This window comes from Rhizobium sp. 57MFTsu3.2, from assembly GCF_012932765.1.
Lineage (GTDB): Bacteria > Pseudomonadota > Alphaproteobacteria > Rhizobiales > Rhizobiaceae > Rhizobium > Rhizobium altiplani.
The window spans coordinates 278732-335676 of the sequence record NZ_JDWI01000001.1 but is presented as its reverse complement, the minus strand read 5'-3'; the positions used below and the strand labels follow the sequence as shown (position 1 = coordinate 335676).

Here is a 56945-nt window from a genome sequence, read left to right as displayed (position 1 = left end):
TGCGCGCTGCTCAGGCCAAAAACGGCGACCCCGCCAAGGATCACCAGCGCCAGGATGCGCTCTAGCCAGGTCGCTATCGTCTTGAAGCTGTTCGATATGCGATCGTTCGCGTCCATCGTTGAAGCATCCTCTTGTCGGTGCAGCAGTCGCGAGACCTGGAAGCCCGTCACGATCAGCGTCACGGCGGCCGCCTCCGACCAGGTGCCAATGCCGGTTTCCGGATCGGGCGTAATATTGCTGGAATAGATGGTGCCGAATGGGGTCGGCAGGGCGAAACTGCCAGCGAAGGAACGGCCGCTCGGTTGCGTATGACAGGCTGTACAGTTGCCGACCGCGGCCAGCATCGCGCCCTTGTGGATTAGCGCCTGATCGAAGGATGTGCGATCCGGCGGCCTGATCGGCGCTATCGCGGATTTCCAGGCAATTGCAAAGAAACCCGCACAGGCAACGATCACAACACCCAGCAGGCCGAATAGGAAATGTTTCAATCTCACTTAATGCTCCTCGGCTCCCCTGATGGCAGAAAGCGCAGCCACAGGAAAAAGCCCATCTTCAGGATAAGATGATGAAAACATTCATGATATTGTATCTTTCAGGGGATATATGTCGCGCTTGACATCCGTCAATTCACGCGTGTGTGACCGCTCAGATACGTGAAACTGCGTGAAATCGCGTGGTGAGTATTATCCTGAAAACATCTGAGCGCCGGCTCGGGTATGCTCTCCAATTCCATGCAAGCCGAAGTACAATTCGCTCCTTCGTGGAGCTTCCCTAATTGATTTTCGCGGTTGTCCGCGACCTCACGGCACAACAGTCAAATAACCGGGCCGCCGTCGCCAGCCTCGCCTTCTTCATTCGACTAACCGGAAGCTGATCCATGGAACTCCGTGGCAGATCACCGGTATAGAGCTGCGACGATGGCGTTAGGCCGGTTGCTGAAATGGATGTACGCAGAAGAAGAGCTGTTCTGCTGGAGCGTTACAAGCGCTGGTTCGCCGCTTTGACGAACGCGTCAAATATTCGAGAGCCAGGGTGGTCTGCGGGATCAAACAATTCCGGATGCCACTGTACCCCCATCGCGAAAGATAGCGAGGGTACCTCAATCGCTTCGACAACGCCGTCCAAGCCACGGGCAGTAGCAACGACACTGTCGGACAGCTCTACGATTGCTTCCCTGTGGAAGGTGTTTACGCTGAATGTCTCGGCAGCAAAGATATCAGCCATTCTTGTGCCGGCTTGGATGGTTACCTCATGGAGCGGATTGCCGCGGTCATGATTGATCGCACCCGACCAGGAGGAGTGCACATCCGAAACCATGCGACAACCATGTAGGCACCCGAGCATCTGCATCCCGTTGCAAACGCCGAGCACTGGTTTATCGCGGGCAAGGAACCCCTTCATCAGCGCTATCTCGACTGCGAGACGATCAGAGATCGGGTAGCGAGACTGATCGCCGTCGACGTACCACTGTTTCGGAAAGTTGATGCGCCCTCCGACACTTAAAAACCCATCGAATTCATCAACCACTTGGTCTACGAGGTCTGGCACGTAGGGAATGCCGTATGGAAACCCCCCTGCACGATCAATGGCTGCAAAGTAGCGTTTCGAAATATCATACCGGTCACCACCAGCACTGGTGTTTTCGTCCATGATGACGGCGATCGTGGGTCTGCGCTTCATTGGGTTGCTACCTTGATCCATCCGGGAATCGCGCGGGATTTCTATCAAGTCGTATCAGGGCGTGCCATGCCAGTCACCCTTTCGACGGACGCTCGACGTGGCTTCGTCATATTGCGTTTTTGAATCTCGATTCCGGTAGCGCGGATCGCGCCAGGCATCCCAGGTGCCGACGACAGAAAGGCAATTATCGAGGTGCAAGTCTTGCGAACTCTGCACCAAGAGATCACGCAAAGGGTTCGGTCGGGCCCTTCGCCGGCTTCGTGAACCACTCAGCTCCGGTCTCGGTCATGTGGATGTGGTCTTCGAGCCGGATGCCGAAGCGACCGGGGAAGACGATCATCGGTTCGTTGGAGAAGCACATGCCGGATTCCAGCCTGGTGGCGTTGCCGCGAACGATATAGGGCTCTTCGTGGATTTCCATCCCGAGACCATGTCCGGCGCGGTGCGGCAGGCCGGGTAGGGCGTAATCCGGACCGAGGCCATGTTCGGCCAGTACACGGCGGGCGGCATCGTCGAGACTGCCGCAAGAAGCGCCAAGCCGGGCGGCCTCGAACACCGCCTGCTGGGCCTCGCGCTCGATTGCCCAGGCGGCAGCGAATTCCGTCGTTGGCTCCTCCAGCACGTAGGTTCGGGTGAGATCCGAATGATAGCCGTCGAGCCGGCAACCCGTATCGACGAGAACAACGTCGCCCGGTGCATAGATCTGGTCACCATCGGCGCCATGAGGAAGCGACGTCGCTAGTCCGAAGGAAACGATGCAGAAGCTTGATCCGCCCTCGGCGCCCAGTGCGCGGTGCTGTTCGTCGATATGACGCACGACTTCCGAAGACCTGACGCCCGGCTTGATGAAGGAATGCGCGCGGCGATGCACCTCCAGCGTCAGGCCCATGGCATACTGGATAAGAGCGATTTCGGTCTGGGACTTCCTGAGCCGCAGGTCGCGGATCAGTCGTCCGCCGTCGACGAGCCGGTCGGCGCCGAAGGCGCCGGCAAGCTGGTGGTAGATGAACAGCGGCAGGGCATCGTCGAGCGCCAGTCTGGCATTTGCCGGCAGCAGCGAGGCGATCAGCGCCGCGGTCGCTTCATCTTCCTGCCAAATGACAATTTCACCCGGCAGACGCGGCAGGCTCTCGACCCTGCTCTTTTCGAAGCCCGGCGCGATGTAGCGTACACCCTTTGGCGTCACCAATGCGCCAAGCAATCGTTCGCTTGGGTGCCAGTCGAGGCCCGTGAAATAGCGGAGGCTCTCCGTCGAGCCGAGCAGGCAGCCGTCAAGAGCTTTATCTTCGAGTGCGGCCTGCAGGCGCGCGAGGCGCTGGCGCCGTTCGTCATCGGTGATCTTCGCAACGGGATGGGACCAGGACATATCGGAGTTTCCTTGTTCGCGGAGCCGGATGGTGAGCCGCCTATACGATCATGTCGTCAGATTGTCGACAGTGATCCACCCGATTCATTCTCGATGCGAAGCTGCAGTTCGGTGGTCAAGTGGCACCCTGCGGCCGCGGGTTCAATGCGTGCTGTCGCTGTCCGCTGTTCACCGACGTCCATACAAAAAAGGCCCTGCCGTGACGGCAAGGCCTCATTTTGTCTAGAGCATACGATCCCCACTGCGGATCGAGGAATGCCTCATTGGCCAGCCGCGGCCCTTTGCTCGCGTTTCGGCAATTTCCAGCCTGGCCGTACAAAGTGGCAGGTATAGCCATTCGGGATGCGTTCCAGATAGTCCTGGTGCTCGGGTTCCGCTTCCCAGAAATCGCTGACCGGAACAACCTCGGTAACGACCTTTCCGGGCCATAGACCCGAGGCGTCTACGTCGGCGATCGTGTCCTCGGCGGTCGCACGCTGTTCGTCGTTGGCGTAGAAGATCGCCGACCGGTAGCTGGCGCCGAGATCATTGCCCTGCCGATTCACCGTTGTCGGGTCATGGATCTGGAAGTAGAACTCGAGGATGTCGCGGTAGCTGGTCTTGGCGGGATCGAACAGGATCTCGATCGCCTCGGCATGATTGCCGTGATTGCGATAGGTCGCATTGGCGACCTCGCCACCGGTGTAGCCCACGCGAGTGGATACGACGCCGGGGAACCGCCTGATGAGGTCCTGCATGCCCCAAAAGCAGCCGCCCGCCAGTACTGCACGCTCTACGGTCATTGGAAACGTCCTTTCCAGTCAAACAATGGGCGGTAAACATCGGCACCCATTTCTTGCGACATTAAATGGGGACTGGCGTGGCATTTTGCCAGACTGCGTATCGCCGCCGCCGTTTCAGGATTGGCGGTTCAAAACTACCGCTTCATATCCGGACAGACATATGGAGCCTTTGCAGCAGCATAGGTCCGCTCGACGATATCCTTGCCGGCAGTGATTTGAAGGGTGAGGCCATCGGCTGAAGCGGCCTTGATCCTGGCGTGTATGATGGCGCCGTCCTCATCCCATGAAATCTCCTTGGAAGACGCCTGTTTCCAAGTCCTGAGAGCATAGGTTTCCCAGCAGGAGTCGATCAGCAATTTGCCTTTCGGCAGGAAGATCATCATCGGGCCTGGCAGGTCGGACTGGGCTTTGGTCTCGATCCACGGCGTGCCAATCAGCGAAGACGTGGCGGCTTTCTCGGCAGCGAGGGTCGGTGTCGCGAGTGCCACCGCGGCAATACTGATTGCGGCAACTGAGGCTTTCTTCAAAGTCTTTCTCCATAAGCGGGAATCATCCCGCCGAGCATCAGTCACGGTTGGGCGACAATGTGGCCGGAGCGCAAGGGAATGTGTTTGGAGAGAGCCAGGCGGCAGCGCTAGACGAGCACCGCCTGGTCGACGCGGTCCTCGGTTCCGAAGAACTTCAGGTAACGCTGGACCTCTGCAGGGTCGCCGGTCGCTTTCTGCGGATTGTCCGACAGTTTTACGGCCGGCCGGCCGTTGGCGTCGCTGACCTTGCAGACGATGGAGATCGGGTTGAGCCCCGAGATCTCCGTCGGCGCGCAGCCCGCGAAGTCGTTCGTCAGGTTGGTGCCCCAGCCGAAGCTCATGCGCACCTTGCCTTCGAAATGCTTGTAGGTGTCGATAATCGCGTCGACATCGAGCCCGTCCGAGAAGATCAGCAGCTTCTGGCGCGGATCGCGGCCCATCTTCTTCCACCAGTCGATGATCTTCTCGCCGCCCTCGATCGGTGGGGCGCTATCCGGCCGGAAGCCCGTCCAATCGGCGACCCATTCGGGCGCGTCGCGCAGGAAGGCGGCCGTGCCGAACGCATCCGGCAGCACGATCAGCAGGTTGCCGCCATAAAGCTTGTTCCAGTCGCGCAGAACCTTGTAGGGGGCGTTGCGCAGCTCCGCATCGTTCTTGGCCAATGCGGCCGCCACCATCGGCAGCTCGTGGGCGTTCGTCCCGACGGCTTCGAGGTCGGAGTCCATGGCGAGCAGGACGTTGCTGGTGCCGGTGAACGCAGGACCAATGCCTTCCTTCAGAGCCTCGACGCACCAACGCTGCCACAGGAAGCTGTGGCGGCGGCGTGTGCCGAAATCCGAGATCCGCAGCCCCGGCAATTCGCGCAGCCGCTCCACCTTCTCCCACATCCGTGCCTTGGCGCGGGCGTAGAGCACATCGAGCGTGAACGGTCCGAGCGCCTTCATCGCGGAGCGCGAGCGCAGCTCGTTGATGATGGCAAGTGCCGGAATTTCCCACATGGTCGTGTCCTTCCACGATCCGTGGAAGTCGAGCACATATTGACCATCGCGTTTCGACAGCTCGTATTCGGGAAGCTGGAAATGAGAGAGCCAGGCCAGGAATTCAGGCTCGAAGATCTGCGCGCGCCCATAGAAACTGTTGCCAGCGAGCCAGATCATCTCCTTCTTGGAGAGGCGGAGCGAACGCGCATGGTCGAGTTGCTCCCGCAGTTCGCCCTCGTCGATCTCTTCGGCCAGCAGCACGCGTTTGGTGCGGTTGATCACCGTGAACGTCGCGTCGACGTCTGGATAGAGCTTCCAGATCATCTGCAGCATGAGCAGCTTGTAGAAGTCTGTGTCGATCAGGCTGCGAACAATCGGATCGAGCTTCCAGGTGTGATTGTAAACGCGCCTTGCGATATCGGTCTTGGCCATGAACTCCGCCCATTCCCAAACCGGACACGTCGCGTCATAAGCCGACGCACGAAGACCGGCTCGTGCGTTTCTTATCGAAAAATCAGCCGGTAAAGTCCAGCGCAAACAAACGCAACCTGCCGGCCCCGTCCGACAGGATGCTTCGTAGTGACCGCCTGACCAGCCCCGTTTCTATTGCGCGGGGGCATTCGGCGTAGCCGGTGCCGAGTTCGATGCCGGCGGCTGAGACGGTGCCGGTGTTGGCTGCTGCGACTGAATCTGCTGTCCTGGCTGCTGCGGAGCAACCTCCACGGCTTCCTTCTTGCCCCAGATTTCGACCGGGATCCACACGATGAAGGCGAGCACCAGCGCGACGAGCAACACCATCAGGACACGGGTGCCCATGCGGCCTTGCTTCGCCTTGACCGGCGAAATCGTTTCCTCGGTATGAACCTTGCCATCCGCTTCTTCCCAGCGCGTTTCCGTCTGCTGAGCCATGCTTGTCTCCTTCCGATGTCGCGCGAGCCGTCATCGGCCTGGCACCTCATCTCGGAGAAAAACGAATGGAAAGCGGCATGGTTCCTGCCGTCAGTAACCGCTCTGCCTGTCGACGACGAATTGCAACGGCTCGCCGCCCTCGTAGCGGGCGATTTGGCGCTCGACATGCCGGAAGAGGGCGGTTTCGTCGGATACGGCCGCGTCGTGCGGTGTGATGAACACGTTCTCCAGCCCCCACAGCGGATCATCGGAGGGCAGGGGCTCGACGGCGAAGACGTCGATCGAGGCGCCGCCGAGCACGCCGCCTTCGACCGCGGCGACGATATCGGCCTGCACCTGGCTCTTTCCGCGCCCGGCATTGATGAACACTGGCTTGCCGAGCGCGCCGCCCTGCCGCAGCTTTGAAAACAGCGCTGCATTGTAAAAGCCGGTCGTCTCGGGCGTTAGCGGCAGTAGCCCGACGAGAAAGTCCGTCTTGGACAGGAACTCATCGAGCTGATCGGCGCTGAACGTCTCGACGCCTTTGATCTCCTTGCGGCTGCGCGACCAGCCGATGACGTTGAAGCCCATGACTTTCAGCTTGTAGGCCGCGTCCTGGCCGAGCACGCCAAGGCCCATGATGCCGACGGTGATTTCGGCCGCCTCCGGCGGTACCAGCCTGCCCCAGATGCGCGCCCGCTGATCCTTGTCGTGCTGCTGCTGCTGCCGGAGATGCATGAGGCACTGCATCACCACCCATTCGCTCATGCGAGTCGTCAGGCTGCGGTCGGAGAAGCGAACGATCGGCACATCGGGCAGGCCCGGCAGGTTCATGAAGCTGTCGACGCCGGCGCCACCCGAGAAGATGACCTTGAGATTGGGGGCGCGGTTGAAAAGATCCGGGTCCGGCTTCCAGAGAAGCGCATAGTCGATGCCGGTCAGATCGCGATCCTTGTTGGCGGGATCGGCGAGATTGATGCTGCCGCGATCTGCAAAGGCGGTTTTTAGGATGCGGGCAACGGTGTCTGGATCGAACTTCAGATCGACGAGAATGGGCGGCTTTGCGGGCATGATAATCTTCACTGTTGGACGGCGGGCGTCGGGACCGCCTCGATGTTGAAGGCGGCAGCCATCAGGGCCTTGGTATAGTCGTCCTTCGGCGCACCGAAGATGTCGGCGGACGATCCTTGTTCGACGACCTTGCCGAAACGCATGACGATGACGTCGTTCGCCAGCGCTTTCACCACCTTCAGGTCGTGGCTGATAAAGAGGTAGGCGAGATCGTGCTTCTTCTGCAGATCGCGCAGGAGGTCGACGACCTGCGCCTGGACGCTCATGTCGAGCGCCGATGTCGGCTCGTCCAGCATCACGAAGCGGGGTTTCAGCACCATGGCGCGGGCAATGGCGATGCGCTGACGCTGTCCGCCGGAGAATTCGTGCGGATATCGCCAGCGAGTGAGTGGATCGAGTCCCACTTCCTCCAGCGCCCAGCAGACACGCTGGTCGCGCTCTTCGTAGGAGAGCGACCGTTCATGCACCTTGAGCCCCTCGGCGATGATGTCGCCGACGGACATGCGCGGGCTGAGCGAGCCGTAGGGATCCTGGAACACGACCTGCAACTGGTTGCGCAGCGGCCGCATTTCCGTAAATGAATAGCTGGCTATATCCTTTCCGACGAAGCTGATCCGGCCCTGCGACGAGATCAGCCGCGTCAGCGCGAGACCGAGCGTCGTCTTGCCGGAACCGGATTCGCCGACGACGCCGAGCGTTTGGCCCGCGCGCAGCTGCAGATCGATGCCGTCGACGGCCTTCACATGATCGACGACCTTGCGCATGAGCCCGGCCTTGATCGGGAACCAGACGCGGATATCCGATCCCTGCATCACGATGGGCTTCGAGGAGTCTGTACGCGGTGGCTCGCCACGCGGCTCGGACGCCAGGAGATGCCGGGTATAGTCGTGCTTCGGGTTGCGGAAGACCTCTTCCACCGTGCCGGTCTCGACGATCTTGCCCTTGGTCATCACGCAGACCCGGTCGGCGAACTTGCGCACGATGCCGAGGTCGTGGGTGATGAAGAGCATGGACATGCCATGCTGGCCCTTCAATTGCCGCAGCAGTTCAAGGATCTGCGCCTGCACGGTGACGTCGAGCGCGGTCGTCGGCTCGTCCGCGATCAAAAGCTCCGGCCGGTTGGCGAGCGCCATGGCGATCATCACGCGTTGCCGCTGGCCGCCGGAAAGTTCGTGTGGGTAAGCCTTCAGCCGTTTTTCCGGTTCGCGAATGCCGACCTGGTTGAGGAGTTCGAGAATCCGCTTGCGCGCGGCCTGTCCCTTCACACCCTGATGCAACTCGAGAATCTCGGCGATCTGCTTCTCGATCGTGTGCAGCGGGTTGAGCGAGGTCATCGGCTCCTGGAAGATCATCGTGATGTCGTTGCCACGCACCTCGCGCAACGCCTTGTCGGATGCCTTCAGGAGGTCCTTGCCCTTGAACAGGATTTCGCCGGAGGGATGGCTGGCCGCGGGGTAGGGGAGCAACCGCAGGATCGAATTGGCGGAGACGGATTTGCCCGAGCCGGACTCGCCGACCAACGCCAGGACCTCGCCCTTGCGGATCTCGAAGGAGACGTGATCGACAGCCAGCGACGTGTCGCCGCCCTGGTGGAATGCCACCGAGAGATCGCGAACGGACAGCAATGTTTCGGCAGCGTCACTCATTGAAACGTCTTCCTGGGATCGAATGCATCGCGAACCGCCTCGCCGATGAAGATCAACAGCGACAGCATGATCGACATGGTGAAGAACGCGGTCAGCCCGAGCCACGGCGCCTGCAGGTTGGCCTTGCCCTGTGCGATCATCTCGCCGAGCGACGGCGAGCCCGGCGGCATGCCGAAGCCGAGGAAGTCGAGCGAGGTCAGCGTCGTGATCGAGCCCGACAGGATGAACGGCAGGAAGGTCAGCGTCGCGACCATCGCGTTCGGCAGCAGGTGGCGCCACATGATCGTCCGGTTGCCGACGCCCAGCGCTCGCGCCGCCCTGACATACTCGAAATTGCGAGCCCGCAGGAACTCGGCGCGCACGACGCCGACGAAGCCAACCCAGGAGAAGAGCAGCATGATCCCGAGCAGCACGAAGAAGCCGGGAGGCAGGATCGCCGCGATGATCAGGAGAATGTAGAGCACCGGCATCGACGACCAGATCTCGATGAAGCGTTGCAGCAGCAGATCCGTCCAGCCGCCGAAATAGCCCTGGATGGCGCCGGCGGTGACGCCGATGACGGCCGAGCAGATGGTCAGCACCAGACCGAACAGCACGGAGATGCGGAAGCCGTAGATGACGCGGGCAAGCACGTCTCGTGCCTGATCGTCCGTGCCGAGCCAATTGAGATTGCCGAAATTGCAGCCGGGATCGGCCGCTCCCTGCGGATATCCGGAGCAGCGCTCTTCCTTGCTCATCAGCCAGAAGGGCGGAGTCGGCGCAGAATGCGGGATGTTCGAATTGACCGAACGATAGGAGTAGCGGATCGGCGGCCAGATCATCCAGCCATTGGCATTGATTTCGTCCGCGATGACGTCGGAGCGATAGTCCGTTTCGGCGAGGAACCCGCCGAACCTCTCTTCGGGATAGTTGACCAGGACGGGGAAGAGGATCTCGCCCTTGTAGCTGGCGACGATCGGCCGGTCGTTGGCGATGAACTCGGCAAACAGGCTGAGCACGAACAGCACAAGGAACAGCCACAAGGACCAGTAACCGCGCCGGTTGGCCTTGAAATTCTTCCAGCGGCGGATGTTGGTCGGCGACAGCAGGCCCTTGCGCGGCGGCTTGACCGGCGTTGCGGTCGTCGGATTGGCGGCGGTGTCCATCAGACCTCCCTCCGCTCGAAGTCGATGCGCGGATCGATCCATGTGTAGATCAGGTCGGAAATCAGGCTGACGAACAGGCCGAGCAGCGAGAAGATGTAGAGCGTCGCAAACACGATCGGATAGTCGCGGTTGACGACCGAGAGATAGCCGAGCCGCCCTAGGCCATCGAGCGAGAAGATGTTCTCGATCAGCAGCGAGCCGGTGAAGAAGGCGGAGATGAAGGCGCCGGGGAAGCCGGCGATGATGATCAGCATGGCGTTGCGGAAAACGTGGCCGTAGAGCACCTGCCGTTCGTTCAGCCCCTTCGCCCGGGCGGTCACCACATACTGCTTCTTGATCTCCTCGATGAAGGAGTTCTTGGTGAGCAGCGTCGTTGTCGCGAAGGCTGCCAGCGAAAGCGAAATCAGCGGCAGCGTCAGGTGCCAGAAATAGTCGAGTGGTTTCTGCCACCAGGCGAGCTGGTCGAAACTGTCGGAGACGAGGCCTCGCAGCGGGAACCAGTCATAGAAGGATCCGCCGGCAAAGAGCACGATCAGCAGGATACCGAACAGGAAGCTCGGAACCGCATAGCCGATGATGATGACGCCAGAGGTCCAGACGTCGAAGGTCGAGCCGTCCTTGACCGCCTTGCGGATGCCGAGCGGGATCGAGATGCCGTAGGAAAAGATCATGATCCAGACGCCGAGCGAAGCCGAGACCGGCAGCTTCTCCTTGATCAGGTTCAGCACGGAGGTGTTGCGGAAGAAGCTTTCGCCAAAGTCGAAGCGGATGTAGTTCCACATCATCTCGCCGAAGCGCGTCAGCGGCGGCTTGTCGAAGCCGAACTGCTTTTCGAGCTTGGCGATGAGCTCCGGATCGAGCCCCTGGGCGCCGCGGTATTTCGAGCCGCCTTCGTCAAGACCGCCGCCGCCGAGAAGGTCGCCGCCGCCTCCGGAAAGCCGCGAGTCCGCGCCCTGCGCATCGCCGGTCAGTTGCGCAATCACCTGCTCGACCGGACCGCCGGGTGCGAACTGGATGACAGTAAAGGAGATGGCCATGATGCCGATGATCGTCGGGATCATCAAAAGCAGGCGGCGAAAGATATAGGCGCCCATTAGTAAGGACCCTTCCGGGAAAGCTTGCGTCGAGCGCTGTCCAGTCTATCGCCGTTCAATCCGTGCGGTCTCCTCGTGGTGTGGGCAGGCACGTTACGCCTTGTCCTGATTCGCATGGTTCATTTGGAGCCCAGCCGTCAGGCCAATGCAAGCCTGCTCATTTTGCCGCGGCGGATGACCACCAAACATCGGGGAAGCCGGTCGCATAGGTCGGATATTCGGCCGGCCGCGTGACGGTGTTCCAATAGGCGATCGATTGCGTGCCGCGATAAAACAGCGGCACGACATAGTGCCCCGCTAGGAGCACGCGGTCGAGCGCCTTGATCGCCGCAACCTGCTCGTCGCGGTTGGGGGCGAAGATCACCATGCGGATCAGTGCGTCGATCGCCGGATCGGCAATGCCCGCATAGTTGCGGGAGCCCTGCTGGTTGGCCGATCCCGAGCCCCAATAGTCGGCCTGCTCGTTGCCGGGGTTCATCGTCTGCGCCCACACATTCCAGATCATGTCGTAGTCGAAGCTGCGCACCCGGTTGGTGTATTGCGAGGCATCCACGGTCCGGACGCGCGCATCGATGCCGATCTTCTTCAGATTGTTGGTATAAGGCACCGCCCAGCGTTCCAGCATCGGGCTCGACAGCAGGATCTCGAAGCTCATCGGCTTGCCGGTCTTGGTATTGACCATGCGGTTGCCCTTGATCTCCCAGCCCGCTTCCTTGAACAGCCCGATCGCCTTGCGCAGGTTGTCGCGGCTCTTCTGCGGATCGCCGCCGACCGGATTGGTATAGGGCGCAGTGAAGACCGCGGGCGACAGCTTGTCCTTGAGGCCACCAAGGATCTCCAACTCGCGGCCCTCAGGCAGACCCGAGGAGGCAAGCTCGGTGTTCCAGAAATAGCTGTCGATGCGCTTGTAGGTGTTGAAGGCGACGGTGCGGTTCAGCTCCTCGAAGTCGAAGCCGTAATTCAGCGCCTCGCGAACCTTTTCGTCCTTGAAGATATCGCGACGGGTGTTCGGCACCAGAGCCTGCATGATGCCAGTGGCGCGCAGTGCGTTGGGGACGTCCTCCTTCTTCACGCGCCCGTCCTTGACGGCGGGGAAATCATAGCCGGTTGCCCAGCGTGCCGCCTGCGTCTCCTGCCAATAGTCACTGTTGCCGGCCCGGAAGGCCTCGAACTCCACGTCCCGATCGCCGAAATAGGTGTAGGTGATAGAGCCGAAATTGTTCTGGCCAACATTCACATTGAGGTCCTTGCCCCAGTAGTCGTCGCGCAACTCGTAGCGGATCGTCGCGCCCGGCGCGAAGGCAGCGATCTTGTAGGGGCCGGATCCCATCACCGGCTCGAGCGTCGTCCTGGAAATGTCGCGCGGCTTGCCGTCCGGTCCCGCGCCCTCCCACCAGTGCTTCGGCACCACGGTCAGCTGTCCCAGGATATTGGGAAGCTCCTTGTTGTTCTTCTCGTCGAAGGTGAAGGTCACGTCGCGTTCGCCCGTCTTCTCGGCCTTTACGACATGCTTGTAGTAGTTGGACAGGAGCGGATTGAGCTCCTTCGATTTGTCGAAACTGAAGACGACGTCATCAGGCGTCACCGGCTTTCCGTCGGCCCACTTGGCTTCCGTGCGCAGCCGGAATGTCGCGCTCGACACGTCGTCGGGAAAGGAAAGCCCTTCCGCCAGCAGGCCGTAGGAGGCGAGCAGCTCGTCGTCGGCCGATTTCATCAGCGTTTCGAAAGGCAGCGTCAGACCGACTGCCGTTTCGCCCTTCGAAAGCAGCGGATTGAAGGTGTCGTACGTGCCGGAGGCGGAAAGTCGCAAGTTACCGCCCTTCGGCGCATCCGGATTGACGTAGTCAAAATGCTTGAATCCCGGCTTGTATTTCAGCGCGCTGATGACGGAACTGCCGATCTGGAAATTTGGCTCCTGGGCAACGGCCTGCAAGGGCAGCGCCATTGCGCCGAGAAGAGAAAACACCAAACCAAATTTCGACCACGTAAGCGCCATTCGCCAACCCCGATTGTTTTTCTGCTTTCGCCGACAATAGGCGAAAAACAGGCGAAAAACAGGTGAGCGAACAGTTTTTGTCCGGCTCGCGGGATCGTGACCAAGGCTGCGGCCCGTCAGCTCGTTGCTTCCTCCAGTCGTTTCCGCAGCATTCCACGCAGTTCCGCCGTCATGCGTGGGTCGCCTCCGAGATCCGGATCGTGCGCTGCGGTCACGATGATCCGAAGGAGTTCAAGCACCAGTGCCGCAAGCAACTCCACGTCGTCGCCAATCGACGGCGCGGCCTTGCGCAGCAGCGCGGTGATATTGCCGCGCAGTTCTGCCCGCGATTGCACCTTGCGTTCCTTGGGAATGTCCCGGCGCGCCGCCAGCACAGGGAACTCGCGATGCTCCTCGAGAAAGGCGCCAAGTCGGGCAAATATCGCGTCGCCGATTTCCGCCGCACGCTTGCCGTCCACGGTCGCCTGCAGATCCACCAGCGCCGCGTTGAGCTGCCGCAGCCGTTCGAGATGGAGCGCTTCCGCCAGAAGCACCTTGGTCGGGAAGAACTGGTAGAGCGAGCCGATCGAGGACTTCGCCTCGGCAGCGATCTCGGTCATCGTCGCGGCTTCGTAGCCTTTGTCGAGAAACACCCTGGCTGCCGCCTCGGTCAGAACGGCAACGCGCTCCCGCCCGCGCTTCTGCTTCGGCGAACGTTTCGTCGGGTCCAGGCTTGATTTTTGTGAGGGCATCCTCATACTTTCAATTGTGAGGATATCCTCATATCTATTTTGGAGCCTTCCATGTCCCTCTACGATCCCAAGACCACGGCCCTGATCTCCATCGATCTGCAGGGCTTCATCATTTCCAGGCCTGTCGCGCCCCATTCCGCCCAGCAGGTAATCGAAAATACCGCCGCAATCGCCAAGTCGCTGAAATCCGCCGGCGGCACTACGATATTCGTGACCGTCGGATTTTCCGCAGACTATGCCGATGCTGTCAACCAGCCGACTGACGAGCCGATTGTCTTCCCACAGGGTGGACTGCCGGCCGAAGCCCTGCGCGAGCCGCCTGAGATCGCGGCGCTCACGCCCGATGTGCGCATCACCAAGCATCAATGGAGCGCCTACTACGGGACTGAAATCGACCTGCAACTGCGCCGCCGCGGCATCAAGACCGTGATTCTCACCGGCATCGCCACCAATTTCGGTGTCGAAGCCACCATTCGCGATGCCTTCGCGCACAATTATGCGGTCATCGCCGTCGAGGATGCGATGACGACGTTCTCGGCCGAGATGCATGCCTTTGCCTGCGAGCGCATCTTCCCGCGCCTTGCCCGGGTGCGCAAAACCGCCGACATTCTTGCTAACGCCTGAGCCTCACAATGCTGCCTGACTGGGCATGGGCGAAAACATCGATTCACCAAAATTGCTTTTCACGGTAGATTCGATCGCAAATCACTCGGCCGCGGCCCGCAGACGCTCAGGACATGGCATGGCTCTCCATACCACCAGCACTTTCCAGACTTTTTTGAAATTGGCATTCGCCGGCGTGCTCGGCGCAAGCCTTGTTGCCGGCGAAGCCGGCGCCGAACAGAAGCAACCGAGTCCCGGGAGCGCCAAGGCGATTTTCGGTTCCGTCTCCCTGCCGAACCAGGGTGCGGCGCAGCCTTTCGGCTTCTATGCGAAAGGCTGCATGTCCGGCGCTGTCGCGCTGCCGGTCGATGGGCCGACCTGGCAGACCATGCGGCTTTCGCGCAATCGCCGCTGGGGCAATCCGGCGATGATCTCGCTCCTGGAGCGGCTGTCTCGTGATGCGGCACAGTATGATGGATGGCCGGGCCTGCTCGTCGGCGACATCTCGCAGCCGCGCGGCGGGCCGATGTTCAACGGCCACGCTTCGCACCAGATCGGACTTGATGCAGATGTCTGGCTGACGCCAATGCCCGCTCATCCCCTGAGCATCGAGGAACGTGAAACGCTGCCTTTCACGACGATGCTGCAGAAGAATGCGTTTCTGACGATAAATCCCAATGTCTGGACCGAATCGCGCGCCCGCCTGTTGATGCGCGCGGCGAGCTATCCGCAGGTCGAGCGGATCTTCGTCAATCCGGCCATCAAGAAGAAGATGTGCGACACCTGGACGGGCGACCGCACCAATCTCGGCAAGCTGCGGCCGATCTACGGTCACGATTCACACTTCCACATCCGCATCAAGTGCCCGCCGGGCACAACCTCTTGCAAGCCGCAAGCGCCGGTGCCCGCCGATGATGGATGCGGCAAGCCGCTCGCATGGTGGTTCACGAAGGAACCATGGGCGCCGCCGAAGCCGCCAAAGCCCGGCACGAAGCCCGTCAAGCCGCGCGAAGTCATGGTCTCCGATCTTCCGAACGCCTGCTCGTCTGTTCTCGCAGCGCCATCCGTCGACTCCATTCAGGCCGCGACGTTTGGTGGAACCCCCGGCGCTCCGGCGATTGCGCCGATGGCGGTGATGCCTGCAGCGGCATCCGACGATGCACTGCCTGACATTGGCCCGGTGCCGGACGACAAGCCGTCCGGTGAGTAGGCGTTGCCATGGGGGCGACGGTCTTTCAAAAGACGGACGCTTCGTATAGAAGCAGCCAAATCGATTGAATTTTCAGGCGGAGGTCCTTTTCATGGCCGGCGGCAAGTGCCTTGCATTGATTGCGCATGACCAGAAGAAAGACGACATGGCGGAGTTCGCACGCCGCCACCGCGAGACATTCGCGAACTGGAAGATCGTCGCCCCCGGCACGACCGGCGGCCGCGTGTTGGAGGCTGCTCCAGACCTCGGCGTGACACGCTTGAAGAGCGGCCCGCTCGGCGGCGACCAGCAGATCGGTGCCCTGATTGCCACAGGCGAAGTCGACGTGTTGATCTTTTTTGTCGATCCTCTGACGCCGATGCCGCATGATGTCGATGTCAAGGCTTTGATGCGGCTTGCAATCGTCTACGATATCCCGATGGCGCTGAACGAAGCGACCGCCGACAAGCTTATTGCCACCCTTCACGCGTAACCGGCGCTTGAATAGCGCGCACGCACGGAACCTGCCATGCCCCAGCTCGATACCCGCGACACCGCCATGCCCTTCCCGATCCTGATCGGCGATATCGGCGGCACCAATGCCCGTTTTGCGATCATCCCCGACGCCACGGCAGAGCAGATCCATTTTCCGAATGTCCGCACCGCCGATTTCGAGACGATCGACGATGCGATCCGAAGCTGCATTCTCGAAAAGAGCAGCCTGCGGCCGCGCTCGGCGATTCTCGCCGTCGCCGGACCGATCAGCGCGGACGAGATCCCGCTGACGAACTGCGACTGGGTTGTCCGCCCGCGCACGATGATCGCTGGACTCGGCATCGAGGACGTGCTCGTTGTCAACGACTTTGAGGCGCAGGCCCTGGCAATTGCCAACCTCTCGGACGAGAACCGCGAGCGCCTTGGCGATGCGTCGGGCAAAATGGTCGCATCCCGTGTCGTCCTCGGCCCCGGCACCGGCCTCGGCGTCGGCGGCCTCGTCCATGCACGCGGCTCATGGATTCCGGTGCCGGGCGAGGGTGGTCACGTCGATCTCGGGCCACGCACCGCGCGAGACCTGCAGATCTTCCCGCATGTGGAAACGATTGAGGGCCGTGTCTCGGCAGAGCAGATCCTTTGCGGCCGTGGTATCGTCAATCTCTACCTGGCGATCTGCACGGCGGATGGCATCGAGCCCGTTTACGCCGACCCTGCTGATATCACCTCGCACGCGCTCGCCGGCTCCGACCCGGTTGCCGTCGAGACGATCAGCCTGTTCTCGACCTATCTCGGCCGTGTCGCCGGCGACATGGCGATGATCTTCATGGCCCGCGGCGGCGTCTTCCTTTCCGGCGGTATCTCGCAGAAGATCCTGCCGGCGCTGAAGAAGCCGGAATTCCGTGCCGCGTTCGAGGACAAGGCGCCGCATTCCGAGCTGCTTTCGACGATCCCGACCTATGTCGTCACCCACCCGCTTGCGGCTGTCGCAGGGCTCTCGTCCTATGCCCGCAACCCCGAGAGCTTCGGCGTCTCGACCGACGGCCGCCGCTGGCGGGCGTAACACTCTGGTCAAAAGGCTGCCAACTCTTTATAGACCCGCGCGAGCGCACGCAGTCATGAGGACATGCGTGTCCTGACACACAGGAAGACTGATTTTTGCAAGCACCGGACACCAAGCAGACGCCCGTAAACAGCGACAGCATCACCGGCATCTTGAAGCGCATCATCGCAGAGAACGGCCGGGATCATCTCTGGGGCTATGTTTTCGCGATCAGCTGCCTCGTCATCGTTGCCTTGTCGACGGCGTACACCGCCTGGATCATGAAGTCTGTCATCAACGAGGCGTTCGAACACCGACGTGCCGACATCGTCTGGGTGATCTGTTTCACCATCTTCGTAGCCTTCGTGTTGCGCGGCTTTGCAAGCTACGGTCAGGCGGTGGTGCTGTCGAAGATCGGCAACAACATCGTGGCGCGGTACCAGCAGCGTGCCTATGCGCACCTGATGAAGCTGTCGCTCGGATACTTCAACCAGACACGCTCGGCTCACGTCGTTGCACAGCTCAATCAGAACATCGGCGGCATCCGTGATGTGATGAACCTGACGATCACGTCGACGGTGCGCGATCTCCTGACGTTCGTCTCCCTGCTCGCCGTTATGATCATTCAGGATCCGCTGCTCAGCCTGGCGGTGTTTGTTCTGGCGCCGCCTCTTCTTTATGCACTGCGATACGTGTCGAAGCGGCTTCGCGTGGCAACCAAGGAGGCGATCAACGTCAACAGCCACGTCGCCGGTGCGATGCAGGAAACCATCCAGGGTATCGCCATCGTCAAGGCCTTCACCATGGAGCGCCAGCTCGAGCAGAAGGTCGACAAGCTTGTCCAAAGCGCGGAATGGCGCGCCAACCGCATCGCCCGCCTGTCCGAACGCACGGCGCCACTTACCGAAAGCTTCGCCGGCCTGGCGGTGGCGAGCGTCCTTGCCTATGCCGCTTACGGGACGATCTATAACAACATTCCGCCGGGCGCCTTCTTCTCCTTCGTAACGGCATTGCTGCTCGCCTATGATCCGGCGCGCCGCCTCGCACGTCTTCAGGTGCAGATGGAGCGTGCTGTCGTCAACGCCCGCATGATCTATGAATTCCTCGATACGGTGCCGCATCAGCGCGATGTGCCCGGCGCAAAGCCGCTCGTCGTGACGGAAGCCAAGATAGAGTTCCGCAACGTCTCCTTCGCCTATGGCGACGATGAAGTTCTTCGCGATGTCAGCCTTGTTGCCGATGGCGGAAAGACGACGGCGCTCGTCGGGCCGTCGGGCGCCGGCAAATCGACGATCATCACGCTCATTCCGCGCTTCTACGATCCGAAGGCAGGCCAGATCCTGATCGATGGTCAGGACATTGCGCATGTGACGAAACGGTCGCTGCGCGAGCAGTTGGCCTATGTCTCCCAGCAGCCCTATCTCTTTGAAGGTTCGATCCGCGACAACATCCGCTACGGCCGCCCGGAGGCGACGGATGAGGATGTTGAGCGCGCCGCGCGCCTTGCCTATGCGCACGAGTTCATCCTGGCGCAGCCGCAAGGCTACGACACGCCGGTCGGCGAGAACGGCGTGACGCTTTCCGGCGGCCAGCGCCAACGGCTTTCGATCGCCCGCGCCCTTGTCCGCAACGCGCCGATCCTGCTCCTGGATGAGGCGACCTCGGCACTGGACACGGAGTCGGAAGCCGCGGTGCAGAAGGCGCTCGATGGCGCCATGGTCGGACGCACGGTGGTTGTCATTGCCCACCGCCTGTCCACCGTTGTCCGCGCCGACAAGATCGTCGTCATGCAACAGGGCCGCGTCATCGAAGAAGGCAATCACGATAGCCTTGCGCAGCGTAGCGACGGTCTTTACGCTCGCCTCAACAATCTTCAGAGGCCAGCCGCCTCGGATGCCCGCTGATAGGATGATCGACTGACATGACCGATGCTGCGATGAAACTGGTTGTAGTTGGCGCGGCAGGGCGCATGGGGCAGACGCTTATCCGTCTCATCCACGCCATCGATGGCGTGACGCTGCATGCCGCGGTCGAACGTCCGGGCTCTCCCTTCGTCGGCAAGGATGCTGGCGAAATTGCCGGTCTCGGCGCGAATGGCGTTATCATCGGCGATGATCCGCTGGCGGCCTTTCTGCATGCCGAAGGCGTCCTCGATTTCACGTCGCCCGCCGGCACCGTGGAGTTCGCGGCGCTGGCTGCGCAGGCGCGCATTGTCCATGTCATCGGCACGACCGGCTGCTCTGCTGATGACGATGCGAAGATCGCGGCTGCGGCGCGTCACGCCCGTGTCGTCAAATCAGGCAATATGGGGCTCGGCGTGAACCTGCTCAGCGTTCTTGTCGAGCAGGCCGCTCGTGCGCTGGATCCCGCAGACTGGGATATCGAAGTGCTTGAAATGCACCACAAGCGCAAGGTCGATGCCCCTTCGGGCACGGCGCTGCTCTTGGGTGATGCGGCTGCCAAGGGTAGGGGCGTCGATCTCGCCTCGCATTCGGTGCGGGTGCGCGACGGCCACACCGGTCCGCGCGAGCAGGGCACAATCGGGTTTGCCACGCTGCGCGGCGGCTCGGTTGTCGGCGAGCATTCGGTGATATTTGCCGGAGAAGGCGAAACGGTGACGATGTCGCACAGCGCCACCGATCGTTCGATCTTCGGCCGCGGTGCCGTCAAGGCAGCGCTCTGGGCGCGCGACAAGAAGCCCGGTCTCTATTCCATGCTCGACGTGCTCGGGCTTTCTTCAAAGTAATCTATTTCGGAGGCATTTTTCATGAGCGGCACTCTCGTCCTTGTTCGCCACGGCCAGAGCGACTGGAACCTCAAGAACCTTTTCACCGGCTGGAAGGACCCTGAACTGACCGAGCTCGGCATTCAGGAAGCCAACACCGGCGGCAAGGCGCTCGCCGATTACGGCATCAAGTTCGACGTCGCCTTCACCTCGGACCTGAAGCGCGCCCAGGACACCCTGAAGATCATTCTCGACAACGTCGGTCAGCCGGACCTCAAGACCTTCAAGGATCAGGCGTTGAACGAGCGCGATTACGGTGATCTTTCCGGCCTCAACAAGGATGACGCCCGCGCCAAGTGGGGTGAGGAGCAGGTCCACATCTGGCGTCGCTCCTACGACGTACCGCCTCCGGGCGGCGAAAGCCTGCGCGACACCGGTGCCCGCGTCTGGCCTTACTACCTGACGGAAATCCTGCCCAGGGTCCTGCGCGGCGAAAAGGTGCTGGTCGCTGCCCATGGCAACTCGCTGCGTTCGCTTGTCATGGTGCTCGACCGCCTGTCCAAGGAACAGATCCTCGCGCTCAATCTCGCGACGGGCGTTCCCATGGTCTACAAGCTCAACGCCGACTCGACCGTCGCTTCCAAGGAAGTGCTCGGCGATATGTCCGGCGCGCATTGACATCAAGGCGCCGCGCATCTGTTGTTGCTGCGCGGCGCTTTTCCAACTTGTTGGCACCGGCTTTTTAGCCTTCTGACGTGCTTTCCGCCTGAGGCGCCTTCTTCCGGGCAGCCTCGAAATCCGGTAGACGATTGGCGATCCACTGCCAGAGCGTCACCACCTCCACCAGAAGCTCACCGCCAAGCGGCGTCAATTCGTATTCCACGCGTGGCGGCACCTGCGGGTAGAGCGTCCGCGTCACTAGGCCGTCGCTCTCAAGCGTCCGCAGCGTCTGCGTCAGCACCTTCTGGCTGATCCCTTCCACCCGTTCCAGAACGCGCGAAAAGCGCAAGGGGCCTTTTGCCTCAGCCAATATGTGCATGACGCGCAGCGGCCATTTGGCACTGGCGCGCTCCAGCATCGCGCGCGCAAGCGCGTCCTCCTCGTCCGTCAGCGTTTCACAGAAGTCGAATGCATGATCGTTCAGGACGGTTACCATAAGGTATGTATAGATCCTCAGGGTACCTTCTTTCAAGATGAAACTGCCTCGCCTATATCCCTCGTGACGGATCAAGGAGGTTTCTGATGTCACAGGTTTGGTTGATTACAGGCAGTTCCCGCGGCCTCGGCAGGGCGCTTGCGGAGGCGGTGCTGGCGGCAGGGCACAAGCTGGTCGCGACAGCGCGCGATCCTTCGCAGCTTGAAGACATTAGAGAGCGCTATGGGGACAACGTCCTGACGATATCTTTGGATGTCACCGACGAACAATCGGCTGCTTCCGCCGTGAAGGCGGCGGTAGAAACGTTCGGCCGCCTCGACGTGCTCGTCAACAATGCGGGCTACGGCGACGTCGGATCGATCGAGGACACCAGCCTTGCCGATTTCCGCGCCCAGATCGAAACCAACCTGTTCGGAACGATCATCGTCACCAAGGCGGCCCTGCCGCTGATGCGTGAGCACGGCTTCGGCCACATCATCCAGTTTTCTTCCGTCGGCGGCCGCATCGGCCCCGCCGGTCGCGCGCCCTATGCCGCGGCCAAGTGGGGCGTCGAGGGTTTCTCGGAAGTTCTCAGCAGAGAGGTTGGCCCGCTCGGCGTCAAGGTAACGATCATCGAGCCGGGCGGCTTCCGGACCGATTTCGCCGGTGCGTCCACGCAACTTCGCGAGGGTCGCCCGGAATACGAAGACACGGTCGGCAAGATGGCTCGCTACCAGCGCGACTATAACGGCAAGCAGCCGGGCGACCCGGCGAAGGCGGCTGCTGCTGTGGTCTACATCGCCAGCCTCGCCGAACCGCCGCTGCGCTTACTGCTCGGCAGCGATGCGGTGCGCGGCGTCGAACAGAACGATGCCGTCAGGGCGGAGGCCCATCGGCAATGGCGCGACCTCAGCGTCTCCACCGATTTCGAACCCGGGGCGGGTGCGGGAAAGTTCCCTTGGGAGGGAAAATAGCCTTTTCGCTCGCGGGCTATGGCAGAAATCCCTGGGTCCCCGACACGACTCGCCTTCGCTTAGTTCTCGATCGTGAACTGCACGCGATCCGCTGAAAACCGCGTGATCGCGTATTGCACCGGAACGCCCTCGAGATCGGTGTTGACAGCCTTGGTGATGAGCACGATCGCTCCCGGTGTCAGTTCGAGCGCGGCAAGGTCGGCGGCATCGGCATGGGCGGCGGTGATCTCCGTCGTCGCGCGGACATAGTCGGAGAGGCCGAGGTCGGCAAAGGCGCGGGTGATCGATTCCGTCTTCTCGTAGACTGCGGGCAAGCCCGTAAAGCGTTCCGCCGGAAACCAAGCCGTTGCGCACGAGACCGGCCGGTCGTCGGCCTTGCGCACCGTCTCCATGCGGATCACGGGCGCCCCCGCCCGCAGCTTCAGCCAGCGCGCCACCTCTTCGTCCGCTCTTTCCTCTCTGTGACTGAGCAGCAGCCCGCGCATCGCGCGCGCCTGCTCGCCGATCCCGGCCGTGAACCGCGTCCGCCTGGTGATCGGAAAGTTCAGACGCTCCTTGCGCTCAATCAGCGTGCCGCGTCCCTGCACGGCGCGCACGATCCCTTCCTGGGCAAGGGCTGCGATCGCGCTTCTGACCGTATGCCTGTTGACGCCGAACTGCTGCGCCAGAAGCGTCTCGGCCGGCACCATGCCGGTCTCGTCATAGGCACCGGCGCTGATCGCCTGGCGGATACGATCGGCGATCTGCCGCCAGAGCGCCACGCCCGTCTGTCTTTGTACCTGCCCAGCCATTTCGCTCCTCGATGTCACACGCTTGTCACGTCCGCGTTTTAAGCCTAAACATATCTTGTATAGTTGTCTATATCAATAGACATTTAAAGGATGTGGCGATGACCTTAGCGGAAAAGAATGAGACGGCGGCAGGTGGGCGCAAGCGCGTCGTCGACCTGCTTGCTCGCGCGGAACGGCAGGAATTGCTGGCGGCATGGGACAAGCTGGCGGAAAAGCCTGCGGTCCAGCCGGTGCGTGGACCGGAAACGGGCCTCGTCATGATTCGCGGCCGGATGGGTGGCGGTGGTGCGCCATTCAACCTCGGCGAGGTAACGGTCACCCGCGCCACCGTGCGCCTCGCATCAGGCACCGTCGGTCACGCCCAGGCGCTCGGCACCGATCGCGAGAAGGCCCGACTTTCAGCCATCTTCGACGCCCTCTGGCAGGAGCCGGTAACGCAGCCGCTTGTCGAGCAGGCGCTTCTTCAGCCGATCGCTTCCCGCGTCGCCGATGCCGATCGCCGCAAGGCCGACGAGACGGCGGCAACGCGCGTCGATTTCTTCACCATGGTTCGCGGAGACGACTGATGAGCCTCAAGACGGAAGTTCCTAAGAATGACGTATTGGCCGGAGGCTTCGCCGAGCCGGTCTTCCACGCCCAGAGCGTGTTCAAGCTGATGATGGATGCGATGGCGCGTCCGGGCACGATCCAGACGGTCGCCCCCGATGCTCTGCCGCCGGCCCCGCTCGGCGTTGCATCAGGCGCGATCGCCCTCACGCTCTGCGACCATGACACGCCCGTCTGGCTGTCATCAGGGCTGGCAAAATCCGCTGTGCCGCAATGGCTCGGCTTCTATACCGGTGCGCCGGTGACGCCGGAGAAGGCCGAAGCGCGCTTCGCCTTTGTCGAAGCCGGAACACCTCTGTCGTCGTTCGGTCTCTTCGCCGCAGGCACGCAGGAGTATCCGGACCGTTCGACGACCGTTGTCATCGAACTGGCGGATATCGAAGGCGGCCGCAAGCTGGCGTTCATGGGCCCCGGCATCAAGACGGTCACCGACATCGCGCCGCTTGGCCTGCCAGATACCTTCCTCCGCCTCTGGACGGAGAACCGCGCCCTCTTCCCGCGCGGCATCGACATCGTGCTGACCTCGGGCAGCCGGTTCGTCTGCCTGCCGCGCACCACCAAGATCACCGCGACGGAGATGTGACCCATGTATGTTGCTGTCAAAGGGGGCGAGGCCGCCATTGCCAACGCCCATCGCCTGCTGGCGGATCGCCGTCGCGGCAACCGTTCGTTGCCGGCTATCGGTATCGACCAGATCGTGGCGCAACTGGCGCTGGCCGTCGACCGTGTCATGGCCGAAGCCTCGCTCTACGATCGCACGCTTGCAGCGCTTGCCGTCCGCCAGTCGCGCGGCGACATGATCGAAGCGATCTTCCTGCTTCGCGCCTATCGCACGACGCTACCGCGCTTCGGCTATAGCAAGCCTGTTGACACCGCCCGCATGAAGATCGAGCGTCGCGTCTCCGCCACCTACAAGGATCTGCCCGGCGGCCAGCTGCTCGGCCCGACCTTCGACTACACGCATCGCCTTCTCGACCCTTCGCTACTGACCGACGAAGCCGTCGAAGAACCGACGCTTCGCGAGGCAGAAACCGGCCGCGTCATGCGCGTTTCGGAAATCCTGGCGCAGGAAGGCCTGATCGAGGGCGATGGCGAAATGCCCGAGGATCACGAGATCGGCGACCTGACCCGCGAGCCGATGGAATTCCCGATGACGCGCGATCTGCGCCTTCAGGCGCTCGCCCGTGGCGACGAAGGTTTCCTGCTGGCGCTCGGTTATTCCACGCAGCGCGGTTACGGCCGCAACCATCCGTTCACCGGCGAGATCCGCATCGGTGAGGTCGACGTCGAATTCGACGTTCCCGAACTCGGCTTCGCCGTCTCGCTCGGCACCATCCAGGTGACGGAGTGCCAGATGGTTAACCAGTTCAAGGGTTCGTCCAAGGCGCCGCCGCAGTTTACCCGCGGCTATGGCCTGGTCTTCGGCCAGAGCGAGCGCAAGGCGATGTCCATGTCGCTCGTCGATCGTGCGCTGCGCGCCGAAGAACTCGGCGAGGACATCACGGCTCCGGCACAGGACGAGGAATTCGTCATCTCGCATGCCGACAATGTGCAGTCGACCGGCTTCGTCGAACACCTGAAGTTGCCCCACTACGTCGACTTCCAGGCGGAACTCGATTTGGTGCGCCGCATGCGCAACGAATTCGAAGCCAACCGCATCGGCGGCGATGACACGATCAAGGAGGCTGCGGAATGACCGATCTAGCCAGCTACAATTTCGCTTACCTCGACGAACAGACGAAGCGCATGATCCGCCGCGCGATCTTGAAGGCGATCGCCGTCCCCGGCTACCAGGTACCCTTCGCCTCGCGCGAAATGCCAATGCCGTACGGCTGGGGCACCGGCGGCGTGCAGGTCACGGCCTCGATCGTCGGGCCGGATGACGTGCTGAAGGTCATCGACCAGGGCGCCGACGATACGACCAACGCCGTCTCGATCCGCGCCTTCTTCCAGAAGGTCGCAAGCGTGGCAGTGACGACGCATACCAAGGATGCAACGATCATCCAGACCCGCCACCGTATCCCGGAAGAAAAGCTCGCCGCCAACCAGGTGCTGGTCTACCAGGTTCCGATCCCGGAACCGCTGCGCTTCCTCGAGCCGCGCGAGACCGAAACCCGCAAGATGCACGCGCTTGAGGAATACGGTCTCATGCATGTGAAGCTCTATGAGGACATCGCGCATAACGGCCGCATCTCCAAGACCTATGCCTATCCGGTCAAGGTCGCCGGCCGCTACGTCATGGACCCGTCGCCGACGCCGAAGTTCGACAATCCGAAAATGCACATGTCGGACGCGCTGCAGCTCTTCGGGGCAGGGCGCGAGAAGCGCATCTATGCCGTTCCGCCCTATACCGAAGTCGTCAGCCTCGATTTCGACGACTATCCCTTCGAGATCCAGCGCTTCGGCAAGCCCTGTGCGCTCTGCGGCGCGGAAGAGGTCTATCTCGACGAGGTCATCCTCGATGACAAGGGCGGGCGCATGTTCGTCTGCTCCGACACTGACCATTGCGAAGATCGCCGCGCCCATGGGCATGCCGGCGAGATGTTGGCACCCAATCAGGAGGCCGCCGAATGAGCGACACCCCGCTTCTCAAAGTCAACGACGTCTCGAAGTTCTACGGCAACCGTATCGGCTGCCGGAAGGTCTCCTTCGAGCTCTGGCCCGGCGAAGTGCTCGCCATCGTCGGTGAATCCGGCTCAGGCAAGACGACGCTGCTCAATTGCATCTCGACGCGGTTGATGCCGACCGCCGGCAGCGTCGAATACCACATGCGCGACGGCGCCTATCGCGACCTCTACCGCATGAACGAGGCCGAGCGCCGCTTCCTGATGCGCACGGACTGGGGTTTCGTGCATCAGAATCCGGCTGACGGTCTGCGCATGACGGTGTCTGCGGGTGCCAATGTCGGCGAACGCCTGATGGCGATCGGCGACCGCCACTACGGCAACATCCGCTCCACAGCTATCGACTGGCTGCAGCGCGTCGAGATCGACGAAGGCCGTATCGATGACCAGCCGCGCGCCTTCTCCGGCGGCATGCGCCAGCGTCTGCAGATCGCCCGCAATCTGGTGACCGGCCCGCGTCTGGTGTTCATGGACGAGCCGACCGGCGGCCTCGACGTGTCGGTGCAGGCACGCTTGCTCGATCTCGTGCGTGGTCTCGTCAACGATCTAGGCCTTGCCGCGATCATCGTCACCCACGACCTCGCCGTCGCGCGCCTGCTGTCGCACCGCATGATGGTGATGAAGGATGGCCATGTCATCGAGCATGGGCTGACCGATCGCGTCCTCGACGATCCGCGCGAGCCATACACGCAGCTCCTCGTTTCCTCCATCCTGCAGGTCTGATCGCGAATGCTGTTCGGACTCCGGCTCCAGGTGTCCGTGGCAAGCGAAACTAAGGAAAGAAATCATGGCAACGCCACTCGTTGTTTCTGAAGTCGTCAAGGGCTTCACCATGCACCTGCGCGACGGCATCAAGCTGCCGGTCGTTTCGGACGTATCCTTTTCCGTGGCATCCGGGGGATGCGTGGTCCTCGGCGGCCCTTCGGGCATCGGCAAGAGCTCGCTCCTGAAGATGACCTATGGCAACTATGCCGTCGATAGCGGCCAGATCCTCATCAAGCATCATGACAAGATCGTCGATCTGGCGACCGCTGACCCGCGCACGATCATCGACGTTCGTCGCCACACACTCGGCTATGTCAGCCAGTTCCTGCGCACCGTGCCGCGTGTCGCGGCGATTGACGTTGTTGCCGAGCCGCTGGTCGCCCGCGGCGAGAAGGCGGAAACGGCGCGGGAGAAGGCGGCAAACCTTCTCTCGAAGCTGAACCTGCCGGAAGCGCTCTGGCAGCTCCCGCCCGCCACTTTCTCCGGCGGCGAGCAGCAGCGCGTCAACATCGCCCGCGGCTTCATCACCGAGCATACCGTCCTGCTCCTCGACGAGCCGACGGCCTCGCTCGACGCCAGGAACCGCGCCGTCGTCGTCGGCATGATCGAGGAAAAGAAGAAGGCGGGCGTCGCCCTTCTCGGCATCTTCCACGATGAGGAAGTGCGCGAGGCCGTCGCCGACCGCATTATCGACGTTCAGAAGTTCTCGCCGCGAAAGGCAATCGCCGCATGAGCCGCAGGATTGGCCTCGAGCCCTATTTCCATGAAACGGCATCCGTAAAGAACGCCACCTTCGGCCGCTTCACGGAGGTCTCGGAGCGTTGCCGCATCGAGGAAGTCGAGTTCGGCGACTATTCCTATGTCATGCAGGACGGCGCCATCTGGTGCGCGACGATCGGCAAGTTCGTCAACATCGCCGCCTCGGTGCGCATCAACGCCACCAACCACCCGACCTGGCGCGCAACGCTGCACCACTTCACCTATCGCGCCGCCGACTATTGGCCGGATGCCGATATGGAGACCGATTTCTTCGAATGGCGTCGCTCCAACCGCGTCGTCATCGGGCATGACGTCTGGATCGGCCACGGTGTGACCATCCTGCCCGGTGTTACGGTCGGCAATGGCGCGGTCATCGGCGCCGGTGCCGTCGTCTCCAAGGATGTTGCCCCTTACACCATCGTCGGCGGCGTCCCCGCCAAGCTGATCCGCGAACGCTTCCCGAAGGAGGTCGGCGAACGGATGGACAAGCTCGCCTGGTGGGATTGGGAGCACGACCGCCTGCGGGTCGCGCTGGCCGATTTCCGCGCGCTGAGCGCCGAAGATTTCCTCGCCCGCTACGAAGCATGATCGGGCGCCCCAGACTGGGGCGCTCATTCTGCCCGGAGCTTGACCGGCCCAAAATCGGCCGGCCGACCGCCGTTGCTCGCGGCACGCCTGGGTGCCTAAAACTTGCAGCCGACGAAGCATCGGCTCACCCCATTGTCACAATAGTCGCGCCTGTCTCTGCTAAGAAAGAACAGGAGACGACCCCTGTTTGCCGCAAGGATAACCACGCGTCTTGGGCGTGGATGAGCTTGCGTGAATGCCAATTCCTGTAAGAATCGGAAACACATTGTGACTAAGTCTTTACAAAAGCTACCCTTTTCCGACTTGTCTCGTAAACCTACTTCATGGATATTAGACTGGTCTTGAGGAAGTCATCATGATCAGAATGATTGAAGATCCGGCGGAATTGGCCGGCGAAGATATCACTGGTAAGTATATTCTGCGCAAGCTCAACTATCATTGGTTCGCCTACGGCAAGGCTGCGATCGTGACCGCCTGCAAGGGCACGATCCTGGAGCTTGATCGTGAGGAAACGGTCTATTCCGAGCATTGGGGCCGCCGCGCCTACACGGGAACCGGCAAGCGCTATCCGGGTGGTATCTGTCCGATATCGGCGGTCGCCTGCGTCTGCGATACGCCGGACGACGTAAATGCCGTCATCCAGCTCGATGTCGACGCGCAGGACGAGTTCTACCGGTTGATCGCCAAGACGGAAGCCAAGGTTCGCGCCCTTGCGTCTTCGTCAGAGAACACGGTGTTTCTGGCGGCTGCCGAATAGGTCTGGCGTTCCTGGTGGTTCGGTATAAGACCGAGCCTCCCGCGATCCGTCCTCGCGGATGGATTTCACAAGGCGCAAATGACCGACAACACCGACACTATTCTCCTTGCTGAAAATATTGGCTCCAGGCACGATCTCCACGTCTTCGCCGACGGTTGTTACGAACCCGATTCAGGGGAGGGCGGCTGGGCATTTGTGGTCTTTCGCGACGATGCCGAAGTCGCCTCCGGTTTTGGCTGTGTCAGGGACACCGCCAGCAATGCGACCGAACTGATCGCGCTGCTCGAAGCGGTGGCGTGGATCAACAGCAATGCAGCGGGGGAAACAGCCGTCGTCTGGTCCGACTCCGTTTACGCCGTCAAAGGCTGCAATCACTGGCGCCACATCTGGAAGAACAACGGCTGGAAGAAGATAAGCGCCAACGCGAAGGTCCGAAGCCGCACCATCGCAAATCCGGATTTTTGGAAGGCGATTGACGCTCAACTCTCGCGCAATCGCCTGCTGACGATCGCCTGGTGCAAGGGCCATTCGGGCCTTGCCGGCAACGAGCGCGCGGATGAACTCGCCGAGCGCGGCCGCCTGTCACGGCGTGGCAAGGGTATCCGATGAAAGTTGACCCAAGTCGGCCCGCGCGCGGAAGTGCAGGTTTCCGATAGGCGCCGCCGGCACGTATATCGCTCGCAGCTGTCCGAAACGCCTTGAGGCCAGGTGGCTGCACGCGCCGCCGTCGCCGTTGCCGCAATCAACTCTTGGCTTCGGCCCTCACGCCCATGGGTTCTTCGCCAGCTGCCATTCACCGGTCTCGTCAGGTTCGACGCGCTTGTTGCCGCGGTAGAAGATCGGCAGTCCGGTCTTCTTGTCCATGGAAAAGCGGCTGGGCGTGAACTTCTCGTCCTCGTGTCCGCGGATGGCGAGAGCGAGGGCCTCTTTGAACTTCCCGTCTTTGCACAGGCTTTTGAAGAGTGTCTGGTCCATCGCTTTACTCCACTATCGTCGGGTCCCGGATTGCCTGCCATCGACTGGCGGTCCGGTCAACCGTCAATGGCGACAGGCCGGGGGTTGAAATCGCGAGGCGAGACGCCGACCGGCAGGCTCTTATCTTCAGGCAAACCGGCCGGGTTTCGTTATGCCCCAAAACTCGATTATGACAGTCCTTACATAAAACTGACATTGGAGGTTCATGAACCGGGACTAATGCACTCCCTCATATCGCATCTGGACTATGAGGAAGAGCATGATGTTCGAACTGAAGAATGTCACCCGCCGTTTCGGAAAGAAGACAGCTGTTGATTCCGTGACGCTCGACATTCCTCAGGGCCAGATGGTCGGCATCATCGGCCGGTCCGGCGCCGGCAAGTCCACGCTTCTGCGGATGATCAACCGCCTGCAGGAGCCGACGTCGGGCTCGATCCATTTCGCCGGCGTCGAGGTTTCCAGTCTCCGTGGCCAGGCGCTGCGCAACTGGCAGCGTGATTGCGCGATGATCTTCCAGCAGTTCAATCTCGTTCCGCGTCTCGACGTTCTGACCAACGTCATGCTCGGTCGTCTCAACCATCGTTCGACCACGATGAGCCTGCTCGGTCTTTTTAGCCGCGAAGAGCGCATCCACGCCATCGCTGCCCTTGAGCGTCTCGGCATCGAGCAGACGGCTTTGCAGATGGCCGGCACTCTGTCGGGCGGCCAGCAGCAGCGCGTGGCGATTGCCCGCGCCCTGATGCAGAACCCGAAGATGGTGCTTGCCGACGAGCCGATCGCCTCGCTCGACCCGCTCAATGCGAAGATCGTCATGGACGCGCTGCGCGATATCAACGAGCGCGAAGGCATCACCGTCATCACCAACCTTCATACGCTCGATACGGCCCGCAACTATTGCGAACGCATCGTCGGGATGGCCGCTGGCCGCGTCGTGTTCGATGGCAGGCCTTCCGAATTGACCGCCGATGCCGTCAAGCAGATCTACGGCACCGACAAGGATGGCGCCAGCATCGACGAGACGATGACCTCGACCTCGATCAACATTCCCGCGGCCGTTGCCGCCAATCAATCCGCCGGCTTGCAACCGCTGGCGCTGGCCGGTCTCTGAGAGGGGCGGCCTCGATCGTAAGCCCGCGTTATGGGCACCTTCTTCTAACCAGAGATCGCCGGGGACACCGGTCAATCAGGAGAGTACCATGTTGAAGAAAGCACTCTTTGCCGCGACGGCGCTGTTTGCGCTTGCCGGCGTCTCGCATGCCGCAGACCTCAAGGAATTCCGCGTCGGCATCCTCGGCGGCGAAAACGAAGCCGACCGCCTGCGCAACTACGCTTGCCTGGCTGACCACCTGAAGACCGAGTTCGGCTTCGAGAAGGTTTCGCTCTTCCCGGCTGCTGACTATGACGGCGTTATCCAGGGTCTGCTCGGCGGCACGCTCGACTTCGCGGAGCTCGGCGCTTCCGGCTACGCCGCCATCGCCATCAAGGACGACAAGGCCGTTACGCCGATCCTGACGACGGTTCAGAAGGACGGCTCGACGGGCTACCACTCGATCGGTCTCGCCCTGAAGTCCTCCGGCATCAAGGACATCAAGGACGCAAAGGGCAAGAAGCTCGGCTACGCCGATCCGGACTCCACCTCGGGCTACCTGATCCCGCTGACGCAGATCCCGAAGGACACTGGCATGCCGAACGACCAGTACTTCGCGTCCACGCAGTTCAACGGCGGCCACGAGAACAACCTTCTCGCCGCTTACGACGGCAAGGTCGACATCGCTGTTGATGACTCCTCGGGCATCGGCGATTTCAAGGACGGCTACACCTCCGGCACCTTCCGCAAGGCTGTCGACAAGGGCACCGTAGACCCGAACAAGCTGGTTGAAGTCTGGCGTTCGCCGCTGATCCCGAACGGCCCGCTCGTCGTTCGCAACGAACTCGGCGCTGATTGGCAGGCCAAGCTCACCGACTTCTTCATGAAGCTCCCGGAAAAGGATGCCAAGTGCTTCGCAGCCATCGAAGGCGGCGACTACCAGGGCTACACCAAGGTTCAGGCTGACTTCTACAACGCCATCATCGACGCTCGTAAGGCTGCCATCGGCGGTTGATCGATGCTGACAGTTGGAGGGCGGCCGTCACAAGCCGCCCTTTTTCCTGCGAAGAAAGCGGACACCCTTCATGACTTTTGCCGATCCCAACGCCCAAGCGCCCGCCGTCCAGCAAAGCGCAAGTGAAATCGGTGACGCCTGGAGCAAGATGGTGGCCCGCCGTCGCCTCTATACCGGTCTCGGGCTGGTGATCCTGCTGGCTGCCTTTGTCGCCTCGGTACGGTTCGCGGACGAAAGCAATGCCGGCCATTTCTTCGAGCGCCTGCCGCATCTCTTCGATTTTCTGAGCTGGCTCATTCCCAAGGATTGGAATGATGTCTGGCGCGCCCTGTTCGATGTCGCAAGCCCGATCCAGAAGACCGGCGAGGAGTACAATTTCGCCGAGGGCCGGGTTTATGTCTGGGGCGGTTTCTATATTCCCGAATATTTCCATTTGATGATCATCACGATCAACGTCGCGCTGGTCTCGACTCTCATCGGCTTCATCTTCGCCGTGCCGCTGAGCTTTCTCGTGGCCCGCAATCTGGCACCATCCAATCCGCTGCGCATCGTCGCCAAGCGTCTGACGGAATTCCTGCGTGCCTTCCCCGAGATCGTCATCGCCGGCCTGTTTTCGGCCATCCTATCGATCGGTCCGGTTGCCGCGATCATCGCGGTCAGCCTGCACACTATCGGGGCGCTCGGCAAACTCTTCTATGAGGTCGTCGAAAACATCGACATGAAGCCGGATGAAGGCATGAAAGCCGTCGGTGCCAGCTGGTCGGAGCGCGTCCGCTTCGCCGCGATGCCGCAGGTCATGCCGAACTTCGTCTCCTACGCACTGCTGCGCCTCGAGATCAACGTCCGCGCCTCCACCATCATCGGTGCCGTCGGCGGCGGCGGTATCGGCGAGGAGCTGAAGCTCTCCATCTCGCGTGGATTCGGCGCCAAGACGATGGCGCTCGTTCTCCTGCTTTTCATCACAATCGTTGCGGTCGACCAGTTCTCCGCATGGCTGCGCCGCCGCCTCGTCGGCGAGCACGCCTTCCTTTTGCAGCATTGAGGTCCGCCATGACGGTGATCGACGCCAACCGGATGCACGAGATCGAGCAGCGCTATCCGGAATATTTCAAGCGGTCCTTCAAGCAGCGCTTCGGCGGCCTGATGATCGTGATCGCGACTCTCGTCTATGCGCTTTACGCGACCTGGTTCTTCGACCTGCCGAAGCTGCTTGCCGAAGCTCACTGGGAGCGCGTCGGCCTCTATCTCAGCCAGTGGGTCAGCTATGACGTGCAGCCGGAGTTCCGCATCGGTGATGATGGCATCACGGTCAAGTATCCGCGCTTCTCGCCGCTCGGCGACGATCCGCATCCCGACTGGGTTGTGAACAATCCCGATGGCAGCGTCACAGCCTCCGTCATGGGCACAAGCCGCACAGTCACGATCTCCAGCAAGGAAACGGTTCTCACGGCTCATGGCATCAGCGTGCCGGTGGACGTCTCCAGCGGCGCCCCGAAGGTCGTCGGCCCGGTCCCTGCCTGGATGACGGTCTACGATGACAACGTTCTTGCCGATCTCGGATTTGCCGGCGATGTCAGCATCTCGGTCGATCGCGTGAAAGTCCGCAAGCGCTTCCTCGGTTGGGCGAATTTCGTCTTCGACACGCAGTCGCCGTTCTTCGACAAGCCGGCGACCGAGGTTATCAGCCTGATCGTTTCGGGTCCGGACCTGAAGCCCGGCCAGTCCAACCTGTCGCTTGCCTTCGATAATATCTGGCACAACAGCGCCTGGCAGCACGGCGACGTCTGGACCAAGCTGTTCCAGACCATCGTGATGGCCTTTTTGGGAACGCTGCTCGGCGCGTCGCTTGCTTTCCCGCTGGCCTTTCTGGCTGCGCGCAATATCACCCCGAACAAGGTCCTGAACCAGGTCCTGAAGCGGTTCTTTGATTTCCTGCGCTCTGTCGACATGTTGATCTGGGCGCTCTTTCTGACCCGCGCCTTCGGTCCCGGTCCCTTGGCCGGCTCCGGCGCGATTTTCCTCACGGAAACGGGCACGCTCGGCAAGCTCTATTCCGAGGGTCTGGAAAACGTCGACAACAAGCCGCGCGAAGGCATCAAGTCGACCGGTGCCTCCACCGTGCTCACCCATCGCTACGGCATCATCCCGCAGATCGTCCCGGTCTTCGTCAGCCAGACGCTCTACCAGTGGGAATCGAACGTCCGCGGCGCAACGATCATCGGCGCGGTTGGCGCTGGCGGCATCGGTCTCAAGCTGTGGGAAGCGATGCGCACCAACGCGAACTGGGAAAACGTCGCCTACATGGTGCTGCTGATCCTGATCGTCGTGTTCCTGTTCGACATGGCGTCGAACGCCCTGCGTCACCGTCTGATGGGGACCAAGGCCCACTGAAAAAAGCGCGGGATCGTTCAGGACCATCATCATTCTGTCACGGAAATCTTTTAGCCGGAAGCCAGCTTGCGGTCGTGGTCAAATCACTGAAGACTGCGACCGCACTCCGAGCGATTCCCAGGATACGAGCCTTGCGCTACGCACTCTATTTCACACCGCCGAAGGATGACCCCTTGAACGGCACGGCCGCGCTCTGGCTCGGCCGCGATGCCTTCACCGGTGAAATTTATCCGGCTCCCGATTGTCCGGACCTGCCAGCCGCCGAGCAGTTCGAACTGACAGCCGATCCTCGCCGCTACGCTTTCCACGCGACGATCAAGGCACCGTTCCATCTGGCCGCCTCCGTCACCGAAAAGGACCTGATCCAGGTGGTCGAGGATTTCGCCGCCCGCACGTCCGCCTTTGAGATTCCCGAGCTGGTGCTTGGGCAGTTGGGTAAATTCTTTGCGCTGGTGCCCGCTTTTCTGCATCCGCCGCTTCAGGATTTCGCCGCCACGGTGGTAAAATCCTTCGAACCGTTTCGCGCCGCGTTGTCGGATGCGGATATAGCGCGCCGCAACCCGGAGAAACTGAGCGAAAGCCAGAGGGCCAATCTGTTGCGCTGGGGCTATCCCTATGTGATGGATGATTTCGGGTTCCACATGACGCTGACCGGCCAGGTGCCGCAGGAGCGTGCAGGCGTGATGAAGGCCATTCTGGCGGAGCGTTTCGCCGCCTTTATCGGCCGCCCGCTCCCCATTAGTGGCCTTGCCGTTTTCGTCGAGGAGGCGCGGGGCGCGCCGTTCAAAGCCCATTCCTGGTGGCCGCTCGCCGGCGCTAAAAATTGAAAGACCATATTCGATGACCAAAGAAACAGTCTTCTCAAATGCCCGCATCGTTCTCGAGAATGAGATCGTTGAAGGATCGGTCCTCGTCCGCGATGGCAAGATCGCCGATATCTCGACGGGCAGTTCCCGCGTGGGTGAGGATTTCGAAGGCGATTATCTGATCCCGGGTCTCGTCGAACTGCACACCGACCATCTGGAAGGTCACTATTCGCCGCGTCCCGGCCTGCGCTGGCACAAGACGGCGGCGATCCAGGCGCACGACGCACAGATCGTCACCTCAGGCATCACCACGGTTTTCGACTGCCTGCGCATGGGCGCTGACGAGGACGGCGGCTTCGAGCATGGCGAGATGCGCGAGATGGCCGATGCGATCCAGAAGGCCGAGCAGGAGGGCCGCCTGCGTGCAGAGCACCTGCTTCACCTGCGCTGCGAGGTCTCTGCCGACAACGTGCTGCAGCACTTCGCCGATTTCGAGAACGATCCCTATGTCCGTCTTGTCTCGCTGATGGACCACGCGCCCGGACAGCGGCAGTTCCAGACGATGGACCAGTACATCTTCTACTACCAGAAGAAGCGCGGTCTCTCCGATGCGGAGTTCGCCAAGTTCGTCGATCGTCGCGTGTCCGAATCTGACCGCAATTCCACGCCGCACCGCACGGCCATTTCCAAGGTCTGCGCCGAGCGCGGCATCACCGTCGCCAGCCACGACGACGCGACGCTCGCCCATGTCGACGAGGCTATCGAGAACGGCGTTCGCCTTGCCGAATTCCCGACCAGCTTCGACGCCGCCAAGGCGTCGCACGAGCATGGCATGAGCGTTCTGATGGGCGCCCCGAACATCGTTCGTGGCAAGTCGCATTCCGGCAATATCGCCGCCCGCGATCTCGCCGAATGCGGCGTGCTCGACGTTCTGTCCTCTGACTACGTCCCGCTCAGCCTGCTCTACGCACCCTTCCTGATTGCCGACGAGGTGGAGAGCATTTCGCTACCGAAGGCGATCGCCATGGTCACCGCGACGCCGGCTCGCACCGTTAGCCTCAACGATCGCGGTCGCATCGCCACTGGCCTGCGCGCCGATCTCGTCCGCGTTTTCCGTGATCACGGCGTGCCGGTCACCCGTGCTGTTTGGCGTGAAGGGCGCCGTGTCGCATGAACCCGTCGCACGAACCTCACATCGTTCCCGGCACAGAGCACGGCATCATGGTCGTCGTCGTCGGCCCGAGTGGCGCCGGCAAGGACACGCTGATGGCGCTCGCCGCCAAGCACTTTCGGGGTCGTCCTGAGGTGCATTTCGTCCGACGCGTCATTACGCGCCACACCCATGCCGGCGGCGAGCAGCATCTCGCCGTGTCCGACCAGGGCTTTGCGTCGATGGAGCAGGCCGGGAGCTTCGCGGTCTGGTGGGAAGCGCACGGCTTGAAATATGGCATTCCAGCCGAAGTGTCGGTGTCGCTCGCGCAGGGAAATCTGGTCATCGCCAATGGCTCGCGCTCGGCGCTTCACCATTTCAAGGCTGTTTTCCCGCGGCTCAAGGTCATCAATGTGACGGCGACTGCCGAGGTTCTGGCAAGCCGACTCGAGGCGCGCGGTCGCGAGACGCATGAAGACATCATGGCGCGGCTCGCCCGCGGCCCGCTGACGGTGCGTGGCGACTACGACGTGACCGACGTCGATAACAGCGGCTCGCTTGAAGACGGCGAGCGCAGGATCGTGGATGCGCTGAACGGCTTCCTCACCGAAGTGGCTTAGGATCGGGAGGTACGATGGCAATCGTTGTCGTTCCTTACGATCCCGAGTGGCCACGGCTTTTCAACGAGGTCAAAGCAGAGCTGCAGCCGGTGCTATCCGACTTGGCACCGGTGTTTCATCATGTCGGCAGCACATCGGTTCCGGGCCTTGCCGCGAAGCCCAAGATCGATCTGCACGCTGCTTTCGGCAACGAGGATGGGTTGCTGACCGCGATCGAGCGGGTAAAAGGCCTCTCCGCCTACGCGTTTCACGGTGACAAATACAACGACCAGAGCTGGACCTTCACCTGCGGCAAGGGCTCCTATGGCGCGCGGCTCTATCTCTGTTCATCCGATAACCGTGTGCTCCGCGATCGCACCGTTTTCCGCGATTACTTGCGGGCCCATCCCCAGCGGGCGCAAGCATACGCGGCACTGAAGCTTCGCCTGATGAGCCAGGCGAACGACGATTGGGCCTATTACACAGGCGGCAAGACCGACTTCGTACGCGAGACCTTACGTCTCGCGGCTGGCAAAGTGGACTGATGTCACGGCGCAATTTTGTTGTGCGTGGAAAAAATCGAATGAACTTTCAGTGATTTGGACGAACTGATCTTCCCCGTCGATCCCCGCGCCAACGATCTGGCGCACACTGATGACGTCATTGGACAGGGAGCCGGGTCGCGAGCCGGATCTGACAAAACGGGTTGAAAGTCCAGCGTTCGATGATGTTTGCAGGAGGAGGATCGCAGGCGTCAGGACCGGCGATCAACCGCAACGGAAAGCCGAGAGACGCTCCTGTCGGCCTGGAAGCGCGGGAACCTCGATGCAATCGGGCAGGCGGTACCGCCTGACAATCCACATAGACCACAACCGCTGCCTGCCCATTCCCAGCCAGGCCAAGCCGTACCGGAGCATTCTCCGGCGCGGACATTACTTCTGGCAGCGGCACCCCTTGTGGGATGCCGCTGCCACTGCGTTATTCGCCTTCGCCGCGTCCAGCGACGATCTCGCGCTTGCCGACATGATTTGCCGGGCCGACGAGACCTTCCTTCTCCATGCGCTCGACGAGCGAAGCCGCGCGGTTGTAGCCGATGCCGAGCCGGCGCTGGATGTAGGAGGTCGAGCACTTCTTGTCGCGCATCACGACCTTGACCGCCTGCTGGTAAAGCTCGTCGCCGTCTTCGGAGCCCATGGCGCTCTTGTCGAAGACTGCGCTGTCCTCTTCTTCCCCGTCCTCTTCTTCCTCGTCAGCGGTGACGGTGTCGAGATATTCCGGCCGACCCTGCGTCTTCAGATGCGCGACGACCTTCTCGACTTCGGCATCGGAAACGAACGGTCCGTGCACGCGCGAAATCCGCCCGCCGCCCTGCATGTGCAGCATATCGCCCTGGCCGAGCAGTTGTTCCGCGCCCTGTTCGCCAAGAATAGTGCGGCTGTCGATCTTCGACGTCACCTGGAAGGAGATACGGGTCGGGAAGTTCGCCTTGATCGTGCCGGTGATGACGTCGACCGACGGGCGCTGCGTCGCCATGATCAGGTGGATACCGGCAGCACGCGCCATCTGCGCCAGGCGCTGGATCGCCCCTTCGATTTCCTTGCCGGCGACCATCATCAGGTCGGCCATTTCGTCAACGATGACGACGATATAGGGCATCGGCGTCAGGTCCATCTCCTGGCTCTCTTCGATCGGAGCGCCCGTGCTTCTGTCGAAGCCGGTCTGGACCATGACATGGATGGTCTCGCCCTTGTCGCGCGCCTGCGCCACGCGGCCGTTGTAGCCGTCGATGTTGCGCACGCCGAGGCGTGACATCTTGCGATACCGATCCTCCATCTCGCGCACCGCCCACTTCAGCGCCATGACGGCCTTCTTGGGGTCGGTGACGACGGGCGTCAAGAGGTGCGGGATGCCGTCATAGACGGAGAGTTCCAGCATCTTCGGATCGACCATGATCAGGCGGCACTGCTCGGGCGACATCCGGTAAAGCAGCGACAGGATCATGGTGTTGATGGCGACCGACTTACCCGAACCGGTGGTGCCGGCAACGAGCAGGTGGGGCATCTTTGCGAGCTCGGCGATGACGGGTTCGCCGCCGATCGTCTTGCCGAGGCCGAGCGCCAGCTTGAAGCCGCTCTTCTCGAAATCCTGGCTTTCGATCATCTCACGGAAGTAGACGGTCTCGCGCAGCGCGTTCGGCAATTCGATACCGATGACGTTGCGGCCGGGAACCACCGCGACACGCGCCGACAGGGCCGACATCGAGCGGGCAATATCGTCGGCGAGGCCGATGACGCGGGAAGACTTGACGCCCGGTGCCGGCTCGAACTCGTAAAGCGTGACAACAGGGCCGGGGCGGACATGGATGATCTCGCCCTTGATGCCGAAATCCTCGAGAACACTTTCCAGAAGGCCGGCATTCTGCTCCAGCGTCTCCTGCGACATGATCTCGCCGACACGTTCAGGCGGCTCCTGCAGCAGCGAGTGCGACGGGAATTCGTAGCCTGAGGCATCGACCCTCGAGGCGACGACCTTCGGTGCGGCAAAACGCGGTGCCGGTGCGAGCGGCTGCGGCGCCAAAGCGCGAACTGGCAGCGGAGCGATAGGCTGCACTTTCGGCTCGACTTGCGCCGCTTCTTCCACGCGGCTGTGTTCGGTCGCGACCGGGTTTTGCGCGGCGCGGCCACGCGTCAAACCGGGAGAAGGCGCGACAGCGGCTGGGGCGACCGGCTGAGGCACCGAAGCTACGGCCATTGCGGGCTGTTGCCGACCAGGCCGCCACTCCATGACGCGGAACCGGCTGATGATCGATTCGGGGCTGACCTCTGCCTTCGGCATGGAGACCGGCGGCAACAGGATCGGTTCGGCTGCCGCTTCTTCGAAGGCCATGACCTCCCAGAATGCGAAGTCCGAGATGGCAGCCAGTTCCGTGGCTGCGCGGACAACGGTGTGAGTCTCGGGCTCGACCGACATCAACGGCAATGCGGTGGCCGTCGACTGCACCTCGATCGCCGGCGCGATCTCCGCTTCGTAGACCTCGACCGGAGCGTTCGCGACAACAGGTGCCTGCTGTTCCACGCTCGCGCCGATTTCCGCCGCAACGCGTTCCTGCAGCGCAAGCGGCGGCGTGCGAAAGGGCGGCGCCGGTACGCGCTTCGGATTGATCAGATTCTCGGGCGTGCGGGTGAACCGCACATTCGGAGCCAGTGAAAAATTGCTCTGCCAGATTGGTGCCGTAGGCTTCTCGCCTGCGTGTTCCTGCAGCTGTTCACCTTCGACTTCCGCGGAAATCTCCTCGGCCCCTGTCAGATTGGTTCTCGGAAAGCGCATACGACCGCTACTCACTCATGATTAGCAACTAATATCGGCTTTCGAATTAGGAAATGAAGGTTAATAAGTTCCTTCCATCCGCGCGGTCATTCGGCGAAAAACAAAAGGAAAATCATTTTATATCAATGGCTTGGAAGGCAATGAAAATTTTAATGAATTTTCGACGAAGCGCTCAGTGCGCTTCGTCCCAGTTGGTGGCCGAACGCGCGTCGACTCTCAGCGGCACCCGCATTTCGAGCGCCGGCATGGTGGCGTTCTCCATCACCGAAACGATGATCGGCGTCGCCTTGTCGACGTGTGCGTCCTCGACTTCGAAGATCAGTTCGTCGTGCACCTGTAGGAGCATGCGCACGCGGTCGCCAAGCCCTGCTTCGGCCAGCGCCGGCTCCATCTTGATCATGGCCCGGCGAATGATATCGGCGGCTGATCCCTGGATCGGCGCGTTGATCGCGGCGCGCTCGTTGAAGGCGCGAACCGACGGGTTGGACGAGCGAATCTCCGGATAGTTGATTCGCCGCCCGAAGATCGTTTCGACGTAACCCTTGTCACGCGCCATCTGCTTGCGGCTGTCCATGTAGTCGCGGATGCCGGGGAAGCGCTCGAAATACTTCTTGATGTAGTCGCCCGCTTCCGAGCGCTCGATCGAGAGCTGATTGGCAAGGCCGAAGGCTGAGATACCGTAGATGATGCCGAAGTTGATGGCCTTGGCGCGACGTCGCACTTCTGACGGCATGCCCTCGACAGGCACGCCGAACATCTCCGATGCGGTCATCGTATGAATGTCGACGCCGTCGGCGAAGGCCTGCGTCAGCTGCGGAATCTCGGCGACGTGGGCGAGCACGCGCAGCTCGATCTGGCTGTAGTCGGCCGAAATCAGCTTATGGCCCGGCGACGAGATGAAGGCAGTACGGATCTTGCGGCCTTCCGCCGTCCGAACCGGAATGTTTTGCAGGTTTGGTTCCGAGGAGGACAGGCGACCTGTCGTCGTCGAGGCCAGCGAATACGAGGTGTGAACTCGCTTCGTCTGGGGGTGCACGTATCCCGGCAGCGCATCCGTGTAGGTGGACTTGAGCTTAGTCAGCTGGCGCCAGTCGACGATCTTGCGCGGCAGTTCGAAGCCCGCGGCGGCGAGGTCTTCGAGAACGCTTGCCGAGGTCGACCATTGGCCGGTCTTCGTCTTCGTACCGCCTGCAAGTCCCATCTTGCCGAACAGGATGTCGCCCAGCTGCTTCGGCGAGCCGATGGTAAAGCGACCGCCTGCAAGCTTGAAAATTTCGTCCTCGAGTGCCGCGGCGCCTTGTGCGAGATCGCCGGACAGGCGCGAGAGGATCTGCCTGTCGACGGTGATGCCGCGTTCTTCCATGTGTGCCAGGACCGGAAGCAGGGGCCGCTCGAGGCGTTCGTAAACCGTGGTCAGCTTCTCGGCGGCAAGGCGCGGTTTCAGCACCAGCCAGAGCCTGAGCGTGATCTCCGCATCCTCGGCGGCGTAGTGCGTCGCGCGATCGATATCGACGAGGTCGAATGTAACGTTCGACTTACCGCTGCCGGCCACATCCTTGTAGGCGATCGGCGTGTGGCCGAGGAACTTCTCCGACAACGGGTCCATGCCGTGCGCGCCGGTGCCTGCGTCGAGCACGTAGGAGATCAGCATCGTATCGTCGAAGTTCTTGGTTTCGACCCCGTAGCGCTTCATCAGCAGGTAGTCGTATTTGAGGTTCTGGGCGACCTTCAGGATCGACTCGTCTTCCAGCAGTGCCTTCAGCCGGGGCAGGGCATCTCGCATTGGGATCTGGTTGTCCGCAAGCCCGCCGCCGAGCAGATCGCCGACGCCCGTCTTGTGGGCGATCGGGACGTAGGCGGCGCGAATGCTGGTGCCGGTGGCGTTCCTGTCGTTGTCGGCAATCGCCATCGAGAAGCCGACGAGCTCCGCCTGCATCGCATCGAGCGACGTGGTCTCGGTGTCGAAGCCAACCAGTCCGGTTTCTCGCGCATCGGCAATCCATTTGTCGAGCGTCGCGATGTCGCGAATGGTGACATAGCGCGAGTGGTCGAAGGGCAGGGAGGCAAAGGCCTCGGCGCGCGCCTTGGCAAGATCGCCCGGCCGGAAGGTACCCTCGCGACCATTCGCGCCGTTCGCCTTTGCCGGAACGGGCACGGCCTCGCCGGCAACGTCGGGAATGCCGCCGGCAACTGGCTCGGGCTCTGCGGCGTCGAGATCCGGCCCGCGCGCTGCCGCACCCCACTGGACCGGAACATCCACGGCTTCGATCGCGCTGGCATCGCAATCGCAAGCCTCGGCCACGCGCCGCGTCAGCGAGGTAAACTGCATTGCCTTCAAGAAGCCGATCAGCTTCGGTCCGTTCTGCGGCTCAAGGATCAGGTCTTCGACCTTGAGTTCAAGCGGAACATCAGTGCGCAGCCGCACGAGCTCGCGCGACAGGCGGGCCTTGTCGGCATTCTCGATGATCGTCTGCCGGCGCTTCTCCTGCTTGATCTCGGTCGCGCGTTCGAGAAGCGTGTCGAGATCGCCGTAATCGGCAAGCAGTTGCGCCGCCGTCTTCGGGCCGATGCCGGGGATGCCAGGCACGTTGTCGACCGAGTCGCCGGTCATCGCCTGGAGATCGATCATCTTCTCGGGTGGAACGCCCCACTTCTCGATGACATCAGGAATGCCGATCTGCTTGTCCTTCATGCTGTCGTACATGTGGACGTTGGTCGTCACCAGCTGCATCAGATCCTTGTCCGAAGACACGATCGTCACGTCGGCGCCGAGCGCCTCGGCCTGGCGAGCATAGGTTGCAATGATGTCGTCGGCCTCGAAGCCCTCCGTCTCGATGCACGGCAGGTTGAAGGCCCGTGTGGCGTGACGGATGAGACCGAACTGAGGGATGAGTTCGTCGGGCGGTGTCGAGCGGTTCGCCTTATAGGCGTCGTAGAGATCCTTGCGGAACGTCTTTGCCGAATAGTCGAAGATGACGGCCAGATGCGTCGGGGTCGCGCCAACCGATGTGTCGCGCGCATCGGTCAGGAGTTTCCACAGCATGTTGCAGAAACCCGACACGGCGCCCACCGGCAAACCGTCGGATTTGCGGGTCAAAGGGGGAAGTGCGTGAAAGGCTCGAAAGATAAAACCGGAGCCGTCGATTAGGAAGAGATGATCGCCTTTTTTCATGGCGTCATGGATAGCGCGGCGACCTTGGAAGGTCCATATAAAGTTCCGAGGGTGAAAAGTTTCTGGCTCACCAAAGTGTTACTAATTTGTAATAGTCAATCCTCGGCTTTCCCTTGAAAAGCCACATTCCCGATCACAAATGATTACTACCGGCGTTTGATCGTGTTTGATCGCGTCGAGGGTCTGATAGCTGGCTTGTCCCCCGCCGCTTCGGACTTGGACAAAGGCCTTATCCCCTCTCCGGGCCTTTGTCCCCATTTTAAAGCCGCCATAGCCAGACCTCCAGGCTATGGCGGCTTTGTTTTGCTGCTCTATCTTTCGAGCATAGCCTGCGATGAAGCATTTGTGATGCGTCGTATGCGATTTGTTGCATTGTTTCATCGAGTTTTCTGCGACTAATTGAGAAGATGGGAATTAATCGAATGGACTCGGGAGCTTACCTTGCCAGCCAGCTGGCCAAGGGCTTCGCTCGTTCGCTCCAGCAGCGCGCGGCGCGGCTCGGCTTTTCGCCCGGGCAATTCCCCGTTCTTCTCGAACTCTGGGCCGAGGACGGGCTGACGCAGAAGCAGTTGCTGGCCCGCGTCGACATCGAACAGGCGACGATGGCGAACACGCTTGCGCGCATGGCGCGCGACGGGTTGATCGATCGTCGTCCGCATCCGTCCGACAAGCGCGCGCAGCTGATCTTTCTCACGGACAAGGCCAAAGGCATGGAAGACGACGCCATCGAGGCGGCGCGTGAAGCGGACCTGGCCCTGTTTCAGGGCTTCAAGAGCTTCGAGCGCGAACTGACGCTCGAGTACATCCGCCGCCTGCTCGACAATGCCAAGAAGCTGTAATCGACACTGTTCCGCCGCCGTTATGGTCGAACTCCTCCGCATGCGCTGAAAACAAGCTCTCGCCCGCCGCCAGCTATTCGTGCTCTCGTCCCCCGGGCGTGTCTGACGCGCCCATCTCTCGCCATTGGCTCTCCCTGCCTGCTTTTTCGTCTCGAAAGCGACCGGCCTTTGGTCTATCGTCCCGCCGAATTTCAAAAGGAGTCGAAAATGACTGACGTAATGCCGGTGCTGTCGCGTGCGGACCAGAATTTGACATCGAGCCTCGACAAGCTGTTCGAGCTGTTGCGCATCAAGTCCATTTCCACCGACCCGGCCTACAAGGCCGAGTGCCGCAAGGCGGCTGAATGGCTGGTTTCCTATCTCGAGACCCTGGGTTTCGAGGCGTCCGTGCGTAACACGCCCGGCCACCCCATGGTCGTGGCCCATCACGCCGGCGCAAGCGCTGATGCGCCGCATGTGCTGTTCTACGGCCACTACGACGTGCAGCCAGTCGATCCGATCGAGCTCTGGGAGAATGATCCCTTCGAACCGTCGATCAAGGATGTCGGCAACGGCCGGAAGATCCTGACGGGCCGCGGCACCGCCGACGACAAAGGCCAGTTGATGACTTTCGTCGAGGCCTGCCGTGCCTACAAGGAAGTCAAGGGTGCACTGCCTTGCCGCATCACCATCCTCTTCGAAGGCGAAGAGGAATCGGGTTCGCCGTCGTTGAAGCCTTTTCTTGAGGCCAACGCCGCGGAATTGAAGGCGGACTATGCGCTCGTGTGTGACACCAGCATGTGGGATCGCGATACACCGGCAATCGCAGCAGCCCTTCGTGGTCTTGTCGGCGAGGAAATCGTCGTGACGGCCGCCGACCGCGATCTGCATTCCGGCCTGTTCGGCGGTGCCGCGGCGAACCCGATCCATATCCTGACTGCCGCGCTTGCCGGACTGCACGATGAGACCGGCCGCATCACCCTTGAAGGCTTCTATGACGGCGTCGAGGAAACGCCTGCCAATATCAAGGCATCCTGGGAAACGCTCGGCAAAACGGCGGAAACCTTCCTGGGCGAGGTCGGCCTGTCGATCCCGTCGGGCGAAAAGGACCGGTCGGTTCTCGAGCTCACATGGGCGCGTCCGACCGCCGAGATCAACGGCATCTGGGGCGGCTACACCGGTGAGGGCTTCAAGACGGTGATCGCAGCCAAGGCTTCGGCCAAGGTTTCCTTCCGCCTCGTCGGGACCCAGGATCCGAACGCCATCCGCGAAAGCTTCCGCAGCTACGTCCGCTCGAAAATCCCGGCGGACTGCTCGGTCGACTTCCATCCGCATGGCGGTTCGCCGGCCATCCACCTCTCTTATGATTCGCCGGTGCTGACGAAGGCCAAGAATGCGCTCTCCGACGAGTGGCCGAAACCGGCCGTGGTGATCGGCATGGGCGGATCGATCCCGATCGTCGGCGACTTCCAGAAGATGCTCGGCATGGAGTCGCTGCTTGTCGGCTTCGGTCTCAGCGATGATCGCATTCACTCGCCGAACGAGAAGTACGAACTCGCTTCCTACCACAAGGGCATCCGTTCTTGGATCCGCATCCTGGAAGCGTTGGCCAAATAGGCTGGAAAAGCGTTCGTCTTTGAACGCCAGAAAAACAAAAAGGCCGGAACGAGCCGGCCTTTCGTCATCCGCTTCACTTCGATGCCAGTACATCCGTGGTCAAGGAGGAAGCGAATGTTGCAGCCAGACTGATCGGGAAAGGTTAACCAACGGTTAACGCTGAGCCTCGATCAGGACGGTGGAAGCGGCAACGTTGCTGGCGCGCACAGCTTTCCATCGGCTGCAATATGTTGGTTCGCACGTCGGAATGCCGAGCGCGCGTTTCAAGTAGATGTGTTGCATTTTTGAATTTTGAAGCGCCCACGCGTTCAAGTCAGGTTCATCGGCGCGGACTACAAATCATTGAAAGAAAAGGTGATTGAGCTGAAATCGGCGCGAGGCGGCGAACGCCGAAGCCGTGCCCGGGCGCTTGCGCACCTTCTCGGAAAACACAAGCGGCGCGGTCGCCAGCGTCGTCAGAGGAGTTGAAACGTGAAGTCCATCTTGATGAAGGCCGCTGCAGCGGCCGCCCTCTTGCTCGCGCCGGCGATCGCCGAGGCGGCAGAGGGATATGCGACAGCCAACGTCAACATGCGGGCCGGACCAAGCACGCAATATCCCGCTGTAACCGTCATTCCGGCCGGTGAATCGGTGGAAATCCATGGCTGCCTCGCCGATGTGCCTTGGTGCGACGTGGAGTTCTACGGTGGGCGCGGCTGGGTCGCAGGTCGCTATGTGCAGGCGCTCTACCAGAGCCGTCGCGTCTATGTGGGTCCGGAATATTACCGTCCCCTCGGAATCCCGACCGTGGTCTTCAGCGTCGGAAATTACTGGGACCGCTATTACCGCGGTCGCGATTTCTATCGGGAGCGCGATCGTTGGCGTCGCAATCCTGTTTACGATCGCCCGCCCGCTGTGGTGCGGCCGCCAGAATTCGACGGAAACCCTGGCCCCGGGCGTCCGCGACCCGATTTTGATCGCGGTCCCGATCGGACGCTCGATGGAAACCGCGGACCGGACCGTCGTCCCGAGCAACCGAATTTCGACCGCGGCCCCGGCCGCCAGGATTTCCAGGGACGGCCCCATGACAATCGTCCGGACTTCCAGCGCCCGCCGCAGGGCAACGACGATGGGAACTGGCGTCGCGGCGGTGAGGGCCGTCGTGGGCCTCCACGCTGCCCGCCGCGTGATCCGGCCTGCGGCAACCAGCAGTGACGCATCGGGGCGGCCGCGAGACCGCCCTTTATATTGGGGAGATGAGAAGGCCCGGCGCTCTGGGAGAGACACCGGGCCTGATCGCGATCGGCGCGTTTGAGGGGGAGACGGCCGACCTTTAGCGAAACGTGTAGGGCGTGTTTCGCTAGGGCGTTAATCCACCAGCTCGCTAATGGTTCCCTGTTACCAGAGAGAAACGGAACGCTGCCGACCGGCGAGGAGGTCGCGCAATTCCGCGAACGGGCCGTGAAGCATCTTCAGGCGGCTCTCTTCCATTTTTGTCAGCCGGTAGCGGCGTGCAAACTCGTGCACGTCCCAAACTTCACGCAGCTTGAATTCTTCGCTTTTGGTAATGTCGATGGTCATGAATGCCTACATATTGCGCATGCTGCGCTAATCTCAGGCGCAATCCGGCGTGCTATACGTCAGATTTGTGACAGTCGCAACGAATGGCAGCCATGCCAAAAAAGCGGGGCTTGGTAAACGAATTATAACAAAGCCCAGGCTGAGCGGCCCGGGCCTTGCTGTCTTAATCAGCGCCAATCGCGTCCGCGCACCCACGGTGGCGGGCGATCCCATCCGTAGGATCGCTCATAGCGCCAGTCATGGCGCGGCGGGCCGCCCCATCCGTAGCGGCGATCGGCGCGCCAGCCGTAACGCGGCGGTGGCGGTCGGTCCCAGTTCGGCCGGCAATTGCCCCACCGGGTCAGGTGATAGCCGCGCCCGCAGGCGTAATCGACGAGTACCGTATTCTTGGCCGCAACGCCGTTCAGCGGCGCGACCGGCATCGCTTCAGCCGCGGTAACGCCAAATCCACACATGGCGATCGCAGCTGCAATCATTCTAATACGCATCTCTGCACCTCTGTTATGCAAGTCCCTTGCACATGGATTAGAGAGCCGGTTCGGTGAACGGGGGCTGAACCAAATTTGACATTGTTGGGGCAAGGGCGGGCCGGTCTAGCCACTTCTTAACCACCCCTTAAATCGCCGCATTTAAAGTTCAACCGGGCGGAGAACCGTTTGGCAAAGCACGGTTTCTGCGGCGTCGCCGCGCAAGGAGCGAAGAAGGGGCGTACCGGTACTAGATGGCGGGCAGAGGCAAATCACGCGACAGGATCGAACCTTCCTTCGGCGGTCGCGACGACCGCGACGATGATGACGATTTTTCGCTCGACGCCGATGACCGTGTCGTCAGGGGACGTTCGACCAAGCGATCGCCGTCAAAATCGTCTCGCGCGCGCCAACCCGAAAGACGCAGACGTGGTCGTCGCGAACGCGAGGGTGGAAGCTTCTTCGGCTTCATTCGTCGCATCCTCTACTGGTGCATCGTTTTCGGCATCTGGGCCGGGATCGGCGTGGCTGGCCTCGTCGTCTATTACGGGTCGCGTATGCCGAGCGCCAGCACCTGGGCCATTCCGGATCGCCCGCCGAACGTCAAGATAACTGCCGTCGATGGCAGCGTCATCGCCAATCGCGGCACGACGGGCGGCGAAGCGCTCGCGCTCGAAGACATGTCGCCCTACATCCCGGAAGCGATCGTCGCCATTGAAGACCGCCGCTTCTATTCGCATTTCGGCGTGGATCCCCTTGGCCTCGCACGCGCCCTCGTCACCAACCTGACGACCGGCCACATGGTTCAGGGCGGCTCGACGCTGACACAGCAGCTTGCAAAGAACCTTTTCCTGTCGCCGGACCGCACGCTTGAGCGTAAGGTGCAGGAAGTCCTGCTCGCGCTATGGCTGGAGCAGAAATACACCAAGGACCAGATCCTTGCGATGTACCTCAACCGCGTCTTCTTCGGCTCGAACGCCTATGGCGTCGAAGCGGCCTCGCGTCGCTACTTCAACAAGTCCGCACGCGACGTGAACCTCGGTGAAGCAGCCCTTCTTGCCGGACTCGTCAAGGCGCCGTCGCGGCTGTCGCCGGCGCGCGATCCCGAGGCCGCCAATGCCCGCGCGCAGGTGGTCCTGCAGACGATGCGCGAGCAAGGCTATATCACCGACGACGAGGTGAAGACCGCGATGTCGCAGACGCCAGCCAAGGCGAAGCGCTACTGGTCGGGCGCCGGCCACTATGTCGCGGATATGGTCATGGACCAGCTCCCTGGCCTGATCGGCGACGTCAAGGAAGACATCGTCGTCGATACGACGATCGACAAGACGCTGGAGAAGCGCGCGGAGCAGTCGCTGAACGATGTGCTCGGCAAGGACGGCGCCAAGCTCGATACGTCGCAGGCAGCCCTGGTTTCACTCGATGGCACCGGCGCAATCCGCGCGCTCGTCGGCGGCAGGGATTATGCCGACAGCCAGTTCAACCGCGCCGTCACCGCCAAGCGCCAGCCGGGCTCGTCCTTCAAGCCGTTCGTCTATGCAGCGGCGTTGGAAAAAGGTCTGACGCCGTTTTCGGTGTTCAACGACGCGCCGATCCGCATCGGCGATTGGACGCCTGAGAACTACGAGAAGAAGTACAATGGCGAAGTGACGCTCGCGACGGCGCTTGCAAAGTCGCTGAACACCGTCGCGGCCCAGTTGGTCATGTATGACGGGCCGGACCAGGTGATCAAGCTCGCGCACCGCCTCGGCATCGAATCGGAACTGCAGCCCAATGCCTCGATCGCTCTTGGTACGTCGGAAGTGTCGCTGACCGAGCTCACCGGCGCCTATGCCGCCTTCATGAATGGCGGCTACAAGGCGACGCCGCATGTGATCCGACGCGTAACGACGGCTGACGGCAGCAAGGTGCTCTACGAAAATACCTACGACAACCCGCCCCGTGTCCTGTCGGAGGCGATTGCTGCCAACATGAACACGATGATGATGGGCGTCATCAACCAGGGAACGGGCAAGAGCGCCAAGCTTTCCGGTTGGCAGGCCGCGGGCAAGACCGGCACGACCCAGAATTCGCGCGACGCGCTCTTCGTCGGCTTCACCAGCAACCTCACAACCGGCGTCTGGTTTGGCAACGACGATGGCAAGCCGATGAAGAAGGTGACGGGCGGCGGCTTGCCGGCCAAGGCCTGGCAGGAATTCATGGTCGCCGCGCACAAGGGACTGTCGCCGGCGCCACTGTTCGGCAACGGGCAATTCATGGCTGATCCGGCAGCCAATCCCGGCTTCGGCGACCAGCCGATGGCGTCTGCGGAGCCCGGTATGGCGCCGCCGCTTGAAGAGCCGACGACAATCGGCAGCATTCTCTCCGGTGTCTTTGGTGAAAGCGCCGAGCGCTATCCACAGGCGAATGACCGGCCAAGACGCCAGCCGATCGCCCCGGTCAATGGCGGTCCGGTGCCGCCCGCCGACATCGCCGATGACGGTGGTTATGGCTACGGTGATGCGCTGCCGCCGGGTGATATTGGCGAGCCTGAACCGTCGCCGGCGCACCATCGGAAACGGACGACCTTGCTTGACTTGATCATGGGACAATAGTCGACGGGTTTTGGCCAGAAAAACGCCATCGTCCTGTGCGTGCCAAAATTAGCTGTTGGGCGCTTTTTTTGCCGGTTTTCTGGCTAGTTCTCGCCTTGCAGTCCCGAAAACCGCTCCTTATATACGCGGCATCACCGCAATCACGATTGCGTTAATCTTAAAGACCCATCCCGTAAGGGGCTGTCAGGGAAATGCCTTCTCGGGGTTCCGACAGCTTGCTTCAAGGAGAGAATGACATGGCAAAAGTAATTGGTATCGACCTCGGAACGACAAATTCCTGCGTCGCTGTCATGGACGGCAAGGACGCGAAGGTCATTGAGAACGCCGAAGGTGCGCGCACGACGCCTTCGATCGTAGCATTTTCCGAAGATGGCGAACGCCTCGTCGGTCAGCCGGCCAAGCGCCAGGCAGTCACCAACCCCACGGATACGCTGTTCGCAGTGAAGCGCCTCATCGGCCGCCGCTACGACGATCCGACGGTTGAAAAGGACAAGGCTCTCGTTCCTTTCGAGATCACCAAGGGCGACAACGGCGACGCATGGGTCAAGGCCCGCGGCACCGGCTATTCGCCTGCCCAGATCTCCGCGATGATCCTTCAGAAGATGAAGGAAACCGCTGAATCCTATCTCGGTGAAAAGGTCGAAAAGGCCGTCATCACCGTTCCCGCATACTTCAACGACGCACAACGCCAGGCAACCAAGGATGCCGGCAAGATCGCTGGCCTCGAAGTTCTGCGCATCATCAACGAGCCGACGGCGGCAGCCCTTGCCTACGGTCTCGACAAGAAGGACGGCAAGACCATCGCCGTTTACGACTTGGGTGGCGGTACCTTCGATATCTCGATCCTCGAAATCGGCGACGGCGTCTTCGAAGTGAAGTCCACCAACGGCGATACCTTCCTCGGCGGTGAAGACTTCGACATGCGTCTCGTCGAATACCTCGTTGCCGAGTTCAAGAAGGACAACGGCATCGACCTCAAGGGCGACAAGCTGGCTCTGCAGCGCCTCAAGGAAGCTGCCGAAAAGGCAAAGATCGAACTGTCGTCCTCGCAGCAGACCGAAATCAACCTGCCGTTCATCACCGCTGATGCAACCGGCCCGAAGCACCTGACGCTGAAGCTGACCCGCGCCAAGCTCGAAAGCCTGGTCGAGGATCTGATCCAGCGCACGATCGCACCGTGCAAGGCTGCTCTCAAGGATGCCGGCGTCACGCCAGCCGAGATCGACGAAGTCGTTCTCGTCGGTGGCATGAGCCGCATGCCGAAGGTCCAGGAAGTCGTCAAGCAGCTGTTCGGCAAGGAGCCACACAAGGGCGTCAACCCTGACGAAGTCGTGGCACTCGGCGCAGCCATCCAGGCTGGCGTTCTGCAGGGCGACGTCAAGGACGTTCTGCTTCTCGACGTAACCCCGCTGTCCCTCGGCATCGAGACCCTCGGTGGCGTCTTCACCCGTCTGATCGAGCGTAACACGACGATCCCGACGAAGAAGTCGCAGACCTTCTCGACCGCCGACGACAACCAGCAGGCCGTCACCATCCGCGTTTCGCAGGGCGAGCGCGAAATGGCTGCCGACAACAAGCTGCTCGGTCAGTTTGACCTCGTTGGCCTGCCGCCGGCACCGCGTGGCGTTCCGCAGATCGAAGTCACCTTCGACATCGACGCGAACGGCATCGTGCAGGTTTCGGCCAAGGACAAGGGCACCGGCAAGGAACAGCAGATCCGTATCCAGGCTTCTGGTGGTCTCTCCGACGCCGACATCGAAAAGATGGTCAAGGACGCCGAAGCCAATGCCGAAGCCGACAAGAAGCGCCGCGAGGCCGTGGAAGCCAAGAACCAGGCTGAAAGCCTGATCCACTCCACGGAAAAGTCGCTGAAGGATTATGGTGACAAGGTTTCCGAGGCCGACCGCACCGCGATCTCCGATGCGATCGCTGCTCTGAAGTCTGCCGTCGAAGCAACCGAGCCGGATGCTGAAGACATCAAGGCAAAGACCCAGACCCTCATGGAAGTCTCCATGAAGCTCGGTCAGGCGATCTACGAAGCACAGCAGGCTGAAGGCGGTGCGGCAGCAGACGCATCCGCGGAAGCCGGCGACGACAATGTCGTCGATGCCGACTACGAAGAAGTCAAGGACGACGACCGCAAGAAGTCCGCCTAAGCGAGACGAGACGGTCTAGCTTGAAACTGACGTTCCGGCTGCCCACCACGGCAGCCGGAAAACCATTTCCGGGGTCTAATCCTTAATGGCAAAAGCCGATTTTTACGAAACGCTGGGTGTCGCCAAGACGGCGGACGAAAAAGAGCTGAAAAGCGCCTTCCGCAAACTCGCCATGAAGTACCATCCGGACAAGAATCCGGGCGACCACGACGCCGAGCGCAAGTTCAAGGAAATCAACGAAGCCTACGAAATGCTCAAGGATCCGCAGAAGCGTGCGGCCTATGACCGATATGGTCACGCTGCCTTCGAGCATGGCGGCATGGGCGGCGGCGGCATGGGCGGCGGCTTTGGCGGCGGCGGATTTTCCGACATTTTCGAGGATATCTTCGGCGAGATGATGGGCGGCGGCCGCCAGCGGCAGCGCTCTTCGGGCGGCCGCGAGCGTGGCGCCGATCTTCGCTACAACATGGAAATTTCGCTGGAGGAGTCCTTCTCCAGCAAGACGGCGCAGATCCGCGTGCCAACTTCGATCACTTGCGACGTCTGCTCCGGCTCGGGTGCGAAACCCGGCACGCAGCCGAAGACCTGCGGCACTTGCCAGGGCTCGGGTCGCGTGCGCGCTGCCCAGGGCTTCTTCTCGATCGAACGGACCTGCCCGACCTGTCATGGTCGTGGCACGATCATTCCCGATCCGTGCACGAAGTGCCATGGCCAGGGCCGCGTCACCGAAGAGCGTTCGCTGTCCGTGAACATTCCGGCCGGTATCGAAGACGGCACCCGCATCCGCCTGCAGGGCGAGGGCGAAGCCGGCATGCGCGGCGGTCCGGCGGGCGATCTTTACATCTTCCTGTCGGTGAAGCCGCATGAGTTTTACCAACGTGACGGCGCCGACCTCTACTGCACCATTCCGATCTCGATGACGACGGCGGCACTCGGCGGCACCTTTGACGTGGCGACGCTCGATGGCACGAAGTCGCGTGTGACGGTGCCCGAAGGCACGCAGGCCGGCAAGCAGTTCCGCCTGAAGGGCAAGGGCATGCCGGTGCTGCGTTCGCCGCAGACGGGCGACCTCTATATCCAGATCCAGATCGAGACTCCGCAGAAGCTGACAAAGCGCCAGCGCGAACTTCTCCAGGAGTTCGAGCAGCTCTCCTCGAAGGAGAACAATCCGGAATCGACCGGGTTCTTCGCGCGCATGAAGGAATTCTTCGAGGGCTGATCGACCCTATATGAAATGTAACAAAGGCCCGGTTGCTGCTGCAGCCGGGCCTTTGTTGTTTGCTTTGTCAGGTCGCCTACGCAGGGTTGTCTCAACGTTCGAACGTCAAAAACACCTTATTATCCCGGGTCGACCGAATGAATGGTGGGACATTAAGATAATAAAAGGCTAAATTAGCGTGACGAAAACTGTATAGCGTCGAGGGACACTTGGAACGCCGTCTCGCAGCCATCCTCGCAATCGACATCGTCGGCTATGGCCGGTTGATGGGCATAGATGAATCCGGAACGCTAAGTGCGGTGAAAACCTGCCGCACGGAGCTGCTCAATCCGAAGATTGCACAGCACCGCGGACGCATCGTCAAGCTGACCGGCGATGGCATGCTGGCGGAATTCTCCAGCATCGTGAATGCTGTTGCCTGCGCCGATGAGGTGCAGCGAGAGGCCGCGCAACGAAACCTGTCGGTGCTCGAAGACAAACGTATCGAATTTCGGATCGGCATCCATCTCGGCGACGTCATTGTCGAGGAGGGCGATATCTTCGGGGACGGCGTCAATGTCGCTGCGCGGCTGGAGGCGCTTGCTGAGCCAGGAGGCATTGCCGTTTCGGCCACCGTCAAGGACCATGTCGGCTCACGGCTCGACCTGTCCTTCGAGGATCGCGGGGAACACCGCCTCAAGAACATCAAGGAACCGGTCCGGGTCTATATGATTTCGCCGCAGCGGGCGCTGCCACTGAAAGTGAACAAGGCGGCTTTGACCGCAGCCCGAAAAAAGCACAAGCAGCTTGTCGCCGTGCTGCCCTTCACTAACATGAGCGGCGATGCCGAGCAGGAGTATTTTTCCGACGGCATCACCGAGGACATCATCACCGACCTCTCGAAGGTGTCGAACCTCTACGTGGTCGCCCGCAACACCGCCTTCACCTACAAGGGCAAGTCCGTGCAGGTGAAGCAGGTGGCGTCGGAACTCGGTGTCGACTTCGTTCTCGAGGGGAGCGTGCGCAAGGTCGGCCAGCGCGTCCGCATCACCGGACAGCTGATCGATGCGAGAAATGGCGGGCACCTTTGGGCGGACCGCTTCGATCGCGACCTCACCGATATTTTCGCGATCCAGGACGAGATCACCCACGCAATCGTCGATCAACTCAAGATCAAGCTGCTACCCGAGGAGAGGCAGGCGATCGCAGCTGAGCCGACAAGCAATGTCGAGGCCTACACCTATTATCTGCGTGGACGACAGCTGTCTCACACCTGGACAAGGCCCTATCTACTTCTGGCCCGGCGCATGTTTGCAACGGCCGTTGCGTTGGATCCGGAATATGCCCGTGCCTATGCCGGCATGGCGGATTGCGAGTCGGCGCTGCGCGATTGGCATGCGGGTGAGTTTACACTGCAGGGGATACTCAATCTGAGTGCCAAGGCGCTGGCGCTCGATCCGAATCTTGCCGAGGCGCATGCGTCGCGCGGACTGGCGCTGCACCAGGACGGGCGAGACGAGGAGGCTCTTGTCGAGTTCGAAAAGGCGCTGGCGCTGGAGCCCGATCTCTATGAAGCGAATTTCCACTATGGTCGCTTCCTTTTCATGGAGGGCAAGTTCGAGGGGGCTATCACCTTCTTCACTAGGGCGGCCGAGATCCGCCCCGACGACTATCTCTCGCCCATTCATCTGATGAGCGCATGCCGGTCGCTTGGTCTCGAGGAGGAGCGAGCGCATTGGGCGCGCGTCTGCATCGAGCGTGCGGAAGAGGCCTTGGAGCGGCATCCGGAAAACTCGGGGCCGGCCCATCGCGGTGCGCTCGCATTGGCTCACATGGGCGATGCGGAACGCGCTAAGGAGTGGGTCAAGCGCGCGCAGATGATTGATCCGGATGACATCGTTGCTCAATACAACATCGCGTGTGTCTATGCTTTGTTGGACGAATGCGACGCCGCACTCGATCTGTTGGAAGAACTGCTGCCGCAATCGTCCTGCTATCACATCCTATGGTTCAAGCATGATTCGGACCTCGATTCGGTGCGCGATCACCCGCGGTTCGAGAAAATGCTGGATGCGATCGCGGCATGCTCGGCCTCGCTGGAGTACCGGGTCGCGTCAGAATAGCGCCGGCGCTTGCTGGGTGTTCCATTATGAAACAAGCAAAAATGCACGTCTGCCTTGCGTTAACGCAGGCAGTGAATGCCGCTTTGCAAATAGAAGCAAAGCGGCCAGTATCCTTTCGGGGATAAACCAAAAACAAGGGCAACTTCCATGACGGCAGCAGCCACTTCTTTGTCTTTGCAGTCCGATGATGTCGATGTGCTCGCCGGCGCGCTCTATTCCTGGTGTGCCGAGCGCAACATCAAGCTGCGCAGCCAGCAGGGACTTTCCATCGCGAGCATCGCGATCGATCTCTACCATGCTGGCCATCGGACGCAGGACGACTTGCTCATCGCGCTTCACGCGTGCGAGTTGCACTGACCGACAGGGTTCAGCGCAAAGCCTCGATGTAGCTTTCACCGGTCATGATCGACAAGATGGTCTTGACGGCCTCCTTGCCTGCCGCAGAGCGAAGCTTGTCATAGTGCAGGGCAAGCTCATAGGCTTCGGGGCTCAGCCCTGGCCGCGCTGATCCGTCAGACGGGTTGGCGCCCTCGAACAGTTCCGAAATATCAACGCCCAGAAAAACCGCGATCTGGTGAAGCTTGCTTGCGGATACGCGGTTGGTGCCTTTCTCGTATTTCTGAATTTGTTGAAAAGTCAGCCCCAGCGCCTCTCCCAGTTCCAGCTGCGATATGCGTCGCTTGGCCCTCAGTGTCCGTACATTTTTACCAACAATAATATCTACCGGATCTGGCACCGTTATGTTCCCTTATAAATGCAATCAATACGCATAGTACTATGCCCGCCTTCCATAATATCTCAATCCCATGAGTTGTAAATTTCAACCCGCTTTTGTTATGGTTTTTTGCCCAATAATCATACACTTTCGGCGTAGATGTAGACTGTAGCGTGCACGTTATTTCCGATGCCAGCTAAAGGCGGTGCACGTACGCGA

General features: G+C 61.3%; 54 protein-coding genes (1 of these 54 cut by a window edge). 33 read left to right on the top strand and 21 right to left on the bottom strand.

Annotated elements, in window-relative coordinates; translation table 11 throughout:
• From AF71_RS31460 to AF71_RS01595, 13 genes are all read right to left on the bottom strand, one after another.
• Positions 1-494, bottom strand: the 5' portion of a protein-coding gene (locus AF71_RS31460; RefSeq protein ID WP_246733556.1) for a hypothetical protein. The gene continues 292 nt to the left of window position 1, outside the view; only the first 494 of its 786 coding nucleotides appear in the window; its start codon is at positions 492-494; its stop codon lies off the left edge, out of view.
• Between the two features lie 484 nt (positions 495-978).
• On the bottom strand, positions 979-1680 hold the full coding sequence (locus tag AF71_RS01650) for a gamma-glutamyl-gamma-aminobutyrate hydrolase family protein (protein WP_246733555.1): 702 nt from the start codon (positions 1678-1680) through the stop codon (positions 979-981).
• 223 nt (positions 1681-1903) lie between these two features.
• Complete coding sequence (locus tag AF71_RS01645) at positions 1904-3046, bottom strand: Xaa-Pro peptidase family protein (protein ID WP_169679446.1); 1143 nt, start codon at positions 3044-3046, stop codon at positions 1904-1906.
• Positions 3047-3306: 260 nt separating this feature from the next.
• Complete coding sequence (msrA, locus tag AF71_RS01640) at positions 3307-3828, bottom strand: peptide-methionine (S)-S-oxide reductase MsrA (protein ID WP_169679443.1); 522 nt, start codon at positions 3826-3828, stop codon at positions 3307-3309.
• A 134-nt stretch (positions 3829-3962) separates the two neighbouring features.
• On the bottom strand, positions 3963-4355 hold the full coding sequence (locus tag AF71_RS01635; protein ID WP_169679440.1) for a hypothetical protein: 393 nt from the start codon (positions 4353-4355) through the stop codon (positions 3963-3965).
• 107 nt (positions 4356-4462) lie between these two features.
• Positions 4463-5767, bottom strand: coding sequence for a nicotinate phosphoribosyltransferase (gene pncB / locus AF71_RS01630; protein ID WP_062375730.1), 1305 nt, complete (start codon positions 5765-5767; stop codon positions 4463-4465).
• 171 nt (positions 5768-5938) lie between these two features.
• Positions 5939-6244 (bottom strand): hypothetical protein, encoded by a 306-nt coding sequence (locus AF71_RS01625; protein ID WP_169679437.1) that lies wholly within the window; start codon positions 6242-6244, stop codon positions 5939-5941.
• 90 nt (positions 6245-6334) lie between these two features.
• Positions 6335-7294, bottom strand: coding sequence for a glyoxylate/hydroxypyruvate reductase A (locus AF71_RS01620; RefSeq protein ID WP_169679434.1), 960 nt, complete (start codon positions 7292-7294; stop codon positions 6335-6337).
• An 8-nt stretch (positions 7295-7302) separates the two neighbouring features.
• A complete protein-coding gene (locus tag AF71_RS01615; RefSeq protein ID WP_169679431.1) occupies positions 7303-8940 on the bottom strand; it encodes an ABC transporter ATP-binding protein in 1638 nt (545 codons plus the stop codon).
• Positions 8937-10085 (bottom strand): ABC transporter permease, encoded by a 1149-nt coding sequence (locus tag AF71_RS01610; RefSeq protein ID WP_018116710.1) that lies wholly within the window; start codon positions 10083-10085, stop codon positions 8937-8939. Before AF71_RS01610 ends, AF71_RS01615 begins: the two co-directional genes overlap by 4 nt.
• Positions 10085-11179, bottom strand: a complete 1095-nt coding sequence (locus AF71_RS01605; protein ID WP_169679429.1) for a microcin C ABC transporter permease YejB — start codon at positions 11177-11179, stop codon at positions 10085-10087. Before AF71_RS01605 ends, AF71_RS01610 begins: the two co-directional genes overlap by 1 nt.
• A 157-nt stretch (positions 11180-11336) precedes the next feature.
• Positions 11337-13175, bottom strand: coding sequence for an extracellular solute-binding protein (locus AF71_RS01600; protein ID WP_169679425.1), 1839 nt, complete (start codon positions 13173-13175; stop codon positions 11337-11339).
• Positions 13176-13291: 116 nt separating this feature from the next.
• Positions 13292-13906: a TetR/AcrR family transcriptional regulator gene (locus AF71_RS01595; RefSeq protein WP_113160417.1), complete on the bottom strand. Its 615-nt coding sequence runs from the start codon at positions 13904-13906 to the stop codon at positions 13292-13294.
• A gap of 51 nt (positions 13907-13957) precedes the next feature.
• Between AF71_RS01595 and AF71_RS01590 the strand changes: the two genes are divergently transcribed.
• The 7 genes from AF71_RS01590 to AF71_RS01560 all read left to right on the top strand — a co-directional run bounded on the left by AF71_RS01590 (position 13958) and on the right by AF71_RS01560 (position 20635).
• Complete coding sequence (locus AF71_RS01590; RefSeq protein WP_169679423.1) at positions 13958-14530, top strand: hydrolase; 573 nt, start codon at positions 13958-13960, stop codon at positions 14528-14530.
• A 118-nt stretch (positions 14531-14648) separates the two neighbouring features.
• Positions 14649-15719 carry a penicillin-insensitive murein endopeptidase gene (gene mepA / locus AF71_RS01585; protein ID WP_025658581.1) on the top strand — a complete coding sequence of 357 codons (1071 nt, stop codon included), beginning with the start codon at positions 14649-14651 and terminating at the stop codon, positions 15717-15719.
• A 91-nt stretch (positions 15720-15810) separates the two neighbouring features.
• Positions 15811-16191 carry a methylglyoxal synthase gene (locus AF71_RS01580; protein ID WP_169679420.1) on the top strand — a complete coding sequence of 127 codons (381 nt, stop codon included), beginning with the start codon at positions 15811-15813 and terminating at the stop codon, positions 16189-16191.
• Positions 16192-16227: 36 nt separating this feature from the next.
• Positions 16228-17253, top strand: a complete 1026-nt coding sequence (locus AF71_RS01575) for a glucokinase (RefSeq protein ID WP_018855276.1) — start codon at positions 16228-16230, stop codon at positions 17251-17253.
• 95 nt (positions 17254-17348) lie between these two features.
• Positions 17349-19136, top strand: coding sequence for an ABC transporter ATP-binding protein (locus AF71_RS01570; RefSeq protein WP_018855275.1), 1788 nt, complete (start codon positions 17349-17351; stop codon positions 19134-19136).
• A 17-nt stretch (positions 19137-19153) separates the two neighbouring features.
• Entirely contained in the window at positions 19154-19978 is an 825-nt protein-coding gene (gene dapB / locus AF71_RS01565) for a 4-hydroxy-tetrahydrodipicolinate reductase (RefSeq protein ID WP_018855274.1), read from the top strand.
• A gap of 21 nt (positions 19979-19999) precedes the next feature.
• A complete protein-coding gene (locus tag AF71_RS01560; protein WP_018855273.1) occupies positions 20000-20635 on the top strand; it encodes a 2,3-bisphosphoglycerate-dependent phosphoglycerate mutase in 636 nt (211 codons plus the stop codon).
• A 64-nt stretch (positions 20636-20699) separates the two neighbouring features.
• Here the strand turns inward: AF71_RS01560 and AF71_RS01555 are convergent, their stop codons facing one another.
• On the bottom strand, positions 20700-21113 hold the full coding sequence (locus AF71_RS01555; RefSeq protein WP_169679601.1) for a helix-turn-helix domain-containing protein: 414 nt from the start codon (positions 21111-21113) through the stop codon (positions 20700-20702).
• Positions 21114-21199: 86 nt separating this feature from the next.
• On the opposite strand from AF71_RS01555, the gene AF71_RS01550 reads away from it, so the two are divergent.
• Positions 21200-22066, top strand: a complete 867-nt coding sequence (locus tag AF71_RS01550; protein ID WP_169679417.1) for an oxidoreductase — start codon at positions 21200-21202, stop codon at positions 22064-22066.
• Between the two features lie 59 nt (positions 22067-22125).
• Here AF71_RS01550 and phnF read toward each other — a convergent pair whose 3' ends face one another.
• On the bottom strand, positions 22126-22857 hold the full coding sequence (phnF, locus tag AF71_RS01545; RefSeq protein ID WP_169679414.1) for a phosphonate metabolism transcriptional regulator PhnF: 732 nt from the start codon (positions 22855-22857) through the stop codon (positions 22126-22128).
• Between the two features lie 98 nt (positions 22858-22955).
• On the opposite strand from phnF, the gene phnG reads away from it, so the two are divergent.
• The 9 genes from phnG (at position 22956) to AF71_RS01500 (ending at position 29565) form a co-directional block, all read left to right on the top strand.
• The gene (phnG, locus tag AF71_RS01540; protein ID WP_025658588.1) at positions 22956-23423 is read left to right on the top strand and encodes a phosphonate C-P lyase system protein PhnG; all 468 of its coding nucleotides are present in this window, start codon (positions 22956-22958) and stop codon (positions 23421-23423) included.
• Positions 23423-24046 (top strand): phosphonate C-P lyase system protein PhnH, encoded by a 624-nt coding sequence (gene phnH, locus AF71_RS01535; protein ID WP_169679411.1) that lies wholly within the window; start codon positions 23423-23425, stop codon positions 24044-24046. Before phnG ends, phnH begins: the two co-directional genes overlap by 1 nt.
• Positions 24047-24049: 3 nt before the next feature.
• On the top strand, positions 24050-25159 hold the full coding sequence (locus AF71_RS01530; RefSeq protein WP_169679408.1) for a carbon-phosphorus lyase complex subunit PhnI: 1110 nt from the start codon (positions 24050-24052) through the stop codon (positions 25157-25159).
• Entirely contained in the window at positions 25156-26037 is an 882-nt protein-coding gene (locus AF71_RS01525) for an alpha-D-ribose 1-methylphosphonate 5-phosphate C-P-lyase PhnJ (RefSeq protein WP_169679405.1), read from the top strand. The genes AF71_RS01530 and AF71_RS01525 overlap by 4 nt, the downstream gene beginning before the upstream one ends.
• A complete protein-coding gene (gene phnK / locus AF71_RS01520) occupies positions 26034-26810 on the top strand; it encodes a phosphonate C-P lyase system protein PhnK (RefSeq protein WP_113160426.1) in 777 nt (258 codons plus the stop codon). Before AF71_RS01525 ends, phnK begins: the two co-directional genes overlap by 4 nt.
• 64 nt (positions 26811-26874) lie before the next feature.
• Positions 26875-27585 carry a phosphonate C-P lyase system protein PhnL gene (gene phnL / locus AF71_RS01515; protein WP_169679402.1) on the top strand — a complete coding sequence of 237 codons (711 nt, stop codon included), beginning with the start codon at positions 26875-26877 and terminating at the stop codon, positions 27583-27585.
• On the top strand, positions 27582-28199 hold the full coding sequence (locus AF71_RS01510) for a DapH/DapD/GlmU-related protein (protein ID WP_169679399.1): 618 nt from the start codon (positions 27582-27584) through the stop codon (positions 28197-28199). The genes phnL and AF71_RS01510 overlap by 4 nt, the downstream gene beginning before the upstream one ends.
• Positions 28200-28554: 355 nt before the next feature.
• Positions 28555-28956 carry a hypothetical protein gene (locus AF71_RS01505; RefSeq protein WP_018116731.1) on the top strand — a complete coding sequence of 134 codons (402 nt, stop codon included), beginning with the start codon at positions 28555-28557 and terminating at the stop codon, positions 28954-28956.
• A 78-nt stretch (positions 28957-29034) separates the two neighbouring features.
• Positions 29035-29565: a ribonuclease H gene (locus tag AF71_RS01500; protein WP_113488949.1), complete on the top strand. Its 531-nt coding sequence runs from the start codon at positions 29035-29037 to the stop codon at positions 29563-29565.
• Positions 29566-29718: 153 nt separating this feature from the next.
• Here AF71_RS01500 and AF71_RS01495 read toward each other — a convergent pair whose 3' ends face one another.
• Positions 29719-29931 carry a hypothetical protein gene (locus tag AF71_RS01495; RefSeq protein WP_016552344.1) on the bottom strand — a complete coding sequence of 71 codons (213 nt, stop codon included), beginning with the start codon at positions 29929-29931 and terminating at the stop codon, positions 29719-29721.
• Positions 29932-30193: 262 nt separating this feature from the next.
• On the opposite strand from AF71_RS01495, the gene phnC reads away from it, so the two are divergent.
• The 8 genes from phnC to AF71_RS01455 all read left to right on the top strand — a co-directional run bounded on the left by phnC (position 30194) and on the right by AF71_RS01455 (position 37524).
• The gene (phnC, locus tag AF71_RS01490; protein ID WP_018116733.1) at positions 30194-31039 is read left to right on the top strand and encodes a phosphonate ABC transporter ATP-binding protein; all 846 of its coding nucleotides are present in this window, start codon (positions 30194-30196) and stop codon (positions 31037-31039) included.
• A gap of 88 nt (positions 31040-31127) precedes the next feature.
• The gene (phnD, locus tag AF71_RS01485; protein WP_018855261.1) at positions 31128-32033 is read left to right on the top strand and encodes a phosphonate ABC transporter substrate-binding protein; all 906 of its coding nucleotides are present in this window, start codon (positions 31128-31130) and stop codon (positions 32031-32033) included.
• Between the two features lie 70 nt (positions 32034-32103).
• Positions 32104-33075: a phosphonate ABC transporter, permease protein PhnE gene (phnE, locus tag AF71_RS01480; protein WP_169679396.1), complete on the top strand. Its 972-nt coding sequence runs from the start codon at positions 32104-32106 to the stop codon at positions 33073-33075.
• A gap of 8 nt (positions 33076-33083) precedes the next feature.
• Complete coding sequence (gene phnE / locus AF71_RS01475) at positions 33084-34424, top strand: phosphonate ABC transporter, permease protein PhnE (RefSeq protein WP_169679393.1); 1341 nt, start codon at positions 33084-33086, stop codon at positions 34422-34424.
• 131 nt (positions 34425-34555) lie between these two features.
• Positions 34556-35251: a DUF1045 domain-containing protein gene (locus AF71_RS01470; RefSeq protein ID WP_062375781.1), complete on the top strand. Its 696-nt coding sequence runs from the start codon at positions 34556-34558 to the stop codon at positions 35249-35251.
• 13 nt (positions 35252-35264) lie between these two features.
• The gene (locus AF71_RS01465) at positions 35265-36404 is read left to right on the top strand and encodes an alpha-D-ribose 1-methylphosphonate 5-triphosphate diphosphatase (RefSeq protein WP_025658598.1); all 1140 of its coding nucleotides are present in this window, start codon (positions 35265-35267) and stop codon (positions 36402-36404) included.
• Entirely contained in the window at positions 36401-37000 is a 600-nt protein-coding gene (gene phnN / locus AF71_RS01460; RefSeq protein ID WP_025658599.1) for a phosphonate metabolism protein/1,5-bisphosphokinase (PRPP-forming) PhnN, read from the top strand. The genes AF71_RS01465 and phnN overlap by 4 nt, the downstream gene beginning before the upstream one ends.
• A gap of 14 nt (positions 37001-37014) precedes the next feature.
• Entirely contained in the window at positions 37015-37524 is a 510-nt protein-coding gene (locus AF71_RS01455) for a GrpB family protein (RefSeq protein ID WP_169679390.1), read from the top strand.
• 433 nt (positions 37525-37957) lie between these two features.
• On the opposite strand, the gene AF71_RS01450 is transcribed toward AF71_RS01455, so the two are convergent.
• Both AF71_RS01450 and polA read right to left on the bottom strand, forming a co-directional pair.
• The gene (locus tag AF71_RS01450) at positions 37958-40306 is read right to left on the bottom strand and encodes a DNA translocase FtsK (RefSeq protein ID WP_025658601.1); all 2349 of its coding nucleotides are present in this window, start codon (positions 40304-40306) and stop codon (positions 37958-37960) included.
• Between the two features lie 172 nt (positions 40307-40478).
• A complete protein-coding gene (gene polA / locus AF71_RS01445; protein WP_169679387.1) occupies positions 40479-43478 on the bottom strand; it encodes a DNA polymerase I in 3000 nt (999 codons plus the stop codon).
• A 422-nt stretch (positions 43479-43900) separates the two neighbouring features.
• Between polA and AF71_RS01440 the strand changes: the two genes are divergently transcribed.
• The 3 genes from AF71_RS01440 to AF71_RS01430 all read left to right on the top strand — a co-directional run bounded on the left by AF71_RS01440 (position 43901) and on the right by AF71_RS01430 (position 47107).
• The gene (locus AF71_RS01440; RefSeq protein ID WP_016552356.1) at positions 43901-44317 is read left to right on the top strand and encodes a MarR family transcriptional regulator; all 417 of its coding nucleotides are present in this window, start codon (positions 43901-43903) and stop codon (positions 44315-44317) included.
• A gap of 207 nt (positions 44318-44524) precedes the next feature.
• On the top strand, positions 44525-45913 hold the full coding sequence (locus AF71_RS01435) for a M20/M25/M40 family metallo-hydrolase (RefSeq protein ID WP_113160519.1): 1389 nt from the start codon (positions 44525-44527) through the stop codon (positions 45911-45913).
• 486 nt (positions 45914-46399) lie between these two features.
• A complete protein-coding gene (locus AF71_RS01430; protein ID WP_169679599.1) occupies positions 46400-47107 on the top strand; it encodes an SH3 domain-containing protein in 708 nt (235 codons plus the stop codon).
• Positions 47108-47290: 183 nt separating this feature from the next.
• Here the strand turns inward: AF71_RS01430 and AF71_RS01425 are convergent, their stop codons facing one another.
• Both AF71_RS01425 and AF71_RS01420 read right to left on the bottom strand, forming a co-directional pair.
• Positions 47291-47473, bottom strand: a complete 183-nt coding sequence (locus AF71_RS01425; RefSeq protein ID WP_018855247.1) for a hypothetical protein — start codon at positions 47471-47473, stop codon at positions 47291-47293.
• Positions 47474-47640: 167 nt separating this feature from the next.
• Entirely contained in the window at positions 47641-47961 is a 321-nt protein-coding gene (locus AF71_RS01420; protein ID WP_113470511.1) for a hypothetical protein, read from the bottom strand.
• 233 nt (positions 47962-48194) lie between these two features.
• Between AF71_RS01420 and AF71_RS01415 the strand changes: the two genes are divergently transcribed.
• The 5 genes from AF71_RS01415 to AF71_RS01395 all read left to right on the top strand — a co-directional run bounded on the left by AF71_RS01415 (position 48195) and on the right by AF71_RS01395 (position 56368).
• The gene (locus tag AF71_RS01415) at positions 48195-50534 is read left to right on the top strand and encodes a transglycosylase domain-containing protein (protein WP_018855245.1); all 2340 of its coding nucleotides are present in this window, start codon (positions 48195-48197) and stop codon (positions 50532-50534) included.
• 236 nt (positions 50535-50770) lie between these two features.
• A complete protein-coding gene (gene dnaK, locus AF71_RS01410; protein ID WP_018855244.1) occupies positions 50771-52690 on the top strand; it encodes a molecular chaperone DnaK in 1920 nt (639 codons plus the stop codon).
• Between the two features lie 85 nt (positions 52691-52775).
• On the top strand, positions 52776-53909 hold the full coding sequence (dnaJ, locus tag AF71_RS01405) for a molecular chaperone DnaJ (protein ID WP_018855243.1): 1134 nt from the start codon (positions 52776-52778) through the stop codon (positions 53907-53909).
• 188 nt (positions 53910-54097) lie between these two features.
• The gene (locus tag AF71_RS01400) at positions 54098-56011 is read left to right on the top strand and encodes a tetratricopeptide repeat protein (protein WP_245271632.1); all 1914 of its coding nucleotides are present in this window, start codon (positions 54098-54100) and stop codon (positions 56009-56011) included.
• 147 nt (positions 56012-56158) lie between these two features.
• Positions 56159-56368 carry a hypothetical protein gene (locus tag AF71_RS01395; protein ID WP_025658607.1) on the top strand — a complete coding sequence of 70 codons (210 nt, stop codon included), beginning with the start codon at positions 56159-56161 and terminating at the stop codon, positions 56366-56368.
• Between the two features lie 10 nt (positions 56369-56378).
• On the opposite strand, the gene AF71_RS01390 is transcribed toward AF71_RS01395, so the two are convergent.
• Complete coding sequence (locus AF71_RS01390; RefSeq protein WP_018855240.1) at positions 56379-56747, bottom strand: helix-turn-helix transcriptional regulator; 369 nt, start codon at positions 56745-56747, stop codon at positions 56379-56381.
• Between the last annotated feature and the right edge of the window lie 198 nt (positions 56748-56945).

Bases quoted from the DNA above. Each gene is read 5' to 3' on its own strand.
- dapB (WP_018855274.1), top strand. From the start codon at position 19,154: ATGACCGATGCTGCGATGAAACTGGTTGTAGTTGGCGCGGCAGGGCGC.
- AF71_RS01415 (WP_018855245.1), top strand. From the start codon at position 48,195: ATGGCGGGCAGAGGCAAATCACGCGACAGGATCGAACCTTCCTTCGGC.
- AF71_RS01505 (WP_018116731.1), top strand. From the start codon at position 28,555: ATGATCAGAATGATTGAAGATCCGGCGGAATTGGCCGGCGAAGATATC.
- AF71_RS01500 (WP_113488949.1), top strand. From the start codon at position 29,035: ATGACCGACAACACCGACACTATTCTCCTTGCTGAAAATATTGGCTCC.
- msrA (WP_169679443.1), bottom strand. From the start codon at position 3,828: ATGACCGTAGAGCGTGCAGTACTGGCGGGCGGCTGCTTTTGGGGCATG.
- dnaK (WP_018855244.1), top strand. From the start codon at position 50,771: ATGGCAAAAGTAATTGGTATCGACCTCGGAACGACAAATTCCTGCGTC.
- AF71_RS01525 (WP_169679405.1), top strand. From the start codon at position 25,156: ATGACCGATCTAGCCAGCTACAATTTCGCTTACCTCGACGAACAGACG.
- AF71_RS01495 (WP_016552344.1), bottom strand. From the start codon at position 29,931: ATGGACCAGACACTCTTCAAAAGCCTGTGCAAAGACGGGAAGTTCAAA.
- AF71_RS01595 (WP_113160417.1), bottom strand. From the start codon at position 13,906: ATGCCCTCACAAAAATCAAGCCTGGACCCGACGAAACGTTCGCCGAAG.
- AF71_RS01440 (WP_016552356.1), top strand. From the start codon at position 43,901: ATGGACTCGGGAGCTTACCTTGCCAGCCAGCTGGCCAAGGGCTTCGCT.
- AF71_RS01555 (WP_169679601.1), bottom strand. From the start codon at position 21,113: ATGGTAACCGTCCTGAACGATCATGCATTCGACTTCTGTGAAACGCTG.
- AF71_RS01430 (WP_169679599.1), top strand. From the start codon at position 46,400: ATGAAGGCCGCTGCAGCGGCCGCCCTCTTGCTCGCGCCGGCGATCGCC.
- phnF (WP_169679414.1), bottom strand. From the start codon at position 22,857: ATGGCTGGGCAGGTACAAAGACAGACGGGCGTGGCGCTCTGGCGGCAG.
- AF71_RS01560 (WP_018855273.1), top strand. From the start codon at position 20,000: ATGAGCGGCACTCTCGTCCTTGTTCGCCACGGCCAGAGCGACTGGAAC.
- AF71_RS01620 (WP_169679434.1), bottom strand. From the start codon at position 7,294: ATGCCCGCAAAGCCGCCCATTCTCGTCGATCTGAAGTTCGATCCAGAC.
- AF71_RS01550 (WP_169679417.1), top strand. From the start codon at position 21,200: ATGTCACAGGTTTGGTTGATTACAGGCAGTTCCCGCGGCCTCGGCAGG.
- AF71_RS01580 (WP_169679420.1), top strand. From the start codon at position 15,811: ATGGCCGGCGGCAAGTGCCTTGCATTGATTGCGCATGACCAGAAGAAA.
- AF71_RS01425 (WP_018855247.1), bottom strand. From the start codon at position 47,473: ATGACCATCGACATTACCAAAAGCGAAGAATTCAAGCTGCGTGAAGTT.
- phnL (WP_169679402.1), top strand. From the start codon at position 26,875: ATGGCAACGCCACTCGTTGTTTCTGAAGTCGTCAAGGGCTTCACCATG.
- phnH (WP_169679411.1), top strand. From the start codon at position 23,423: ATGAGCCTCAAGACGGAAGTTCCTAAGAATGACGTATTGGCCGGAGGC.
- AF71_RS01465 (WP_025658598.1), top strand. From the start codon at position 35,265: ATGACCAAAGAAACAGTCTTCTCAAATGCCCGCATCGTTCTCGAGAAT.
- AF71_RS01600 (WP_169679425.1), bottom strand. From the start codon at position 13,175: ATGGCGCTTACGTGGTCGAAATTTGGTTTGGTGTTTTCTCTTCTCGGC.
- phnK (WP_113160426.1), top strand. From the start codon at position 26,034: ATGAGCGACACCCCGCTTCTCAAAGTCAACGACGTCTCGAAGTTCTAC.
- AF71_RS01610 (WP_018116710.1), bottom strand. From the start codon at position 10,085: ATGGACACCGCCGCCAATCCGACGACCGCAACGCCGGTCAAGCCGCCG.
- phnE (WP_169679393.1), top strand. From the start codon at position 33,084: ATGACGGTGATCGACGCCAACCGGATGCACGAGATCGAGCAGCGCTAT.
- dnaJ (WP_018855243.1), top strand. From the start codon at position 52,776: ATGGCAAAAGCCGATTTTTACGAAACGCTGGGTGTCGCCAAGACGGCG.
- phnE (WP_169679396.1), top strand. From the start codon at position 32,104: ATGACTTTTGCCGATCCCAACGCCCAAGCGCCCGCCGTCCAGCAAAGC.
- phnD (WP_018855261.1), top strand. From the start codon at position 31,128: ATGTTGAAGAAAGCACTCTTTGCCGCGACGGCGCTGTTTGCGCTTGCC.
- AF71_RS01510 (WP_169679399.1), top strand. From the start codon at position 27,582: ATGAGCCGCAGGATTGGCCTCGAGCCCTATTTCCATGAAACGGCATCC.
- AF71_RS01650 (WP_246733555.1), bottom strand. From the start codon at position 1,680: ATGAAGCGCAGACCCACGATCGCCGTCATCATGGACGAAAACACCAGT.
- mepA (WP_025658581.1), top strand. From the start codon at position 14,649: ATGGCTCTCCATACCACCAGCACTTTCCAGACTTTTTTGAAATTGGCA.
- AF71_RS01530 (WP_169679408.1), top strand. From the start codon at position 24,050: ATGTATGTTGCTGTCAAAGGGGGCGAGGCCGCCATTGCCAACGCCCAT.
- AF71_RS01605 (WP_169679429.1), bottom strand. From the start codon at position 11,179: ATGGGCGCCTATATCTTTCGCCGCCTGCTTTTGATGATCCCGACGATC.
- AF71_RS01455 (WP_169679390.1), top strand. From the start codon at position 37,015: ATGGCAATCGTTGTCGTTCCTTACGATCCCGAGTGGCCACGGCTTTTC.
- pncB (WP_062375730.1), bottom strand. From the start codon at position 5,767: ATGGCCAAGACCGATATCGCAAGGCGCGTTTACAATCACACCTGGAAG.
- polA (WP_169679387.1), bottom strand. From the start codon at position 43,478: ATGAAAAAAGGCGATCATCTCTTCCTAATCGACGGCTCCGGTTTTATC.
- AF71_RS01395 (WP_025658607.1), top strand. From the start codon at position 56,159: ATGACGGCAGCAGCCACTTCTTTGTCTTTGCAGTCCGATGATGTCGAT.
- AF71_RS01435 (WP_113160519.1), top strand. From the start codon at position 44,525: ATGACTGACGTAATGCCGGTGCTGTCGCGTGCGGACCAGAATTTGACA.
- AF71_RS01575 (WP_018855276.1), top strand. From the start codon at position 16,228: ATGCCCCAGCTCGATACCCGCGACACCGCCATGCCCTTCCCGATCCTG.
- AF71_RS01645 (WP_169679446.1), bottom strand. From the start codon at position 3,046: ATGTCCTGGTCCCATCCCGTTGCGAAGATCACCGATGACGAACGGCGC.
- AF71_RS01420 (WP_113470511.1), bottom strand. From the start codon at position 47,961: ATGCGTATTAGAATGATTGCAGCTGCGATCGCCATGTGTGGATTTGGC.
- AF71_RS01590 (WP_169679423.1), top strand. From the start codon at position 13,958: ATGTCCCTCTACGATCCCAAGACCACGGCCCTGATCTCCATCGATCTG.
- AF71_RS01450 (WP_025658601.1), bottom strand. From the start codon at position 40,306: ATGCGCTTTCCGAGAACCAATCTGACAGGGGCCGAGGAGATTTCCGCG.
- phnN (WP_025658599.1), top strand. From the start codon at position 36,401: ATGAACCCGTCGCACGAACCTCACATCGTTCCCGGCACAGAGCACGGC.
- phnG (WP_025658588.1), top strand. From the start codon at position 22,956: ATGACCTTAGCGGAAAAGAATGAGACGGCGGCAGGTGGGCGCAAGCGC.
- AF71_RS01615 (WP_169679431.1), bottom strand. From the start codon at position 8,940: ATGAGTGACGCTGCCGAAACATTGCTGTCCGTTCGCGATCTCTCGGTG.
- AF71_RS01625 (WP_169679437.1), bottom strand. From the start codon at position 6,244: ATGGCTCAGCAGACGGAAACGCGCTGGGAAGAAGCGGATGGCAAGGTT.
- phnC (WP_018116733.1), top strand. From the start codon at position 30,194: ATGTTCGAACTGAAGAATGTCACCCGCCGTTTCGGAAAGAAGACAGCT.